The following is a 56,889-nucleotide window of genomic DNA, read 5'->3' as shown; positions in this document are numbered from 1 at the left end:
CGGCACGGCCCTCCGGTGAAGCGGCAATCGGTGCAAAGGGTTATCTTGTGCTGTCGGAAGTCTGATTTCGCCATGGCTCTTTCCCGCCGGGCTGGGCCGGAGAGAAAGTGGCGAAAATGCAAGAAGACGGTAGCCCGCCAAGCAGAAGCCAGTTCTTTTCCATCGGAACACCCCGTCCGTTGTGGTTGATCGGTTCGATGGCAGGTCTCCTGGCTCGCGGGTCGCCGCGCATCCACGTCTTCCCGGCTCGTCGCCAGTGACATGGTGTGAATGCGCTTTCCGCTCACAGTTGCGGGGGCAGCCACGGTTTCGGCCCCTCCTGGGTCGTCCTCACCGTGTTCCCTTTTCAGCCGCTTCCGGGTCACGGAAGCAGCACCATCGCGCCCTTGGTGACATGAATCGCGGTGGCAAGCAACCGGTGGATGAAGGAGGCAGGGAGATATCAACATGGGGGCGTCTCGTTGCGAAGCCATGCATTGTTATTAAATAACATTACATCTGACAAGGTACGGACTCTCGCAAATGTGACGATGGCGCGTGAACCGGAGCGAACGTCTCACGCCGAAAACAGATTTCCGGCGAAGAAGTCCACGAAGACACGACGTTTGGGCGACAGGCAGCGGCTGGAGGCCACATCACCTGGCGCCGGGATGTGTGGCTCGCGACCGGCGGCGAGATCGCCGACTGGTACAGGGACTATCTGAAGGATCAGGCGACGACGCGATGAACCACCGGGTCTATCTCAGCGGCCAGACCCATAACAGCATCGGCACGGCAACGAGCACGATGACGATGGAAAGAGGCAGGCCGAGGCGCGGATAGTCGCTAAAGCGGTAGCCGCCGGGACCCATGACCAGCGTGTTGCACTGGTGGCCGATCGGGGTCAGGAAATCCGAGCCCGCGCCGATTGCCACCGCCATCAGGAAGGCATCCGGCCGGTATTCGAGCGCCGCGGCGAAACTCGCGGCGATCGGCGCCATGACGAGCACGGTCGCGGCATTGTTGAGGAACGGCGTGACGGCCATCGCTGCGATGAGGATGAGGGCAAGCGCGCCCGCGGGCGGGAGGCCCGAGGCAACGCCGCTCAGCCAGCCGGCTATAAGGTCCGAGCCGCCGGTGGTGCGCAGCGTGTCGCTGACCGGGATCAGAGCCGCCAGCATGACGAGGATCGGCCCGTCGACTGCGCGGTAGACGTCGCGCAACGGTATCACGCGGAAGACCACCATGGCCAGCGCCGCCGCGAAAAACGCGACCGGTACCGGCACGACGCCGATCGCGGTCGCCCCCATGGCTGCGGCGAGCACGAGCAGCGGCACCGTCGCGCGGCGGATTGTGCCGAGCAGGATTTCGCGCTGGGCAAGCGGCAGGCAGCCGAAATCCTGCAGGAAGGGCGGCAGATCGCGCCGCGTCCCCTGCAAGACGACGATGTCGCCGGCCTGCAGCCGGATGCTGCCGAGACGCTGCTTCAGCCGCTCGCCCTGGCGGCTGACGGCCAGGAGATTGATGTTGTGATTGTTGAAGAGTGCCAGCCGCTGCGCCGTCATGCCGACGAGCGGCGAGCCGCTGGCGATCACCGCCTCGACCGCCTCGATGTCGGCCGGCGCCTTGCCGTTGCTGGCTGCCGGCGAGCGGTCGCCGGAAATCCTGAGCTTCGCCTGGGAAACGATGCGGTCGAGCGCCGCCGGCCCGCCTTCGAGCAGCAGGATATCGTCGGCCTCGACCTTGATATCGGGCAGCGGTGCCAGATGTGTGCCGCGCCGGAAGATGGCGATGACGACGGCGCCGCCGTCGCCGAGCTTGACCAGGTTTCCGAGCGGCTTGCCAATCCCAGGCGAACCGGCCGGGACGATCGCTTCGGACGTGTAGTCCGTGATTTCGATCGCCTGGTTGACGGAAACGTGCTGGCTCTTGCGCTCCGGCACCAGCCTGTAGGCGAAAAGCAGGAACACCGCGCCGACCGCCGCCAGCGATGCGCCGACGGGGGTGAAATCAAACATCGTGAAGCTTTCGCCGGTCAGATCCTGCCGCATCCGCGAAACGACCACGTTGGGCGAGGTGCCGATCTGCGTCATCAGCCCGCCGATCAGCGAACCGAAGGCCATCGGCATCAGGAACACCGAAGGCTGCACATTCGACCGGCGCGCGAACTGGAAGGCGACCGGGATCATGATCGCCAGCGCCCCGATATTCTTGATGAAGGCGGAAAGCACCGTGACGGTGACGACGAGAAGCGCGAGTTGCGCCCTCACCGAGGTCAGGTCCGGCAGGAAGCGTTGGATTGCCGCGTCCACAACGCCGGAGCGCGCAACACCCGCACTGACGATGAGCGCGCTGCCGACGATGATGACGATATCGTCGCTGAAGCCGTCGAAGGCATGGTCGAAGGGCACGATGCCGACCGCGACCGAGAGCATCAGCGCCGAACACGCGACAATGTCGTAGCGGAAGCGGTCCCAGATGAAAAAGGCCATCATGGTGCCGATGACGAGAAACGAGAGCGATTGTTCGGCGGTCATGGGCAGTACCTGAAGCAACGCGGGTCGGGCGATGGCCTTCCAAAAAGCGGCCTACGCAGGCAGCCGCAACGAAACGCGCGAACAGGAGTTCGTGCGACCGTGGCCCTCCGGCGAGTCCGGCTCCTTACATCCTTCAAAGCGGCCACCGGATGCAACAGAATTCGCATCGAAGCACCAAACGTCACCAGGAAACTGCACCGAGACTCGTTGGTTCCTTTGATCGTTGTTGAAGAAGGAATAAGATATGCAGCCAGTCTAGCGTGTATCAACGGGCCGCTCGCGCAATGGAGAGGGGCGCAATCGCCGGAGCCAAGGAAAACCGTCATGAAGATCGCCCTGCCCGCCATTTGCCTGGGTTTTCTGCTCGCCGCCTGCGCCTCCACCGCCCCGCCGTCGATCGGCTACTCGCGCAATCTCGAGCCCATTCCCGGCAGCATAACCTATGGCGGGCAGCCGCGCACGAAGCTGACCAAGGCGCCAGTCGGCAGCATCGTGCCGCACCGGTTTCGGGACAAATTCGGCCGTCAGGTCTCCGAAACCTATGTCATAGAGCCGGACCGTTCGCTGCAATTGATAAGTCGCCGCATCGACTATGACCTCCCCAGCGACCGATAGGATGGATCGCCATGAAACATGCCTCGCCCGCCCTCCTTGCCGCCCTGCTGCTTGGCGCCTGCACGGCCACGCCGCCGCCGTCGGTCGGCTACGGGCGCTATCTCGAGCCCATTCCCGGCAGCATAACCTATGGCGGCCAGCCGCGCACGAGGCTGACCAAGGCGCCGGTCGGCAGCATCGTGCCGCACCAGTTCTTCGACAATTTCGGCCACCGGGTCTACGAAACCTATGTGATCGAACCGGATCGCTCGTTGCGACTCGTTGGCCGTCGCATCGACTATGATATTTTCGGCGATATGGACGATTGATGTTCGGTTCGGTTTCGGACGGCGGCGCCCCGCGGTGGCCGCTATTCCCCGCCGCCGAGCGAGTGAACGAAGACCGCGAGTTGCTTGACCGTGGTGTCGCCGATGCGAGGCAGCCATGCCGGCATGACGCCGTGTTTCGGCGCCTTCATCTGGTTGATGATCGCCTGCTCGCCCTCGCCATTCAGCCAGATGGCGTCGGCAAGGTCAGGCGCGCCCATCTCGCGGCTGCCTTTCGCATCCTCGCCGTGGCACGAAGCACAGTTGTCCGCGAAGAGCTGCTTGCCGGGCTCGACCAGCGCCGGATTCGACGGCGTCCCGGTAAGGCTCACGACAAAGGCCGCCGTCTGCTTCAACTGCTCGGGCTCCAGCATCTCCGCGAAGGACGGCATCTCGGAGACGCGGGTCTCGCCGTCGCTGGCATGGCGGATGCCGTGCGCGATCGTCTGGTAGATCTCGTCGGGCTTGCCGCCCCAGAGCCAATCGTCGTCGTTCAGGTTCGGGAAGCCTTTCCCGCCCGCCGCACCGGAGCCATGACACTGCGCACAGTTCACCTTGAAGGCGGAAGCACCGGCGGAAACGGCGAACTGCTGCAGTTGCGGATCGGCAATGATCTCATCGAGCGAACTCGAAGCGATCCGCTCCAGGTTGCCGGCCTGCGCCGCCTTGGCATTGGCAAGCTCGACGCTGACCTCGGAGCGGCTCGAATAGCCGAGCACGCCTTTGGTCGCGTCCGTCAGCATCGGCCACGAGGGGTACGCGATTGCGTAGCCTATTGCCCAGATGATCGTGGCGTAGAAGCTGTAGACCCACCAACGCGGCATCGGGTTGTTGAGCTCGCGAATGCCGTCCCACTCATGACCGGTGGTCTCGACGCCGCTGATCTCGTCAATGTGTTTATCCGCCATGGATCAATCCTCCTTACGAGCGGCATGAGGAAAAGTGTGCAGCGGTTTTCCGCCCGCATGCCGTTCTGACTTCTCAGAGCCGATCACATCGTGATCGAAGGGGATAAAGGCGGCCTGATGGGCGGCATTCCTGGCGCCCGGCCGGAAGATGAAAACGACGACACCGAGGAAGAAGAGCACCATGGCGACGAGGCCCCAGCTGTCGGCGAAGTGGCGCATGAGCGTGTAGGTTTCCATGTCGGTTTCCCTCCTCAGCGATAGCCGGTGGTGTCGTCATAGGTGGAGAAGTCGACGAGCGTGCCGAGCATCTGGAGATAGGCGATGAGTGCATCCATCTCCGTCAGCTTTTGCGGATCGCCGTCGAAATCGCCGAGCTTGGCTTTCGGGTAACGCTCCTCGACACCGGCGGTGTCGGCGTTGGCATCGGCCTGCGCCTTGAGGTCCTGAGCCGCGTTATCGATCATCTCGTCCGTGTAGGGGACGCCGACGGCCCTGTTGGCCTTGAGGTTCATCGCGACGTTCGTCACCTCGAGCGGCGTTTCCTTGAGGAAGGCGTAGCTCGGCATCACCGATTCCGGCACGACCGAGCGCGGCTCGATCATGTGCTGGACGTGCCATTCGTTGGAGTAGCGGTCGCCGACGCGGGCAAGGTCCGGCCCTGTGCGCTTCGAGCCCCATTGGAACGGATGGTCGTACATCGACTCCGCCGCCAGCGAGTAGTGCCCGTAGCGCTCGACCTCGTCGCGGAACGGCCGGATCATCTGGCTGTGGCAGACATAGCAGCCTTCGCGGACATAGATGTCGCGTCCGGCAAGCTCCAGCGGCGAATAGGGTCGCATGCCTTCGACCTTCTCGATGGTGTTTTCGAGATAGAAGAGCGGCGCGATTTCCACGATGCCGCCGATCGAGACGACGAGCAGCGAGCCGACCAGGAGGAGCGTGGCATTTCGTTCGAGGGTGGCGTGTTTGTCGAGAATGGACATCGGTCTGTCCTCCTATTCCGCAGGCTGCGGCAGCGGCGTCGCACCGAGGATCGGGGCTTCGTCGCGCACGCGTCCGAGGATGGTCATTGTTACATTGAAGGCCATGAGCAGCGCCCCGGCGAGGAACAGGCCGCCGCCGACGGCACGCAGCACATAGTAGGGGAACATGGCCGCGACTGATTCCGCGAAGGAATAGACGAGGAAGCCCTGGTCGTCGTATTCACGCCACATCAGCCCCTGCTGGATGCCGGCGACCCACATGACGGCGGCGTAGACGACGATGCCGAGGGTGGCGAGCCAGAAGTGCCAGTTGACCATGCGCATGCTGTAAAGCCGCTCGCGGTTCCAGAGCTTCGGGACGAGATAATAGATCGCGCCGAAGGTGATGAGCCCGTTCCAGCCGAGCGCGCCGGAATGCACGTGGCCGATGGTCCAGTCGGTATAGTGGCTGAGCGAGTTGACCGTCTTGATCGACATCATCGGCCCTTCGAAGGTCGCCATGCCGTAGAAGGCCACGGACATGACCATCATGCGGACGATGGGATCGGTGCGGACCTTGTCCCAGGCGCCCGAAAGCGTCATCAGGCCGTTGATCATGCCGCCCCAGGAGGGCATCCAGAGCATGACGGAGAAGACCATGCCAAGGGTCTGCGCCCAGTCTGGCAGCGCCGTATAATGGAGATGGTGCGGACCCGCCCAGATGTACATGAAGATCAGCGCCCAGAAGTGGATGATCGACAGCCGGTAGGAGTAGACGGGGCGGTTCACCTGCTTGGGGATGAAGTAATACATCATCGCCAGGAAGCCGGCCGTCAGGAAGAAGCCGACGGCGTTATGGCCGTACCACCATTGCGTCAGCGCGTCCTGAACACCCGAGAAGGCCGAGTAGCTCTTCGAACCGAAGAAGGAGACCGGCACCGCCAGATTGTTGACGATGTGCAGCATGGCGATGGTGACGATGAAGGCGAGATAGAACCAGTTCGCCACATAGATATGCGGCTCCTTGCGCACCAGGATCGTGCCGAGGAACGCAACGAGGTAGGCGACCCAGACGATCGTCAGCCAGAGGTCGACATACCATTCAGGCTCGGCATATTCGCGGCTCTGGGTGATGCCGAGCAGGTAGCCCGTTGCCGCCAGCACGATGAAGAGCTGATAGCCCCAGAATACGAACCAGCCGAGATTGCCGCCGAAGAGGCGTGCGCGGCTGGTGCGCTGGACGACGTAGAACGAAGTTGCGATCAGCGCGTTGCCACCGAAGGCGAAGATGACGGCGGAGGTGTGCAGTGGCCGGACGCGCCCGAAATTGAACCAGGGCTCGACATTGAGGTCCGGGAAGGCAAGCTGTAGGGCCGCGATAACGCCGACCAGGAAGCCGACGACGCCCCAGAATACCGTGGCGATGACGCCGTATTTCACGACCTCGTCGAAATATTCCGACCGCGGGGGTGCCGCCGCACCCGCGACCGCCGGGCGGAACTCGATCCGCTGCAGCAACAGGATCGTGCCGCCGAGCAGCACGAAGAACAGCACCCACATATGCGCCCCGAAAAGGCGATCTTGAGCGAAGCCGGCCCCAACCAGCGCCAGGAAGGCGCCGACCCCGAGCACGATCATCTCGAATGTGTATTTCATGGTTGGGTCCCCAACTTTCTCAAATCGCTGACGACGGCGCACTGAACGACGCATGCCGCCGCAACCTGCCCTGATCTGTCAGAATCGCGCGCCGGCAACCTTGATTCAGATCAAGGCCCGCGCTCACCCATCGACACATGTTGCGAACATGGAGGCGGCACGTGAAGCGATGGTGGGAAGGGCCGGAGCGCATGAGAGCAAAAATCAACGGCCGAACGTTAGGGACACTTCCCTCGGCTTTTACAGGGTCGCCGGTTGAGCCGCTGAGCTGGTTGGCCGGCGCCCATCAGGACCAGCTCGCGCTCTGCGACAGCTTGGAAGCCATTGCCGACAGCCTGCCGGATGAGATCAACCGTGGGACCTGCGCCTATGCCGCAAAGATGATCGGACCGATGATCAGGGATCTTCATGCCGGCGAGGAAAGGCTGGTCTTTGCCTGGATCGAGCAGCGCTTCCCGGACGACACGTCGGTGCATGCCGTGCTTGAGCGCCTGAAATACGAGCATTGCGAAGACGAGTGTTTCGCCGAGGAACTGACCGAAATGCTCGGTCGCCTTGGCGCGGCGGACAGGACCGTCAATGCCGAGACCGCCGGCTACATGCTGCGCGGCTTCTTCACCAATGTGCGCCGCCACATCAGCTTCGAGCAGGAGTGCCTTCGCAGCATGCTTGTCCGGCGTTCAGGCAAAACGCCCTGCTAATTTCCCGCAACCAGCCTGCTGGAGTTAAGCCACTTTGGAGTAGATATCGAGTTTGTCGCTGGAGACGAATCCGTTCCGGCGGTAGAACTCGGATACTCTGCCCGAGTGTTGCGATACCAGCCATACTTTGTGACACCCCGCCGCTTTTGCCGCCTCGACGATGGCGCCGAGCAGTGCCGTTCCGACACCGGCACCCTGCGCACCTGGAAGCACCGCAACCTCCTCCAGGTACAGCAACTGGCCCGCATAGTGTCGATGCCGTGTGCCGATTGTAATTCCAACGAGATTATCTGCATCCCAAGCCGCTAACGCTATTCGCCTGGGCGCTGCCAAGAGCTGCGAGACACGCTCAGTTGCGGCTTCGACTGACCAGTCCTCATTCCAAGGAGGCGCGGCGTATGCGCGAGAAATGATGGTTGCTGCCGCTTCGAGGTCTGCCTCGTTCATCTGGGTGATCAAAAAAGACATGCGTTCAGATTTCATCAATGACCTTCCACAGTATGTCTCTCGAACACCGGCGATGTGAGCGTTTCGAACCGGCGGACTCCGCCGCCTGCAGTCAATCGTGCTCAGCTTCCGTGATGGGCAAGAGTCGCAAACATCTCGAAATCGTCGCGCAATTTGCTGCTGAAATCTACCCTAGCGATAGCGTTCCAAGAAATGAACGCGGTTGTTGAAATTAATGCACAGTTGGAACAAACTGCCGCTGATACATAGTCGGCAGCTTTCCTCCGGCCCTGGGCACATCTTCTGCATCGGGTCGCGTCGTGAAGGACAAAATGGCTTTCTTTCTGCAGACCTTTGGAGGTTTGAGGCTCGTCGACTCGGAAAGCAACCACGTTGCTTTCCCCGAAAAGGGATTGCTGATTCTCGTTTACTTGCTCACAACCTCAAATGGTTCCGCGTATCGACAGGAGTTGGCTGCGTTCTTGTGGAGCAACGAGGACAAGGCGGTTTCGCTTTCGAACTTGCGTAAGACCGTTTCGAGAATAAAGACTCGCCAAGATGAACTCGGAGCGCAGTTCCTTTCCTTCACGGAAACCATGATTTACGTTGATCGGGGGTCTCTGTCCTCCGATCTCCTGTCGATTGACAAAGAGGGTGTGGCAGAGCCTGTTGCTCGGCTCATGCGCCTCACAGACCTACTGAAGCAGTCTTTCATCGGGAAGGTTGACTGCCACAGCTCCGATTTTGACAGCTGGCTTGCGGAACGCAGAAATCAGCACAAGGGCCTTCTCAAAGATTCGCTGGAACGAGCGGCACCTTTGGCCCGCACCCAAGCCGAATCTGAAGTCGTCAAGGATGCGGCTATCCTCCTCTTCCGAGCCGAACCCGCGGATCCGGATACGCTCCAGTTCCTCGTGAAAATATTTGGCGCGGAAAGAGACGTTGAGGAGCTGCGACGGTTTTTTGAGCAGAGAAGCAGTTCAATTTCGCGGGGCATCGATGCTCTTAGCGCTGCCATCGACAAGAAATCGGCAAAGATCCCCGCCAAGGTACGAGCGCACTCATCTGATGCCGGCATATCCGGCATCAAAGCAGAAATTCCTCGCCTTGTGTTGCTGCCTCCGACCAATCAATCCAGCCGTCCCGACGCTGGCCTCGTCGCCGCATCGTTGATCGAAGATATTACGATCGGATTTTGTGCCCTCAACAGCCTCCAGGTTATCGCCCCCCATTCGGCCGTTCGAATTGGCCACGATATGGAGGACCAGGTTGCGTTCTTCGAGCACCATTCGGTCACCTACGTTCTCGACACCCGGATCAGCAGCCTGGGCGGCGAAGTGACGTTATTCGCCCAGCTAATCTTCCTTCCCGATAGCGAGATTACCTGGGCGGAGAGATTCGGCCTCGGTCATCTTGACCTCGTTCGCGATCGAAGAGTGATTTCGCGACGCATCGCACTTTCTGTTTCCAGTGAGATCGAGCGGCATGAAACGACACGCTCCTATCTTGAGCTGAACCCGATTGCCTACCATCGATATCTTGTCGGCAGACCGCACCTTAATCGACTCACGCTTCCAAACTTGCGACGTGCGCGCAAGGAGATGAAAGCCGCGCTGCAAGCAAGTCCTGATTTCGCGCCGGCGCTGAGCGCCATGGCCCGAACCTACTCAAAGGAGTGGTTGTTAACGGCACGAGGCGATATCGATCTTTTGAAGACGGCGGAGACTTTCGCAGCGCAGGCCATGGGAGCGCGCGCGGACCTAGCCGATGGCTATCGCGAATTTGGCGTTGCCAAATTGTTGCAGGGTGCATTCGATGAAAGCGCTGAAGCGATGGAATTGGCAGAGACGCTTGGTCCGCACTACGCGGATGTCATCGCCGACTACGCGGATACGTTGGTCCATTGTTCGCGCCCTGCCATGGCCTTGCAGAAGATTGAGCGCGCGATCGAGTTGAACCCTCTCAGCCCGGACGCTTATCTTTGGACCGCTGCGGGAGCCAACTACGCTCTCAGCCACTTCGAGGCGTCGCTGGATTATATCAGCCAGATGGAAGATCCCAGCTTGGCGGACAGGCTTTCAGCCGCCAATTGGGCGATGCTGGATCACATGGATAAGGCGCGTTTTTTTGTGCGCAGAGTTCGCGAAGCCAATCCGGCTTTCGACGTCGACCAGTGGCTGGCCGCCGTTCCGAGTAAGGAGCAATGGCACAAGGATCTCTACCGTGAAGGACTAAAGAAGGCAGGATTTTAACCGCAAATCTGCAACCGGGGAAATAAAGCAATGGCTAGAGTTATCGTCATTAGCATAGCGGGTGAAGAAGGTCTCTGGGTGGTCGATCTGGATGCCGGGAGCGTAGTGCCTCTCGATCCGCCCAAGGCAGGGGGGCTCAAGACAGTGACCGACCTTCGCGCAAGCGGCACAATCGTGGCGAAGGGCGTGGACATTGCGGTGGTCGTCAGGTCAGCCGAGGCCGCATTTTCAGGTCACTATGATGGCTAGCCTGTAAACCCAGTACGGCCCTTGAAATCCGACAGCGCAGATATCGCAGCCGGTGATCACGCCGTCAACGACTGCCTCGCTGTGCCTTGCAGCAGCGCCATTGATCGACGGCGCTGCGGCTCAGGATCGAAGTCGATCATCATCGACCGCGCCGCGTTGCGTTTCTCTCAGCGCGGATTATCGATTTCCCGGAAGCACGACGCCGACATCGGCGCGCTACGGCCCCTACCCTTAGCGCTCAGGCCGCAATTGCCCTGCGTCGGTCGGCATGCTCCTGTATGACCAGGATCGCGCCGATCAGCTTGCCGTTGCTCGACAGGCATGGCGTCATGCGGCAGCGAACCACCACCGTCCGTGCATCGACGGTCTTGGCAAAGGTGTAGTCGACGACTTCGCCGCCGAAGCAGCGGTCAAGATGGGCCTTCACGCGTTGCTCGAAGCGCTGGAGGCCGATGAACTCGACGATGTGCCGGCCGATGAGATCAATCGGCCTGCTTTCGAGATGATTCGCATTCAAGGGATTGGTATAGAGATAGCGGTAGTCCGGCGTGATGACGGCGATCCGGTCGGGAAAGCAGTCGAGAATCGCCTCGTTGAGCAATCCCTCGTCGGCGCGCCCCTTGCTCGGCAATATTGCCCGACGGTCGAGGTCGAGACCGGCGAGGTTCGCCACCCCCGTCGCCGCGAAATAACGATCGATCAGCGATTGAAGCAGGTGCGAATGGCGCAGCACGCAGGACATGTCGTCCGCCTCGGCGCGCAGGATGTCGACCAGGAACTGAAACTGCAGCCGGGCGTCTTCCACGCTCGCGGCCTTCTCGTCGTAAACCGCGCTCAGGATAGGATCAAGCTCACGATCCAGAATGCCGATCAGGTGTTCGTCAGCCACGCTCACGGCATACTGCAACTGCGAATATTTGAACCAGAACAGTTCAATCAGTGCGTTCAATTCGAATCCCCATTCCCCACGGCAATGCCGCGTCGATGCACTTCAAGCCAGACGGTAATGTCGCAGACGATATCCGGGTTTTGATGATTTCCCCTCGATCCCAAAACTGCAATGCGCCTGTCACCCACAGCGCTTGCAGCAGCCCCCATACCACAACGATGAGTTTACACTCATTGCGGCATCGTTCAACAGCGAGAAAGCGCGCGCTTCAAGCATTTTCGGATCATGGCAATGAGCGACTCGGGGACACGCAAAAGGGCAGCCGAGTAGCGAGCCGGCAGCCAGAATCGAGAGCGCACAGCGATAATCTCGGGCTAACTCCTCCGGTTGAAGATCGCTGCTGGCGCCCCTGATCTTCCGTGATACATTGCAATTCGGGATTATATCCGGATCGAGGGGGCACGCATGATGCGGGGACTTTATCGGCTTGGCATTCGGATTTCGGCGCTAGCGATATTTCTCCCGGCGGCCCTATGGTCCCTGCCGGCATCCGCAACGGACCCTTACGCCTCGAACAACGGTCTCTATCCGACGGCGAGCGAATGGAGCGGCCCTTACCGCAGCTTGAACTACAACTATCCGGAAACAGCCGGCAACAAGTGGTTCGCGGTTGCGCCACGCATGCCGCTGAACATCGAAAATGCCGGCGACTATGTTGCCAAGCTCAAGGCCTTCGTCGAGCCGAACATGCGGGCGATGATCGATGCGCCGGACACCTGGGATCCGGCCGCGAATGGCTGGTATGGAATGATCTGGCAGGGCGCCGGCACCGCTGGCCCTAACGGCGTCGTCGATCCGGAGAGCGGGCAGGAAGCCATCCTCGGCTCGTTTTCCGGACAGATAATCACTCAAGGGACGTTCCAGGACTCTGGCCTGACGGTCAATATGCAGAACCATACGGTCATCTATTACGATGCCCTCTCCGCCACGATGCTGAAGAAACTCTGGGCCGATCCGTTCAGGCCAAATCGAACGGCGGTGTCGTTCCCGGAGGGCGGGATGGTGGTCAAGGCGGCGGCGGTGACCCCGACGCCGGAGCAATGGCCCGTCGTCGAGGGCTCCGGCATCTGGAATGTCTATCGTCCGACCGTCGAGTCGCTCCAGGGGCCGGACTACGATCCCTACACCAACGCCAAGGCCGTGGTCGTGCCGCTCCGGGTGCTGCAATTCGATATCATCGTGAAGGACACGGTCGCCTCCCCGCAGACCGGCTGGGTCTTCGTCACCTACGTCTATGACAAGGATGCCCCGGGCGCGACTGCCTGGGACAAGCTGGTGCCGCTTGGCGCCATGTGGGGCAACGACCCGGCTTTCGCACGTGAACCGAACGGCACTGACCCGAAAGGCGGCCCCCTGCAAGAGACATGGATCAATCAGAAGGCGCCCGCCTATGCGCTCTCTTCGCTCGGCTGGGGCGGCCGGCTTTCCGGTCCGATCGACGTCTCGGAACGCCACAACGTGCTTCTGACCGACGGCAGCCGGGTCCCGATGCAGCGGGCCTCCTCCTGTCTCAGCTGCCACGGCACCGCGCAGTTTCCCTTCGTCGCAAACCTGTATCCTTCTCCGAACAAGGCCTTTCCGCGCGAAGGAACGCTTTTCCCGATGTATCCGCCCGGCTCGGAGATGTGGGCGCGCTGGTTCCAGAACAGACCGGGGTCAAAACCGCAGAACGACAATGAGGATGCGGTCGCGCTCGACTACGACATGCTGATCATGTTTGCCCTCAGTGCCTTCGACGCCGCCGCCGGCAACGACGTCTTCGTTCAAGAACATGTCGACGTCCACTAGGCACCCGGGCGACCGGCTCGGCGCGCTGATCGCACAGGGACCGGCGGAGCCCTCCGACATGCCCTCGCAGCACCGGCAACTGACCGTGATGTTCGCCGATCTCGTTGGCTCGACCGCGCTCCTGGAGGAACACGGGCCGGAGGCATTCAGCGACCTGCTGCGCATCTATCACAACCTCTGCACGGAGGCGACGCGGACGCAGGACGGGACGGTGGCGAACTATCTGGGCGATGGCGTCATCAGCTACTTCGGCTATCCGCGCGGCACGGAGGATGATCCGCTGCGGGCCGTGCAGGCCGCTTGGACGATCCTTCAGAACCTTGAGCAGCTCAACCGCAAGCTGGCGGGTGCCCGGCTTGCGGCGCGGATCGGCATTGCGACCGGGCGTGTCATCATTCATCAGAAACCGGGCGACTACTACGGCGAGAACGTCGTCGGCGCCTGTCTGAACAAGGCGGCACGACTGCAGACGCTCGCCTCGGCGAATACGGCGGTCGTCTGCGCCGCGACACGCAAGCTGGCGGGAAAGGCATTCGATTTCGAGGATCTCGGTCCGCAAGATCTGAAGGGGTTCGAGCAGCCGGAGGTCGTCTTCAGGCTGCGGCCGCGACGGCGCAAGGGCCTCAGCCGTTTCGAGGCGTTGCGCGGCGAGCGCCGCACCCCGCTCGTCGGCCGCGACCGAGAGCTCGCACTGTTGCGCAAATTGATGGCGCGCGCCGCCGGCGGGTCGGGTGGAGCCGCGGTTCTCGTCGGCGAACCCGGTATCGGCAAGTCGCGACTGATCGACGTGTTGCGGCGCGATCGAGCGATGGAAAGCGCTCGCTTTCTGTCTCTGCAATGCTCGCCCGCCCACCAGTTTTCATCGCTTCATCCCGTCAAGGACTATCTCGACTGGGTGTCCGGCGTGAATGCCGACGATGCGCGGGACGTCCGGCGCGACAAGCTTCGGCGGCTTTTCCAATCGGCCTGGCAGACGGACGAGGAACAAACCGCGGTGCTGATGGACGTGGTTGCGTCGAGCGGCCCGGAGCAGGAAGCGAATGCCGATATCGGCATTCTCCTCAAGAGGCGCATGGCCTTCCAGATCTTGTCCAAGAAGGTGTTCAGCACGGCCGTGCCCGGGCACCCGCTGTTGCTGGTTTTCGAGGACGTGCACTGGATCGACCCCACCTCTGCGGAATTCCTCGAAAATCTGGTCAGGAACGCCGCTGACCATGCCTGCACCGTGCTGACCACGACCCGGCCGGAGGGCCCGTTTGCGGGACGGCTGAGTGCACTGGGCGAAGTCGTGCAATTGGAGCGGCTGAGCGATGCACAGTCCGTCGAACTCGCTAAGGCGACCGGCCTTGCTGCCGGCATGGACGAGGAAACGCTGCATGTCATCGTCGAAAAATCCGATGGCGTCCCGCTCTTCGTCGAGGAATACGCCTCCATGCTTGCGGAAAACCTCGGCGGGCGAGAAAAGGGCGAAGGTCAGAAGGTGCGGCGCGACGTTCCCATGACTCTTGGCGGGCTCGTGCAGAACAAGCTCGACCGGCTCAATCCCCATGCCCAGAAGGTCGCGAGGATCGGGGCCACGGTCGGGCGCGTCTTCGACCTTCAACTGGTCCGCTCCCTGTCGGCACTCGGCCGGACCACCTTCGACAAGGCGCTCGCCACGCTCGAAGCCGCCGATATCGCTCATAGGGGAACGGCATCCGGAAGCCAGCCGGCGGCGATCTTCAAACATGCCCTGGTGCAGGATGCGGTATACGGATCGCTGAGCACGGCCGAGCGACGCCGGCTGCACGGCCTCGTGGCCGACGCCATGCTCGCGGACAAGGGTGGGCGCCGGATCACCGCCGAGGTACTGGCCGATCACCTGCTTGCCGCCGGACGCAACAGGGAGTCGGCCGAATGGCGCTTGACGGCCGCGATGGCGGCGGCCGGAGAAGGAAGCGCGGCGGAGGCGCTGGCGCATATCACCCGTGGTCTGGCGGCGACGGAGCTATTGCCGGCAGGCGACGAACGCGACGACGTTGAACTGCGGCTGCGGGCGATCGAAGGTCCGACGCTCATGGTGACCCGCGGCCCGGGCAACCCCGCCTTTGGCGCCGCCCAGGCGCGTGCGCTGGAATTGCTGCGCCGTCAGAACAAACCCGACAACTTGGTTCCCGTCATCTATAACACGGCCTTGCATGACTGGGCGTGTGGCAGGCTCGCCGAGGCGGACCGGGTAAACGACGAGATTTTCGCGATATTGGACGCGGAACCATCGGATGCGGCCTACCTCGCCGCCCATACGATGCGCGGCCTCGTCGCCTGGCATCGCGGCGATAATCCGGCTGCGCTCGAACACCTGAGCGCCACCGTCGCGCGCTATGATCCCGCGCTACACCGCGAGTTCTACATGCGCTTCCTCAAGGAATTCGGCGTCTTCGGGCGGTTCTATCTCGGCCTGACGCATACCGTCATGGGGAAGACCGCCGAGGGTGCGAAGCATGCAAAGGCGGCGCTCGAACTTGCAAAGCTGGTCAAGCGGCCGCACGTTTACGGTTTCGCACTGCTCGCCAACTTCGTAACCGCCATGCTGCGCGACGATGTGCCGACGGCATCCCGTTACAGCGAAGAAGGCATCGAATTCGCCGGCCGTCAGGGCTTTCCAGAAATGGTCGCCATGTCGATGATCTGCCAAGGCTGGGCGAAGGCGAAACGGGGCGCGATCGATACCGGTATCCACCAGATGGAGGAAGGCTCCGCCCTTTGGGCGATGACCGGCTTCGCGAACTGGCAGGCCTATTTCGCAAGCCTGCTTTCCGACGCCTATGTGGCCGTCGGGCGGCTCGACGAAGCACGCGCGCTGCTGGACCGGCACGATGAAAGGGTGGCGCGTTTTGGCGAGGCCCAGTTCGAGCCGCTGCTGGCGAAGTCGCGGGCGGTGCTCTTGGCCGCAGCCGGCGACTCCGGTGGCGCAGCCGCTGCCATGCAGATCGCGCGTGAACGCGCGGCACGCAACAAGGCGGCGCTTTGGATGGGCTAGCGGGGCGCCTTTAGAGGCTACGCTTGATGTTCCAGCGGTCGTGGTACCAGAGCCATTGGCCCGGATATTCGCGCACCCAGCTCTCTACCTTGTCGTTCAGCATCTGGGCCGTAGCATTGACGTCGACGCTGCCGTCGGCCCGGCGGGGAATCGTGATCGCCGGTTCGAGCTCCAGCCGGAAGCGACCGCCAGGCAGACGGATGCAGCGGGCGGGATAGACCTCGCAGTTGAACTGGCGCACGAGTTTGGCCAGCAGCGGATTGGTCTGCACGTCCCTGCCGAAGAACTTGGTCTTCAAACCCTTGCGGAACTTCTGATCGACCAGAACGCCCACGCCGCCGCCGCGCTCCAACTGACGGGCAAGCGCGAAGGAAGAACCGGCATGCGACGGCACGAGATTGCCCATCCGCGCCTTGCGGAACTCGAAGACCTTATCAGCCATGTAGGGATTGTTCGGCGGGCGGAAGAGAACCGTGACGTCCAGCCCGAAGGCTGAGCCCGCGACGGGCAGCATCTCGAAATTGCCGCTGTGGGCCGTGAAGACGATGAAGGGCCGCGGGTCGTCGCGCAAGTCCAGGAACAGCGGAATACCTGACACTTCCACCCTGCCCGGCTCCGGCCGATGAGGGTCGAAATCGAAGAGCTGGTCGAGGAAGACGTATTCCGCCGCCATGCGGCCCATATTGCCCCAGCTGTCGAGCGCGATCTTCTCGAGCTCCGCCTCGCTCTTTTCCGGAAAGGCGTTGCGCAGATTGGTGAGTGTCAGCTTGTAGCGCCCGGTCTTCGGGCCGATCCACCGGGCGACGCGATCCATGAAGTTGATCGCCGCGTCCGGCGGAAAGAGCTTAAGCACCGTCAGCAGCAGGAACACAAACTGCGCAATCAGCCATTGCCGAAAATGGTTGGCGGCCAGCACAAGCCTCGTGATCAGCATCCGCACGTGTTCAGTCCATCCGAAGGATGATCTTGCCGAAGACCTGTCGCGATTCCATCCGCTCCAGCGCCCGGTCGATATCGTTGAAGCCGACTTCGGTATCGATCACCGGATGCACGAGGCCGCGACCCATCTTCTGCATGGCGTTCGCCATGTTTTCCATGCGGCAGCCGAAGGAACCGAGCAGCTTCAACTGCTGCTGGAAGAGCATCATCAGGTTCATGTCAGTCGAGACGCCGGACGTCGAGCCGCAGGTGACGAGACGCCCTCCCCGCTTCATCGACAGCATCGAGCCTGCCCAGGTGTCCTTGCCGACATGTTCGAAGACAACGTCGACGCCCTTCTTCCTGGTGAGCTTGCGCACCACGCCCTCGAAGCGGTCGGTGCGGTAGTTGATGACATGATCGGCGCCGAGCGCCTTCGCCTTCTCGATCTTGTCGTCCGAACCGACAGTGGTGATCACCGTGCAGCCGATCTTCTTGGCAAGCTGGATCGCGGCCGTGCCGATGCCGGAACCGCCGGCATGGACGAGGATCGTTTCCCCGGGTTCGAGCTTGGCGTTGTCGAAGAGCATGTGTTCGACCGTGCCGAAGGTGACGGGTGCCAGCGCCGCACCGACGGCATCGACGCCCGGAGGCGCCGGAACGAGCAGGCGCGCCGGGAGGTTCACCAGTTCCTGCGCGAAACCGTCGAGGTGGAAGCCGTGCACGCCGCCCACATGTTCGCAGAGATTGTCGCGACCCTCGCGGCAGGGGCGGCAGAGCCCGCAGGTGCGTGCACCATAGATCGAGACGAGCTGGCCCGGCAGGACATTGGCGACACCTGGGCCGATGCTCTCCACCACGCCGGACGCTTCCGCGCCGATCACCAGCGGCATCTTGCGCTTGGCAAAGGCCATGCCACGCCATCCCCAGACGTCGATGTGGTTGAGCGCGACCGCCTTGACACGCAGCGTGACTTCGCCGGGACCCGGCGCTTCCGGCTTCGGAAGGTCGGTGATTTCAAGCTTGCGGTCATCGAGCAGTTGCAGGGCGCGCATGGGTGTTTCCTTTGCCGAAGACGGCATCGATTCTGAAAGTTTTGACGCGGGATGCGGGCGGAAAACCGCCCACACTTTTGCTCATCCCGCTCCATTCGTTATGGGCCGCGGGCTTACGCCGGCTCCGCCGTCATGACAAGGCTGGCGTTCTGGCCGCCGAAACCGAAGGAGTTCGACAGCACGGCGGTGACCTGCTGGCTGCGCTTTGCGTTCGGCACGACATCGAGCACGATCGCCGGGTCGGGATTCTGGTAGTTGATGGTCGGCGGCAGCGTGCCGGTCAGCATCGTCTGGAGCGAGAAGACCGCCTCGACCGCGCCTGCGGCCGTCAGCGTATGGCCGATCATCGACTTGTTCGACGAAACCGGAATCGTCGGCAGGCGCTCGCCGAAGACGGACGACATCGACAGATATTCCATCTTGTCGTTCTCCGGCGTCGAGGTGCCGTGGGCATTGATGTAGCCGATACCCGTCTCGTCGATGCCGGCGTCCTCAAGCGCGGCACGGATCGTCGCGATGGCGGGGCCGCCATCCGGCGACGAGCGCGTGCGGTGGAAGAGGTCGGCCTTTTCGCCGCAACCCTTGAGGATGCCGTAGACGCGGGCACCGCGGGCAAGCGCCGCTTCCAGCGATTCCAGCACCAGCGTCGCAGCGCCTTCCGCGATGACGAAGCCGTCGCGGTCCTTGGTGAAGGGCTTCGAAGCCTTCTCGGGCGGGTCGTTCTGGGTCGAGAGCGCGGACAGCAGCGAGAAGCGGATCAGCGCCTCGGCGCTGACCGAGCCGTCCGTTGCGACCGTCAAGGCGCGGTCGGTGCGGCCCTGGCGGATCGCCTCGACACCGAGCTGGATCGCCGTAGCGCCGGAAGCACACGCCGTCGAAAGCGTCACCGGCAGGCCGCGCGTGCCGAAGCGGTCGGCAAGGCGTTCCGAGATCGAACCGAAAAGCACCGCCTCGTGAAACACCGGATCCGCCTTCTGCCGCATCGCAGCAAGGAAGCGGTTATAGGCGTCGCCCGGCCGCTCGGACGGCGGCGAACGGTCCGCAAGCTCGAAGCGAGCGCTCCATTCCGGCTCGATCGGCGGGGCAGCCAGGAACAGCGGACCGTTGAAATCACCGGAAAGACCGGCCTGCGCCAGCGCCTCCAGCGTCGTTTCGCGCGCCATCGCATAGGAGCGCTCGACCGCATTTTCCGCCGGCAGTTCGATGAAATCGACGGTACCGCTGATGCGCGTCGAAAGCCCCTCGGTCGGGAAACGGGTGATCTTGTGGATGCCCGAAACGCCGCCGGAAAGCGCCGCCCAGTTGTCTTCCAGACCCTGGCCCAGCGAGGTGATAACGCCCATGCCGGTAACGGCGACGATCGGGCGGCCGAGATGATCCGTATATGCCTTGCTCATGGTGCGAGCCCCCTTATTCCGCGGAAAGCACGGCGATGCCTTCGCCGCGGGCGTGGCCGATGGTCGTCACGATCGCCGTCTTGGCCGGTGCCGTCATCGCGGCCTCCGCCTCGGGATCGAAGGGCGGAACCGTTGCGGCGTGGCCGAGGGAGAGCGCCGCGAGCGCCAGCCCCACCGGAAACTGCGCCTCGATGCCGTGTCCGACGATACCGCCATAGGCGCGAACGGGCCGGTGGGCGAGCTTCGTTTCGAGAAACGCCTTCTCGCGCCGTGCGAGATCATGGAAGCCGCTGGTGCCGGAAAAGACGACGGTCGACTGCGGCTCGAAGGCCGCTGCCGGTGCCGCGAGATCGGAGAGACGCGCCTCCAGCCGGCCGTCCTGGCGGCTGCCGCGATCGCCACCGATCGCCTCGATCGAGGCATAAATGCGGGCGCCCCGCGCCTCCGCATATTGCCGTGATTCGAGCACGAGGAAGGCGCCGACCGAACCGAGGATGAGGCCGCCGCCGTCCTCCGGCTTGCGCGACCAGATCGGGTGCCAGTCCCCGAGTGCGCAGCCCTGGATGGCTTCGATGAGAAGGATGATGTCCATGCGCTCGGCCGAAAACGCCCCGCCGACCAGCGTGTGGCTCGACTGGCCGGCCTTGATGCGAGCGAAGGCGGTTTCGAAGGCGGAAATGCCGGCCGCCTCCTCGCCCATGAAAGTGCGCGACGAGCCCGTCACCTTGTGGACGATGGAAATATTGCCGGCGAGCAGGTTGGAAAGCTGTGCAAGAAAGAGCGTCGGACGCAGTTCCGTCGTCAGCTTCTCGTTCAGGAGCTGCTCTCGATCGTTGCGCTTCAGGCCCTCGTCGACGATCAGCGAGTCGACGTTGATGTCGCGCTCGCCGCCGCCGGCCGCCACGATCATGTCCATGCTGCCGCAGGCTTCGAGATTGTCCTTCAGGCCCGCATCGTCGAGTGCGAGGCCCGCGGCGAAGACGCCGAGGCGCTGCCAGTTCTCCATCTGCCGCTGGTCGCCGCGTTTGGCGATCTGCTGCGACCAGTCAATCTCCGGCAGCGGGTGGATCGGATAGGGGGCGAAGCGTTCCGTCTCTATGCGCGCCTTCGGCGGCTCGGCGGCGCTCAAGAGCGCGACGTGCGGCTCAACACCGACGCCCTGGCTCGTCACGATGCCGACGCCGGTGATCACCACATCGTTTGGGGATTTCGTCATCTTCAGTTCTCCAAACCGGCCGTCGCGGCCATCAGTCCCAGTTCCTCGGCGCGCCTTCGAACGATATCGCCGAGCGGCACCTGATCGAACGGCATCGTCCTCAGCTTCAGTTGGGCATCGCATACCTTCTTGCCGCCCGAGGTGATCTTCGCCTTGGTCACTGCAAAGCCGGATCCTTCATGCTCCAGCAGCGCCTCGATCTCAAGCTCGGTGGAAGGCTCTACAAAGGTGCGCATCTTGGCGCCGTCGACCGACATCAGGAAGGGCATCGCCGCAAATTTCGTCGCGGCAAGCACGAGGAAGCCCGAGGCCTGCGCCATCGTCTCGATCAGGAGCACGCCTGGAACCAGGGGATAACCCGGAAAATGCCCCTCGAACACGGGGCTCTTTTCCGGAACGACGGATCGTGCCGTCAGGCGACCCGCAGCGAGATCGACCGTTTCGACGCGGTCGATCATCTGGAAGTATTCAAGGAGCATGAAGGCTGACCCCCGTTGGTTTCGGGCTCAAGTAAAAACGCCGATGCCGCCTGTCAAGCGCGGGACGCGACAGGCGGCATCGGTAAACGGAACGAACCGCGTCAGCGGAAGGTCAATCAGGCTCTAGATCACGTGATTTTGGTTGGAAAAACCAAAATCATAAACGTGATCGATTTCAACAAAGTAAAGCGGAATGCGGGCGGAAAACCGCTTCACACTTTTCCTCATCCCGCTTTGGCAGCCCGAAGTTCATCGATCTTCGCGCAGAGGTTCTTCAGCACGAAGTATTCCTCGGTCGAGACCTTGCCTTCGTTGACTTCCTGAGTCCACTGCTCAAGCGGGATCTTGATCCCGAATTCCTTGTCGATCGCAAAAACGATGTCGAGGAAGTCCAGGCTGTCGATGCCGAGATCATCGATCGTGTGGCTTTCCGGCTTGATCGTCTCGCGATCGATCTCGCTGGTTTCCGCAATAATATCGGCGACCTTGTCGAATGTTGCTGTCACGCGCATACCTCATGAAAATCGAGTCTTGGCGATCCCTATAGAAAAATGCACGGCAAAAGCCAATGCCTCTTGGCTTTTGCCGTGGTGATTGCCGTGGCGATTAAAAAAACGGTGTTGCTAAACGGCGACCGAATGCCGGCCGCGCCCGTTCGAAAGATGGGCGTCGAAGACGGCGGCGACCGAACGGGCGAAGGGCCTCCCGCGCGCCGTGAGCTTGAAGGCGCCAGCCTCGATCGTCGAGAGGCCATCGGTGTCGCGCGCACGGAACAGCTGTGCCTCGTCGATGACCGATGCGGCGGCCGCCGGGAATTCCGCCTCGATGCGAGCGAAGGAGAAGCCGAACTCGCACATCACGAGAGCGATCACCCGCGCCCGCAGTCGATCCTCCGGCGTCAGGGCGTAGCCGCGAAGAGCCGCAAGGCCGCCCTGCTCCACCTGGCGCAGATATTCCCCGGTCGCCGGCATGTTCTGCACGTAGCCCTCGCGGAACTGACCGATCGCCGACGCGCCAAGGCCGATCAGCGTTTCGGCCGTGTCGTCCGTATAACCCTGGAAATTGCGCCGCAACCGCCCTTCCCGGCTGGCGACAGCGAGCGAGTCAGATGGTCGCGCGAAATGGTCGATGCCGATCGCCTCGTAGCCGGCGGCGACGAGCATCTCAGCCGCCCGCGCCATCTGCGCATAGCGGGCGACGACGTCCGGCAGGCTCGCCTGCGGAATCATCTGCTGATGCTTTTTCATCCACGGCACGTGCGCATAGCCGAACAGCGCAACGCGATCGGGCTCAAGCGACAGCACGGCTTCGATGGTCCGCTCGAGCGTTGCCGTGGTTTGATGCGGCAAACCATAGAGCACGTCGCAATTGACGGAACGCACGCCGCGCGCCCGCGACGCCTCGATCGCATCGCGCGTCTGCTCGTAGGTCTGGATGCGATTGATGGCCTTCTGCACGACCGGATCGAAATCCTGGATGCCGAAGCTCGCCCGGGTCATGCCGATCGCCGCCAGGGCATCGTGGCGCGCCTCGTCGAGATCGTTCGGATCCATCTCGACGCTGATCTCGCAATCCTCGGTAAAGGTAAAATGCCGCGAGAACCGGTTCTTCAGCGCGATAAGATCATCAGGCCGCACGAGTGTCGGCGAACCGCCGCCGAGATGCAGCGCGGTCACGCGTGCGCCCGACGTCACCCGGTTGCCGACAGCCTCAATCTCCTGGTGGAGGCCCGCCAGATAAGCGGCCACGGGTTCGTAGCGCAGCGTGTGCTTCGTATGGCAGGCGCAGAACCAACAGAGGCGGTCGCAATAGGGAATATGCGCGTAGAGCGACAGGCTGTCGCCCTCGCCGATCGCACCGAGCCAGCTCTCGTATTCCGCGTTGCCGATTTCTCCGGAGAAGTGCGGCGCGGTTGGGTAGCTGGTGTAGCGCGGCACCGCCGCCGCATATTTCAGAACGAGTGCGTCTTCCATCTTTCTCTCCAAGAAGGGTGAAGGAGAGATAAGCGAGAGTAGCGCGGCCGCCTTTGATTTTGATCAAGTATACTCGCCAACTTCCGAAAAATTGACACTTCGCAATTTCATCTGAGACATAGTTTCGCGGTTCCGGAACTGGCACCTGTCAACTCTTGATTTGAGAACTTCAATCCTCTTTGGTTCCTTCAGCGCCGCGCGTCTTATCAGAAACGCAAAGGACGCTGTTACACAGTGGGGCACGGAAGAATTGCAAATCGTCAGCGAACATAGCCGCAAGGACATCCATAATTCGGACATCCCGGTCGTCTGCGCTGCATGCGAGGCGCGCCACGGCGGCGTCTGCAGTACACTCACGCCAAGCCAGCTCACCGAACTCAGCCGCCATTCGACCCGCCGACGCATCGATCCGGGCAGCGAGATGGTCGGCCAGGGCGAAGCGACCAACAATTATGCGAACATCATTCGCGGCGTGGTGAAGCTCAGCAAGATGCTCTCCGACGGTCGCCAGCAGATCGTCGGCCTGCAGTTCGCACCCGACTTCATGGGCAGGGCCTTCACTCGCGAGAGCGCACTGAGCGCGGAAGCGGCAACCGGCATCGATATCTGCGCCTTCCCGCGCGCCGTCGTCGAGCGGCTGGTCGCGGAAGCGCCGGGGCTGGAACATCGGCTGCACGAGCAGGCTCTGAAGGAGCTCGACGAAGCACGCGACTGGATGCTGACGCTCGGCCGCAAGACCGCGCAGGAAAAGGTCGCGAGCTTCCTCTACCTCATCGCCACTCACATCGATCCGGAGCATGGCAATGCAACCGAGTTCGACCTGCCGCTATCGCGCGCCGATATCGCAGACTACCTCGGTCTCACCATCGAAACGGTAAGCCGCCAGATCACCAAGCTGCGCAAGGACGGCGTGATCCGCGTCGAGAACAGCCGGCGGGTCATAGTGCCCGACGTCGACCGACTGATGCGCTTCGCCGGTATGGATTAACAGCACGGCGCGTTGGACCGCGAATCGAAGCTCTATTTGAAGATACCTTCCACGGCCAAGCGCGGATCGTCGAGAAGGATCGCGTCCGGTGCGATCTGTCGTAGCCGTTCAAGCCCTTCCCGATCGACCAAGCCGACGGGAAACGGCGGGTACTCGGCACGAGGGACCATCCGCGGCTGACCAACCATCACGGCAAGGCGCATGCCGGCGTTACGCACGGCGGTAGCACGTTCGGCGGTCGCATCGCCCTGCCACAGCCTGAACCAGCTTGCGCCCGCTCGCCGCGCCTCTGGTGCGGAATCTGGCTGTTCCAGGAAAGCAAGAACAGCGATATCCGCCATGATGTCCTGCGCGGCACCGATAAGTCCGATGTCACGCAATCCAAGCAGAGTTCGCTCGACCGCGTCCATGAACGCGATTTCGCCGATGATTTGCGAAAGATGCCGTTCCTCCGTCAGCTTGACGTCGAGCAGAAGACCAAACGGATGAGAGGCAGCCAGGGCATCGCTTAATGTCATTACCGCCGGCAGCAGGCTGCGGAGTGTTGCTAGATCGATCTCGGCCACGGCACGCGTGTCACCGCACAGCCGCCGAAGATCGGCATCGTGCATGCAGACAAGGGCTCCATCACTTGTCCGGCGGACATCGGTCTCGATGGCATCGGCGCCGGCCGCCGCTGCCGCTTTGAGAGCTCCGACAGTATTTTCAGTGGCGAGAGCCGCACCGGCGCGATGGGCGATGATGAGCGGCTGGCGTTTGCATTGCTCGGTCCACAATGAGGTCATCACATCTGATATAAGCGGGGATCAGACAAAACAGAAGAAATTCAGAACAGCAATGCTACCAGCGCTGCGGCGGCAAAAGCCAGTGTCATGGCCGAGCAGGCTCCGTAGAAGACGGAAACCGCGGCATCGATATCCTCCGGGATCGCGACCGCTCTTCCGGGTTCGTTGATCATCGGCTCGTCGACCCTCACGCCGCCATAGGTCCGCGGCCCAGCCAACTGGATGTCGAGTGCACCCGCCATTGCCGCCTCGGGCCATCCGGAATTCGGCGAGCGATGGAGGCCATGGTCGCGCAAGGCAACGGAGATGGCGTTGCGCGCCGCCTCGATGCCGCGATAGAGGCGCGCGCCGGCCGCAACGAGCAGGATCGAAAGCCGCGCGGCAGGCCAGTTGGCAAGGTCGTCCAGCCGTGCGGAAGCCCAGCCAAAATGCAGATATTTCGGGCTCTTGTGGCCGATCATCGAATCCGCCGTGTTCAGCATCTTGTAGGCGAACAGACCCGGAAGCCCGGCGACTGCGTACCATAGGGCGGGCGCCACGACGCCGTCGGAGAAGTTTTCAGCAAGGCTCTCGATCGCTGCCCGGCAGACGCCGGGCTCGTCGAGCGTCTTCGGATCACGACCGACGATCATCGACACCGCCGTCCTGCCGCCTTCCAGCCCATCGCGACGCAGACCTTCCGCCACGCGCATGACATGTTCGCCGAGGCTCTTCTGGGCGAGAAAGACCGCAACGAGGAACGCTTCCAGCAGGAAGCCAATGGCACCCAGTGCACCGAACAGGCGGTTAAGAACGACGCCGACTACGATGCTCGCCATCAGCGGGAGCAGGATCGTCGCCAAGCCCCGCATTTTCAGGGCGCCCGCTCCCGCACTGCCGCGGTTGAGCGCCCGATCGAAAAGCCCGATCGCCTTGCCGAAAAAAACGACCGGATGCGTCACGCGCGACCAGAGCCAGTCGGGATCGCCGACGAGACGGTCGATTATCAGCGCAACGATGAGGATGAGGAAAATTTCAGCCGTCATTTACACACCTGTCCGCTGCAAGGCATCGGCGAGGCGCCGATCACCGTTTTCGTCCGGGGTGAGTCCGATCCTGAGCCAGTGCGGGTTGTAGTCGAACCTGCGGGTCAGAACGTGCACTTCGCAGAGCGCGGTATGAAGCTCGTAGGCGCGCTTATTTTCGATTAGGGTGAAAAGCCCCGTACCGCCCGCGATCTTCAGACCGGCCGTGCGGAGCACCGCGTCCAGTCCGGCCTTGCGCGCGAGAATGCCTCTCGCAATCGCATCGGTGTCGCCTTCCATGAGTTTCGCGGAAATGGCAAGCGCCGGGCCGGAAACCGCCCAGGGACCGAGCCATTCGCCGAACGCCCTAAGCACGGGAGCGCCGGCAGCGACGAAGCCGAGCCTCAGGCCTGCGAGGCCGAAAAACTTGCCGAAGGAGCGGAAGACGATGAGGTTGTCGAAAGCGGCGGCGTATCGGGCGACGCTCGCATCCGGCTCAAGATCGCCGAAGGCTTCGTCGACCACGAGCAGGCCCCCATGCGCTTTCATGGCCTCGGCCATCCCAAGAATTTCCTCCGGCAGGAAGAGCCGCCCAGTCGGATTGTTGGGATTGACGACCACGGCAAGGCGATGCGCCGCAGTGAGATCGTCAGCGCGCTCCACGGAGTCGACCGCTATGCCGGCGACTGCGAGCACGCGGGCATATTCGCCATAAGTCGGCGCGAATACGGCGGCGCGCTTGCTCGTCCCCACCAGTCGCGGCAGCAACTGGATTGCCGCCTGGGTCCCGGGCACCGGCAGGGGCATGATATCGCCGGTTCGGTAATAGCGGCTCGCAGCCAGTCGCGCTGCCTCTTCGACATAGCGGTCCGGCAGGCGATGCCAGATGTGCGGGTCGATCTCCGGCAGAGAAACCGGGCACGGGTTGATGCCGGTCGAAAGATCGAGCCAGTCGCCCGGCGTTCCACCGAAACGCGCGGCGGCCTCGGTGATCCCGCCGCCATGAAGGATGGGAGCGGTCATCGCCTGTCCGCGAGATCGATGAGATGCATGAAGGAGCCGGCGACATTACCGCGCCGGAGGCCAGCATGGCCGAGATCGACACCCGCGGCATCACGGACCGCGAAGAGCGGTTCTGCCGCCCCTTCGGAGACAATCGTCGCATAATGGAATTCGTGCGCCGTCATCGGTCCATCGAAAAATGCGTTGTCGAGCGGCGCGACGCGCCGGTATCCAAGATGCCGCTTGCGCTCTGCAAAGCTGGTCACCAGCGGCAAGAGGCCGAGCATTTCGTAACGCCTGCCATCCGCTGCGACAAGCCCCTCGCCGAGGGTCATGTAGCCGCCGCACTCCCCGAAGATGCGCGCGCCTGCCTCCGCCGCGTCCCGCGTGGCCTTGCGGAACCGCGTCGCCCCGGCCAGTTTTTCGGCGTGCAGTTCGGGATAGCCGCCGGGCAGATAGATGGCATCGGCGCCGCTCTGGGGCGCTTCGTCCTGAAGCGGCGAGAAGAAGGAAATTTCCGCGCCCTGCCCGCGCCAACCGGAAACGAGATGCGCGTAGTAGAAGGCGAAAGCCACATCACGGGCGATGGCGATTCGCTGGCCGAGCGGTTTCAGCGTCGTGGTTTCGGCTTTCACCGGCTGTGGCGGCGGGGGTGCTGCGGCGCGCAGAATGGCATCGAGATCGCAATTGGTCTCGATGAGATCCGCGGCATGATCGATGAACGGCTCCAGACCCCCGTGCTCGCCCGCCTGCACCAAGCCCAGGTGACGCTCCGGCAGTTTCAGCGTGCCCTCATGCCGAAGCACGCCGAAGATCGACACGCCGGCACGCTCGAGCGCATCGCGCAGCATCATCTCGTGGCGATCGCTGCCGACCTTGTTTAGGATGACGCCGACGACGCCGATATCGTCGCGGTAGTCCGCGTAACCGCGAACCAGCGCCGCGACCGAATGGGACAGACGGGCGCAATCGACGACCAGGATCACGGCAAGGCCGAGCGTCGCGGCAAGGTCCGCCGGCGCCCCGGTGCCGTCGGCGGCGCCATCGTGAAGACCCATCATCGCCTCGACGACAAGCCTACGCCCGTCGGCGGCCGCCTGCGCAGCATTGGCGACAAGCAATTCGGGGCGCATCGCCCAGGGATCATAATTGAGACAGGGTTCACTGCTTGCCGCGGTGTGGAAGGCGGGATCGATATAGTCGGGCCCTGCCTTGCCGGGCGCAATGGCGATGCCGCGCCGCCTCAACGCCCGCATCAGCCCGAGCGTCACCGTCGTCTTGCCCGACCCGGAGCTCGGGGCAGCAATCAAGAGACCGCTCATGCGCGATCCCGGAGAACGCGGTTCGCGAAGGGATCGGTCGCGAGCACGCGGCCATCACGTGCCCCCAGCCAGTCGAGAGCCGCGCGCAGGCGGACGACCTCGCCGACAACGACGATTGCCGGTGGCTCGAGGCCGGAGGCCGCGACATCGGCTTCGGCGCGCGAAAGCGTGGTCTCCAGCACCACCTGATCGGGCGTCGCGGCATTGCAGACGAAGGCCACCGGCTCCTCCGGCGAGCGACCGCCGGCGATGAGATTGGCTGCGATCTGGCCGATATGCTTCATCGCCATGTACATGACGATCACCGGCGAGCCCTTGGCGATGCCTTCCCAATTGATCCGGTCCGGAACGACGCCGGAGGAATCGTGCCCGGTCAGGAATGTGACCGCATGATTGACCTCGCGGTGCGTCACCGGAATGCCGGCATAGGCAAGACCGCCGATACCGGCGGTGATGCCCGGAACGATGCGGAACGGTATGCCGTGCTCGACGAGCGTCAATGCTTCCTCGCCGCCACGGCCGAAGACGAAGGGATCGCCGCCCTTGAGGCGGAGCACGCGGTTTCCGGCGCGCGCCAGTTCGACGAGGCGCAGCGAGATGTCGCGTTGCTTTGGCGAGGGTTTGCCGCCGCGTTTTCCGGCAAATTCGAGCGTTGCGCCGGGCTTCGCGAGCTTCAGGCAATCGCCGTTCACCAGCGCATCATGGACGATAACGTCGGCCTGGCACAGGGCATTGGCGGCGTGCAGCGTCAGAAGGCCAGGGTCACCCGGGCCGGCGCCGACCAGCCAGACGGAACCGGGTTCGAGTTCGGGCAGGCCGGCGAAAAGTGCATCCGTCATTGCATAATCCTTGAGGTTCTGCGGGACTGCAGACCTGATTCAACCCGCGAGGCAGGTAATTTATTTTCATAGAAATCGACGACAGAGCATTGAATCTGCTCATCAAATGGCACCCGCAGATCACTGGACAACGCCATCAGGTGGCCCCCGCGCGCTTCGTCCGGATGGCAATCCTGCCGGCAACACGCGCGGGACCGGCGATGGCCGCCGTCGCGCGGGCCGAACGGATTTTCGGCACGATCAGAATTGCATCCAGACCTGCTCCGGCAAGTGCCGCGCCTTCCGCCACGCCGTGGCAGCCGGTATGGGCAAAAACGATCTCCGAGGGATTCTGCAATCGCGCCGCCTCCGCCTCCAGCGTCGCGGCGTCGAAGAAGCGCACGGGCACGGAAAAATGACGGCCGGCGGCATGGATCGCCGCCTCATCGGCGCGGGCATCGAGCGAGGCGACAAGCTCAATCTCTTCCTTGCCGGCACCGACTTCGGCAAGCGCCCGTTCGGCAAGCGCGATCACTTCCTCAGGCGCGGTGTTCCGCTCGCAGCCGAGGCCAAGGACAAGCTTGGTGGTGGTGACGGTTGGTCCATTGACCGAAGGCATCTGCTGTGCGGCTCCCCTGCAGCGCCGCGCATCCGCCTCGATACGCAAGCTGCTCCTTGATTTGCTGCACGGCTTCCCGAGCCATCCGGGAATGCATGCAGCGGTCGGCGTTCCATACGAAGCGCCGGCCTGGGCAGATACCCGCACCGGTCTGGACAGCACCGGATCAGGCCCCCTGCATGGGTCGGCCGCACCGGACGCTCTTACAGTCCGCTCGAAACGGACGCCGTCGCATGATTGTCATTTTTACCGGAGCCCATCCGGCCGGTCAAACCGGATTGCGCCATCCACGTGTCGTAATCGGCGCGGAAGACTCTGCGTCTGCCTGAGGCGACGGACACCCTCACCCTTTGCATTTCCCCGCCAGCTCTGACACAAGGCGGAAACAACTCCGCTGCCACTCCGCTTCCCGAGCTTTCCGTGCACGATCTCGCCCTTCACATCCTGCTCTTCCTCTTCGCTGCCGCCTTCATTGCGGGATTCATCGATTCGATCGCCGGCGGCGGGGGGATGATCACCATTCCCGCCATGCTGATCGCGGGCATTCCGCCGCTCGAAACGCTCGGCACCAACAAGCTGCAATCGCTCTTCGGTTCGGGTTCCGCAAGCCTCGCCTATGCGCGATATGGCCATGTGAGCCTGAAAGAGCAGCTGCCGATGGCCGCAATGGCGGCGCTCGGCTCTGTCCTCGGCGCGCTGCTCGCGACGGTCGTTCCCGCCGACGCGCTCAAGGCCGTTCTGCCCTTTCTGCTCATCGCCATCGCCGTCTATTTCGGTTGCAAGCCCAACATCGGCGAGGTCGAAAGGCACCACCGTACCTCGAAACTCACCTTCACCCTCAGCTTCGTACCGCTCATCGGCTTTTATGACGGCGTCTTCGGTCCCGGCACCGGGTCCTTCTTCATGCTTGGCTTCGTCACGCTCGGCGGCTTCGGTATCATCAAAGCGACGGCCCACACGAAGTTCCTGAACTTTGGCTCCAATCTTGGCGCCTTTTTCGTTTTCCTTGCCTATGGCGTGGTGCTCTGGAAGGTCGGCCTGACGATGGGCGCCGGTCAGTTCCTCGGCGCCCAGGTCGGCTCGCGCTTCGCGATGGCGAAGGGCGCGAAGATCATCAAGCCGCTGCTCGTCATCACCTCGATCGCGTTGGCGATTCGGCTGCTCGCCGACCCGGCGCATCCGCTACGGATCTGCCTCGGCATTTGAGGTCGCCCTCCAGACCCGCCGACCTCCGCTACCACTCGAGCAGTTAACTAATCCGAAAGGCTGAGCTTGCCGCGATTCGCCGGCCGTGGTTCTATTGCCTTCGAGTGGGGACTCAAAACGATGACCGAGGCTGGGGCGAGCTACTTTGCCGGGGGTTGCGTGATGCCCAGCATTGCTGCGGCTGGCGCCACCCCTGACGTGCTTTTTCTCCTCCGCGTTCGCCGGACCGCAGGGCTTCTCGCCTCTGCGGCACTGATGCTCGCTAGTTCAGCGTACTTCGGCTGGCACCACGTCGTGGACGCCTATGTCTCGATCGCGGCGGTTCTTCTGTTCTCGAATTCTTTCTCTGCACACAACTTGAGACAAGCTCAGGGTCATCCGCGATGATGGAATTGCTAGGCCTGAAGTCGATCCTGATCATCGCGCTGATTTTCATTCCTCTGGAGCGACTGCTTCCGCTTCATCCGGAACAGAAGGTGCTCCGCAGGCACTGGCTCAACGACGTGATCTACCTCTTCTTCAACGGAATCCTGATCAAACTCGGTTTGCTCCTTGTCGTCGGCTCGCTGATGATCGCCATACGGGTGATGGTTCCGGAAGAAGGCCTGCCGGCCTATGTGCAAGCGCAACCGATCTGGCTCCAGGCGATCGAGGTGATCCTGATCGCCGACTTGGGATTTTACCTCGCGCACCGAGCTTTCCACGCCGTTCCCTTGCTGTGGAAGTTCCACGCGATCCACCACAGCATTGAGGAAATGGACTGGCTTGCCGCACATCGCGTCCATCCGGTAGACCAGATCGCGACGATGACGGCATCGCTTTTGCCGATATTTGCGCTTGGATTCTCGGACTCCGCGGTCGCGATCTATGCCCTCCTCTACCAAGCGCAATCGCTGTTGATCCATTCAAACACGCGGATCAGTCTCGGCCCGTTCAAATGGCTGTTCGCCTCGCCGCAGTTCCACCACTGGCACCATGCGAACGAGCGCCAGGCATTTGACAAGAATTTCGCGGGGCAGTTGTCATTCATCGACGTGTTGGCGGGCACCCTCTACATGCCCTCGCGAACGCCGACTGCCTATGGCACCGATGAGCCGGTACCGCCACTTTATCACCAGCAACTCGCCTATCCGATCAAGATGCAAACACACCGAGCATCGACATCTGAGGCGCAAATCTCGGAGAAAACACGCTGATGAGCGACAGGCTCGAAGACCTGATCGGCAAGGGTTTGATCATTGTCGTTTTCTTTTTCTTTGCCGTCCAACAGGGTGCGGCGATCATGGTGATGATCGATCATCGCGAGACCACCGATTATTGGGGGCTGGCTTTTACTTCGCGTGCCCTGGGCCTGCTGTTCCTTTGCATGGTCGTGTGTCTTACGCTGATCCGCCTGCCGTCGCGACGAAATGCAGAAGGCGCAGAGCCGCGGCTAAGTGCTCTCGCCGGCACATTCATCCTCATGATCATCCCTGTCTTACCCGGGGGCTCGATCGGACCAGGTCTGCTGCTCTTTTCCACTGTTCTTGTCGCAGTCGGGTTCGCGCTGTCCATCTACTGCCTGTTTTGGCTTGGTCGCTCATTTTCCATAATGGCGACCGCGCGAGAATTGGTCACTGGCGGCCCCTACGCGATCGTTCGGCATCCGCTCTATGCCGCCGAAGCCGTCAGTGCTGTGGGTTTTCTGATCGCCAACTGGTCGCTTGCGGCATTCGTGGTTGGCGCGGCCCACTTCGCCTTCCAATTCCGGCGAATGTTCAATGAAGAACGCGTGTTGCGGGCTACCTTTTCCGATTATCCCGATTATGCCAGCAGGGTGCCGATGCTCATTCCGCGACTGTCGAGACCGATCCCGGGAACGGAACGAGGGTGACGACGGTCCCAACCCGAGGCGAGGATGGCCAAAATCATACAGTAATCCAAAGTGATACAGCTCGCGTCTGATTAAACGCGGGGCGTTAGAATACCGCGAGCAGCAACGCGCCGGCGGCAATCAGGCCGACGCCGAGCCAGTTCATCGGGTTGAGCTTCTCGCCGAGGAAAAGTACGCCGAACATGGCGACGAAGACGATCGAGAGCTTGTCGATCGGGGCGACGCGAGCGGCATCGCCGAGTTTCAGGGCGCGGAAATAAGCAAGCCAGGAGGCGCCGGTGGCAAGGCCGGAAAGGGCGAGAAACAACCATGTGCGCCCCGGAATCTCCGCAGGCTTTTGCCATTGCCCGGTCGCGGCGACGATGCCGACGAGCACCACGAGGATCACGACCGTGCGGACAAGTGTCGCGAAGTCGGAATTGACATTCGCGACACCGACCTTCGCGAAGATGGCAGTGAGCGCCGCGAACGCGGCTGAAAGCAACGCCCACAACTGCCAGCTTTGTGCCATCAGAATTCGACACCCTTCTGCGCCTTGATGCCGGAGCGGAAGGGATGTTTGACGAGTTCCATCTCGGTTACCAGATCGGCAATCTCGATCAGGTCTTCCTTGGCGTTGCGGCCGGTCAGGACCACATGCGTCATGTGCGGCTTTTCTTCCTTGAGGAAGCGCACGACGTCGGCGACGTCGATGTAATCATAGCGCAGCGCGATGTTGATCTCATCGAGCAGAACCATGGAATTGCGCTCGTCGCGGATCAGTTCCTTGGCCTTTTCCCAGGCCTTCTCAGCCATGGCCACGTCGCGGGCGCGGTCCTGCGTTTCCCAGGTAAAGCCTTCGCCGAGCGTGTAAAACTGGCAGAGATCACTGAAATGCTTCTCGATGAGGTCGCGTTCGCCGGTGTGCATGGCGCCCTTGATGAACTGCACGACGGCGCAGGGCATGCCGTGGGCGATGTGGCGGAAGATCATGCCGAATCCGGCGGTCGACTTGCCCTTGCCCTTGCCGGTGTGGACGATGATCAGACCCTTTTCGTCCGTCTTCGTCGCCATGATCTTCTCGCGGGCGGTCTTCTTCTTCGCCATTTTCATGGCGTGGCGGGCTTCGTCCTTTTCCGGCGCAACTTCGCCGCTATTTACCGTTTCGTCGCTCATCGTGATCTCTCCCTATTCGTTTCCGGTACGCAGCCGACGGACGGCAGCCTCTGCGGACAGGCTGTTCAGGTCAAAGCGCGCCGAGTTGGAGCGCGGATTCCACAGGCCGCGATCGATCGTTTCCAGGAAACGCTCCGCCATCTCGGCAAGCGCAGCCGGGTTCTTTTCCTGCAGGAAGGCAAGGACCTTTTCGTCGGCAATGAAGGCCCGGTAGGCGGCCTCGAAATGGTGGTCGCGTACGGCGCCGGTGGTCGCGGCGAAAGCGAACATGTAATCGACCGTAGCGGCGATCTCGAAGGCGCCCTTATAGCCGTGGCGCATGACGCCATCGATCCATTTCGGGTTGACCACACGGGCGCGTACGACGCGGCCGATCTCCTCTTCCAGCGAGCGGATCACCGGCTTTTCCGGGCGCGAATGATCGTTGTGATAGATCGCCCGGCGCTGACCGCTAAGGTGCTCCGCCGCAGCACTCATGCCGCCCTCGAACTGATAGTAGTCGTCGCTGTCGAGCAGGTCGTGCTCACGGTTGTCCTGGTTCTGCACGACGGCCTCGATCGACCGTAGCCGTTCCTCAAAAAGCCCGCGCTCGGCCTTGCCGTCCTCGCCGGCGCCATAGGCATAGCCGCCCCAGGTGAGATAGGCATCGGCGAGATCGGCGCGCTTGTCCCAGCCCTTCTCGTCAATCAGAGCCTGCAGGCCGGCCCCGTAAGCACCCGGCTTGGCGCCGAAGACGCGATAGGAGGCGCGGCGCGCCGCTTCCTTCGGATCGACGCCCTTCTCTTCCAGCCGCCGCGTCTCGGCACGCATGCGCGCGGCGATCATGTTGTCGGCATCATCCTCTTCCAGCGCGCCGATAGCGCGCACCGCCTTGTCGAAGAGCGCGATCTGTTCTGGAAAAGCGTCGCGGAAGAAACCGGAAATCCTGAGCGTGACATCGACACGCGGACGACCGAGCACCGCCAGCGGTACGATCTCGTAGCCGGTGACGCGGCGCGAGGCCATGTCCCAGACCGGCTTTGCGCCGATCAGCGCCAGCGCCTGGGCGATGTCGTCGCCGCCGGTGCGCATGTTGGAGGTTCCCCAGGCGGTGAGCCCGAAAGAGGACGGCCATTCCCCATGGTCCTGGAGGTAGCGGCGGATGAGCAATTCGGCCGATTTCTTGCCGAGCTCATAGGCCGCCGGCGTCGGCACGGCGCGGCTGTCGACGGAATAGAAATTGCGGCCGGTCGGCAGCACGTCCGGCCGCCCACGCGTCGGCGCGCCCGAGGGGCCGGGTGCTACGAAGCGCCCATCGAGCCCGGTGAGCAGACCTTTGATTTCTGCTTCACCGGAACCCTCGATCGAGGGCTTCAGTCGCGCGTCGATCCCGTCAAGGACAGCACGGGTGGCTGGCCAGTCAGCGGGACAGGCGATCTCGCCGGACACCAGCTTCGCAGCGAGGAGTTCGATACGCTCAACGGTATCGCCGGCGGTGCGCCAGGGTGCATCCGAGAGAGAGGCGAGAGGCGTGGGCTTCGGGCCAGTCCACGGCGTGGACATGACGCAGTCGAGGGGATCGAAAGGTTGCCGCTGCGAAGGCGCACCTCCGTCTACCCTGCCGGGCATCTCCCCCACAAGGGGGGAGATTGGCAGGTGGCGACCGCTCGGTTCCCCGGTGCTGCCGCCAATACTCGGTTGGTCGACGCTATAGCTAACAACTGCACCTTCTGCCGTCAGACCCGCCTGGGATGACCGGGCCACGAGACTTGCATCGCGTTGCCGAGCCGTTGGGCTCGCCTCACCTTGCGGCGCCGCCGATGTAAGAGCCGACGCATCCCCGATCCCCCCCCTTGCGGGGGAGATGTCCGGCAGGACAGAGGGGGGTACTCGCGCCGACCCGCCTAGCCCCAGGTCCGACGCAATGGCCCGCTGCAGGCTCTGGTCGCCGCCCTCGCCTAACCCACGCGGCACCCGCGCCAGCGCCACGGTGAGGTCGGTCAGCAAACGCCCTTCCGGCGCGACGCCGAAGATATGCAGCCCGTCGCGGATCTGCATCTCCTTCAAGTCGCAGAGATAGGCATCAAGCTTTTCCAGCGCCTTGTCGTCGCTGTCGGCTTTTTCGATGCCGGCATCATGATCGAGACCGATGTCGCGGACGAGGTCGAGGATCTGTCGGCTCAGGAGCCTGAGCCGCCGCGGGTCGCCACCGGCCGCCTCGTAATACTCGTCGACCAACGCCTCCAGATCCTTGAGCGGTCCGTAGGATTCCGCCCTCGTCAAAGGCGGCGTCAGATGGTCGATAATGACGGCGCTGGTGCGGCGCTTGGCCTGCGTGCCCTCGCCCGGATCGTTGACGATGAAGGGATAGAGATGCGGCGTCGGGCCGAACACCGCCTCGGGATAGCAATTCTCCGAAAGCGCCAGCGCCTTGCCCGGCAACCATTCGAGATTGCCGTGCTTGCCCATGTGAATGATGGCGTCGGCTTTGACGACCTGTCGCAGGAAAGCATAAAAGGCGAGATAGCCGTGCGGCGGCACGAGGTCCGGCGCATGATAGGTTTCCTTCGGATCGATGTTGTAGCCGCGTGCCGGCTGGATGCCGACGAGAACATCGCCGAAGCGCGCGAGCGGTAGCGCGAAGGCGCCGTCGAGGAAGAAGGGATCGACTTCGGGCTCGCCCCAGCGTGCCGTTACCTCGTCTTGAATCTGCTTCGGAAGGGAGGCGAGGAAATCCTTGTATTGATCGAGCGAAATGACCTCGCGGATTTCGCGATCGCGGCTCGCAGCATTGGTCGGCCCAGCCATGAGGAAGCGTATCAGCGCATCGCCGTCCTCGGGAAGGTCGCCGACGCGATAGCCTTCCGCGGCCATCCCCTTCAGCACCTCGATGGTGCCGGCCGGCGTATCGAGGCCGACGCCGTTGCCGAGGCGGCCGTCGCGGTTCGGGTAATTGGCCATGACGATGGCAATGCGGCGTGCCTCGGGCTTTGCCCGGCGCAGCCGCGCCCAATTGGCGGCAAGCCGCGCGGCAAAGCGGACGCGATCCAAGAGCGGTTCGTGCCCAACGATGTTCGCTTCCACGGCCGGGTCGTAGACAGACGCCGCCTTGAACGAGACGGCGCGGGAGAGAATGCGGCCGTCCACCTCCGGCAGGGCGACGTTCATGCCGAGATCACGCGCCATCAGCCCCTGCGCCGAGGCCTCCCAGGCGGCGCGCGAGGAACCGGAAAAGATCACCTGCAGGACTGGCGCGCCGGTCGATTCGAGCACCGTCGGCTGACGATCGGCACCGGGCGCGGAGACGGCAAAGCCGGTGGCGTTCATCACCACGTCCGGAGCGGATTCAGCGAAGATCGCCTGCAGCGTGCCGATCGACACCTGATCCTTCAGGCTCGAAACGAAGACCGGCAGCGCCCGCATGCCTTCAGCCGCAAGCGCCTCGATCAAGGCTTCGACGGGCTTGGTTTCGCCGCTTTGCACGAGGGCGCGGTAGAAGCAGATGGCGACAGTGGGTTTGGAAACGGCGTCGGCGTGGGGAATACCCCCCTCTGCACTGCCGGGCATCTCCCCCACAAGGGGGAAGATCACGGAGGCAACCGCCTGCACTTCCACGGGCAGGGGGTTGGAGGGCCACCCAGTAGTCGGCGTCACCTTTGAGGGGGAAACGGGGGCTGCCCGCGGGTCAATCTCCCCCCTTGTGGGGGAGATGTCCGGCAGGACAGAGGGGGGTGTTCCCGGCAAGCCAGCAATTACGCGCCACCGGTCCACACCGACCGCGCCCTCGCCCGGCCACCAGATGCCCGCCTTCAAGAGCGGCCGCGCCGGCTGCGGCTTCTCGCGGCCGGAAATCAGCGCTTCGGCATAGTCGAGAAAAAGGCCGGCATTGTCAGCACCGCCTTCGGTGAAGTATGCCCAGAGGCGCTCCCGGTCCTCCGCCGACACCGTCGAAAACGGATCGAGGCCTGGATCCGGCTTGTCATCGCCGGGAAGCACCGCGATCTGGAATTTGCCCATCACCGCGGCGGCATGCAGCGCCTCGAGCAAGTAGCGGAAATAGCTGGCGCCGCCGAGCGGGCGCACGACGATGAGCTTCGCATGCCGCGCCGTACGGTCGACATAGGTGTCGACTGACATCGGATGCATCAGGTTCATCAGGCTGGCTATGCGCAGCGTTCTTGCCCCCGTCCGCCGTCCGTGGGCCGCCGCAATCGAGGCAAGCTCGGTGTCGGCGGCCGAGAGGAACAGGATGTCGGCCGGGCTTTGCCCGAGATCGATCGCCTCGTTGCCATCGGCGATCGTGCCTTTCTGGGCGAGCAGCAGATGCATTTTCTATCCGATCACACCAGCGCCGAAATCGCCGCGCGGACGGCAGCCTCGTCCATGTCGTGCAGGCCGATGACGACGAGGCGCGTGCCGCGTGCCTCGCCGGCCGCCCAGGCCCGGTCGTAATACTGGTCGATGCGGCTGCCGACCGCCTGGATCAGGAGGCGCATCGGCTTGCCGGGGACGTCGGCGAAGCCCTTGAGGCGTAGCACATCGTGTTCCGCGATCACGCCCTTCAGCCGGTCGATGAAGGCGGCCGGATCGGCGATCGCGCCGAGTTCGACGACAAAACTGTCGAATTCGTCGTGGTCGTGCTCCTCGCCGGCCTCATGTTCCATCTCGTGATGGGACTTGCGGTTGGCGATCTCGCCCTCGGTGCCGACGCCAAGGCCGAGCAGGATGGCGGCAGCCACCTCGCCATTCTTCGCCTCGATCATCGTCGGCTTCCGGCTGATGCGGGAAGCCACCTCGTCACGCACCGACTTGAGGCCCGAGGCGTCGATAAGGTCGGTCTTGTTGAGAACGATGAGATCGGCGGCCGTCAACTGGTCCTCGAAGAGTTCTTCGAGCGGGCTCTCATGGTCGAGACTGTCGTCGTTGACGCGCAACGCATCGACCTTGTCGTGGTCGTCCGCAAAGCGGCCGGCGGCAACCGCGGCGCTATCGACGACAGTCACGACGCCGTCGACTGTCACTTCGCTGCGGATATCCGGCCAGTTGAAGGCGGCGACCAGCGGCTGCGGCAGCGCAAGGCCCGAGGTTTCGATGACGATATGGTCGGGCCGGTTCTCCCGTTCGAGCAGCTTCGTCATGGTCGGAATGAAATCATCTGCAACGGTGCAGCAGATGCAGCCATTGGTGAGCTCGATGATGTCTTCCTCGGAGCAGGCCTCCGCACCGCAACCTTTCAGGACATCGCCGTCGACGCCGAGATCGCCGAACTCGTTGATGATCAGCGCGATGCGCTTGCCGTCGGCATTCTGCAGCAGATTGCGGATCATCGTCGTCTTGCCGGCGCCGAGGAAGCCGGTGATGACTGTGGCCGGGATCTTGCCCTGCTGGGCCTTAGCGAGTGTCATGGATCAACCCTTCATTTTCAGCGGCAGTCCGGCCGCGACAAAGTAAACTTCGGCGGATTTCTCCGCGACGATCTGGTGGAGGCGGCCGGCATGGTCGCGGAAATCGCGCGCCATCCGGTTTTCCGGAACGATGCCAAGACCGACCTCGTTGGAAACGAAGACGAGGCGCGCCCGCGCCTCGGGCAGGAAGGCGGCGAGCGCGGCGAATTCCGCCGCCATGTCGCACTCTTCCATCATCAGGTTGGTGACCCAGAGCGTCAGGCAGTCGACTAGGATTGCGCGCGCCGGATCGTCGATGCGGCGAAGCAATCCCACGAGGTCGACCGGCTCCTCATGGGTCGTCCAGCCCTTGCCGCGCCGCGTGTCCTGGTGGTGGCGGATGCGATCGCGCATCTCGTCGTCCCAGGCTCGTCCGGTCGCGACGTAGTGCATCGGCAGCCCGGAGGCTTCGACGAGCTTTTCCGCGAAAGAGGATTTGCCGGAGCGGGCGCCGCCAAGGACGAGAATCGGTCCGGCATGGGGAATGATCATGCCGCCGGCCCCAGCGCGCCGACGGCTTGCAGCGGAAAAGAAAAGCCAACACGCCGACGGCGTGTTCGCAAGGGGGATTTTTGAGCCACGACAACCTCCGTGCTGGCATCGGGGAACGGTCTCCCCCTGCGGGCGGAATGCCCTGACGGATGGCAGGTCTCCTGGCTCACGGCGTCACGGCTTCAAAGCGACGTGCGTTCAACGATTGCTGAACACAAGCCGCCAAAAAGCCGAACGGGTCCGCCTCGCCTTCCCGGCATATGCAGCATCATGAAAGGCGGACGATTCGTAGAAGAAGAGGCGTCCAGCCCGGCTGATCACGATGCCATGCCAGTGGCTTTTCCGGCCTGAAAGTCCAATCCCGCGAAACTGCCCCATGCAGCGCGTCAGGAAAAGGTGACAGACCCGATGGCGAACCCTGACCGTTCTACAGTCGCGGGGTCGGCTGCGATAAGGGCGCCCGGTTTGGGTCCGCCCCGTCACATTCCCATTTACTCCCCGCTCCGCTCCGGCGCGAGGGAACCATCCTTTATCGTTAATTATGAAGCGGAACCCGCAAAGTCAATCGACCGGCTGCGACATGGGCCGCCCCGAAATACGCCAGCAACCATAACTGACAACCGGAAGCCGAGTTTCACCGCGTCGCTATTGCCAAGGCCGCGTGGAAATCGGACATTCCCATGAAACGAGAATTTCATGGAATCAATGATGAACGCCAAGGAAAGATCCTTTCTCACCCGCGTGCGCGACGTTCTGCCGGAGCTCCATCCGGCGGAGCGGCGCCTGGGCGACTTCGTCTGCGATTTTCCGGGTGAGATCGCCAGCTATTCGGCGCAGGAACTCGCAGCACTTGCGCATGTGTCGAAAGCCACCGTCTCGCGCTTCATCCAGCGCCTCGGTTATGAGAACTACGAGGCGGCACGCCGGCACGCGCGCGCGGACAAGCAAACCGGATCGCGGCTTTTCCTGGCGACTGCCACCGATTCAGCCGGCGAACAATCTGTTGCCGCGCATGTGGCGCAAGGCGTCGCCAATCTCGAAGCGACATTCCTCGCTATAGCGGAGAGCCAGATAAACGCCGCGTCGGAAGCAATCCTGAAGGCCCGCAAGGTCTGGGTCATCGGCTTTCGCGCCAGCCATTCCTTCGCCACCTACCTTCAGTGGCAATTGACGCAGGTCATCGAGAACATCGCCGCCATTCCGGGTGGCGGACAAACGATGGGCGAACATCTCGTCAGCTTCTCGGACGAGGACGTCGTCATCGTCTTCGGCTTGCGCCGTCGCATCGCGCTGATGGATAGCCTGCTGGCGCAAGTGGAGAAATCCGGCGCCAAGCTGCTGTATATCACCGATGAAGGCGTGCCTTTTCTCAGCCCGGCCGAGTGGCATTTCCGCTGTCAGACGTTGGCGCCGGGGCCGCTCTTCAACCATGTCTCGGTCATGGCGCTCTGCCATCTGCTCACGACCCGCTGCATCGAGATCGCCGGCGTCGCCGGTCGAAACCGTCTGCGTGGCATCGAGGCGCTGAACGACGCGCTCGAAGAACTCTGATCGCCGTTTGGGCGCCTGCCTGAAATTGCAGAACATTATTTAATCACAAGAAACGGCAGTTTGACGCGCAAGAATTTCGAAGTTCTGGTGGTAGATGCTTGATCTCCCACGTGAAATCCTATTTTCACAAATATTGGCATGAAACCTGCCTTCCCGTTGGTGTCCAGGAAGATGATCGCAGCGCATAGCATCCGTATGTCTTTGTTACGGTTCGGCAAATGCAAATCACCTTCCACCGGGCAAAATCCGTTATGAAATCCTCGTTTCATGGTGTAGACTGATGAAACTAAGTTTTCACGTTGTTAGCCAACAAGGGGAACAAACCATGGCAGCGGAAAATATGGTGCAGTCCGGCGGGAGCTCGCCGGTTATACGACAACTGGAATCGGCTTTCACGAAAATCGGTGTGACGGGAGCGCACAAGCAGATCCTCGCTCTCGTTCTGATTGGCTGCCTGTTCGACAGCTTCGAACAGAATACCATCGGCGTCGCCGGCCCCATCCTGAAGGAGCATTGGGGGCTCACCGGCACCGATATCGGCTTTCTCAACACGATCACCTTCGGCAGCGCCGCGCTCGGCCGGTTGCTGTCGGGCATACTCGGCGACCGGTATGGCCGGCGGGTGATGCTGACGATCAACCTTCTGCTTTTCACCATCGGTTCGGCCGCCTGCGCGCTCGCGCCGAATTTCGCGACGCTCTGCTTCGCTCGCGCGATCGTCGGCTTCGGTGTTGGCGGTGAGATCTCCACCGCGGTGACGATGCTGTCGGAATTCTGCTCACCGAAATTCCGCGGCACGGCGGCGGGTCTCGTCAATGTCGGCGCCGGCGGCTTCGGCAATTTCCTCGCCCCGGCTTTCGGTCTGCTGATCTTCACGCTCTTCCCGGGCGAGAACAGCTGGCGCTGGCTGTTCGCCGCGCTTGCCCTGCCCGCTCTGCTCGTCGTCTTCTACCGCCGCTTTGTCCCGGAGACGCCGCGCTTCCTCGCATCGAAAAACAAGATCGACGAGGCAAACAAGGTCCTGTCCATCCTTGCCTCCGGATCGCTTCGGCCCCGGAATCTGGTCGTCCAGGAATATCTGACGAAAGATCACATCCAGGACGAAGCTCCGCAGAAAAGCGACTGGAAGGAACTCTTCCGGGCTCCGTTCCTTGGGCGGACCATCCCGGTGGCGATCGCGATCCTGATGAGCTACGGCGCCCAGCTCTCCGTGCTGACGCTGATGCCGGTCATTTTCGTTTCGATGGGATATACGCTCTCCGGAAGCCTGCTCTACAGCATGATCATCCAGAGCGGCAGCGTGCTCGGCGCCATCGCCGCCTCTACCTTCGGCTACTACTTCCCGCGCAAGAGGGTGCTGACGCTTGGCGCCGTGTTTGCCTGCCTGGCAGCGATCTCGATCGCCTATCTCGGCACCAATATCTACCTCGTCCTGCTGTTTGGCGCCATCTTCCAGTTCTTTGTCCTGCTGCTCAACACGTCGATCTGGATCTACGCGCCAGAGCTTTACCCGACGCGCATCCGCGCCTTCGGCGTGGCGCTCATCCTCGCAACGGGGTCGGCGGCCGGCTCCTTCGTGCCGACGATTTCCGGCGCACTGTTCGACAGCTACGGCATGGTCGGCGTCTTCGCTCTCGCGGCGGCGATGTATGCGGTCTTCGCCTTCTGCATACAGCTCGGTCCGGAAACCTACGGCATGTCGATGGAAGACCTTCAGCAACCGGCCGAAGCGGAGCAGCCCAAGGCTGCCCAGCAGCAGGTCCGCGTCGGAGTGGAACTGAGAACGTGACCTCGCACATCCTTCTGATCAACCCCAACAGCTCGCGCGCGACAAGCGACATGATGGTCTCCATCGCGCGCAAGGCTGCAACCGGGCGCTTGGCCGTGGCAATTGCCACGGCTGAGCGCACCCCGCCGATGATCGTGACCCCGGAGCAGTTGAAAGCGTCCGCCGCCGAGGTCGTCGAGATCGGCTCAAAACACGACCCCGCTTGCCTCGGCATCATCGTCAGCGCCTTCGGCGATCCGGGACTGGCTTCGCTTCGGGAACGCGTCGACATTCCCGTCGTCGGGATCTGCGAAGCGTCGATGATCGAGGCCTCGCGTGCCGGGCGGCGATTCGGCGTCGCCACCACGACACCGGACCTCCTGGAGGCGATCGGAGATCGGGCCCGCGACCTCGGCGTCGCGCATCTCTATACTGGCATCCGCTGCACGCTTGGCGATCCTGTCGCCCTCGCCGCCGACGAAGCACTGCTCAGGCAATCGCTTGCCGAGGCAGTCCGCGCCTGCATCGAAATCGACGGCGCCGAAGCCGTCATCATCGGTGGCGGCCCGCTCGGACAGGCGGCCGAGCAATTGCAACCGCTTTTCGAAACACCGATCATCGCCCCAATCCCCTGCGCTATCGAGCGCGTGTTCGACCTACTGCAGGTGAACGTCTGAGGGCGCGTCCGACAGCACAGTAGCCTAAGCAATGACCGGCAAGCCGGCCTTGCGCAGCCCCTCGATGAAATGCGCATAATGCTCCCGCTCGACATAGGGCGTGAGTATCCGCCAGTAGTGGGCGAGGTCGGCGGGAATGCTGGCGGTGATCTCGGGGATGAGTTCGCGCGCCTCCTCCTCACGGGCAAGCTGGCCGAGGCTCGCAAGCAGCACCACCCGATTGAAATAGGCGCGGCGAAGCGAAACGCCGCGCTCCGAATAATGCCGGGCCTCCTCGTAGTTCCCGAGATGGTAATGAGCGAGCGCGATCCTGTCGAGGAACAGATAGGTCAGCGGGTCATGCGGACTGAGCCGCAGCGCCATGTGGAGCGGATCGAGTGCCTCGACGAAATGTCCGGTGAATATCCGCGCCCAGCCGAGCGCCATATGCGCCAACGCCAGGTTCGGATTGAGGTCGATCGCGCGCTGCGCCTCTTCGACGGCCGCGGGCGCGCGCTGTGCGGCGAAATGGGCAAGGCACATGGCATAGTGCGAATAGGGGTCGCGCTCCTCAAGCGCCACGGCGCGCTCGGCAGCCGCGTAGAGTTCGGCGCTGTCACGGTCGACATCGTCGCTGAAGCCGTGGAAGCAGCGCGCATAGAGCGAGCGGGCAAGCATCATGTGCGCGCGGCCGAAATCGGGATCGAGGGCGATCGCCCGCCGATGCCAGACGATCGCTTCCTTGAAGTGCTCGGCTGTGTCCTGGGCATTGTGCAGCCACGTGCCGCGCATGTGACATTCATAGGCGTCGAGATTGTGGGTGGAGTTGAGCAAGGCGCGCCGGCTCTCGCCGATGAGGATTTCCGGCTCGATGGCGCCGACGACGTTCTGGGTGAGTTCGTCCTGGATGGCGAAGATATCCGCAAGTTCGCGGTCGTAGCGCTGGGCCCAGAGATGGACGCCCGTCTCGGCCTCGATGAGCTGACCTGTCACGCGCAGACGCGTCCCCGCCCGGCGCACGCTGCCTTCGACGATGTAGCGAACGCCGAGATCGCGGCCGACCTGCTTCACGTCGACGGCGCGGCCCTTGTAGGCGAAGGAGGAATTCCGCGCGATGACGAAGAACCAGCGATAAAGCGAAAGCGCGGTGATGATGTCCTCGGTCAGCCCATCGGCAAAATACTCCTGCTCCGGGTCCCCGGACATGTTGACGAAGGGAAGGACGACGATGGAGGGCTTGTCGGGAAGGTGGAGCGGTCCGCCGAGCACACCGGCCTCGACCGGATCCTCGCGACGCCAGTCGACCCTGTGGACCGGCACGGGACGCGGAATGTTCTTCAGGCTGCGGTCGCCGAGATGGACCATCGGGAAATCAAGCTTGCCCTCGATCTGATCATGAAGCGTGCCCGAGACGCAGATTCCGCCCGGCAGCGCGACCTCCTGGAGCCGCGCCGCCACGTTGACGCCGTCGCCGAGAAGATTGTCGCCTTCCACGACGACATCGCCAAGGTTTAGACCGATGCGGAACTCCATCCTCTGATCGGGACTAAGATCGGCATTGCGGCGATGCAGCGCCCGCTGGATCGCGACCGCGGCCCGCACGGCCTGCACGGCACTGTGGAACTCCGCCACGACGCTGTCGCCGGCCGATCCGAATATGCGCCCACCATGCTCTGCGACGAGATCGCCGATCGTGGCGTTGTAAGTGCTGAGCGTCGCAAGCGCGCCTTCCTCGTCGGCAGCGACGAGCCGGCTGTAACCAGCGACGTCGGCGGCAAGGATCACTGCGAGCTTCCGTTCCACGGGGGCAGCCGCTCCTGCGGCATCTGGCCAGAATATTTTAAGCGTAGCTTAAATGCGGAATCCGGAGAAGCAACAAATTGGCACCGCCGGGCGCCGCGTCCCGTGCCTCTTCGGCGCTCCGCGTGACTTCACGCCGTCTTGCGCTCGCCGCCCAGCAGCCGGTCGAGCCAGGTGGGATCGAGCACGGCTTCGAGTTCACCGGCGATATCGTCGAGCGCCGCATCGACGGACTGGCGGTAGTTGCCTCCACCGCCTTCGATGCCGAAGCTTCTGAGCAGCGCGGCCCGATAGGCGTCGCTGCCGAAGAGCCCGTGCAGATAGGTGCCCATCACCTTGCCGTCGGCGGACATCGCCCCGTCCCGGCGGTCGTCGATCGAAACCGGCGCGCGATCGCAATCGGCGCCGACAGTCTTGCCGAGGTGGATCTCGTAGCCATCGAGCGCCACGTCGTGCTCCAGCGACCAGGCGCGGCTATTGCGCACGGTCTTTTCCGGCGCCATCTCGGTTTCGACGGAAAGCAGGCCGAGACCGGCGATCTCGCGTTCGCTGCCTTCGATTCCGAGCGGATCGGTGACGCGCGCACCCAGCATCTGGTAGCCACCGCAAATGCCGATCACCCGCCCGCCGCGCCGCACATGGCGTTCTAGGTCGCGATCCCAGCCCTCGGCGCGAAAATCCTTGAGGTCTGAAATCGTCGATTTCGAGCCGGGGATGACGACGAGCCCGGCATCGTCGGGAAGCGGTGTGCCGGGGCGAACGAAAACGAGGTCGACCTCCGGCTCGGCTCTCAGCGGATCGAGATCGTCGAAATTGGCGATCCGCGACAGCACTGGCACCGCGACCCTCAGCGCCTTGCCGCCGCCGCGCGCGAGCTTTTCGAGCACCACCGAATCCTCGGCAGGCAGCCGGGCCGCACTTTTCAGCCAGGGCACGACGCCGAAGCAGGGCCAGCCGGTGAAGCGGTGAACGGCCGCAATGCCATCGTCGAAAAGCGTCACGTCACCACGGAACTTGTTGATGAGATAGCCGCTGACCATGCGCCGGTCCTCTTCCGGCAGGATCGCGTGCGTGCCGACCAGCGAGGCGATGACGCCGCCGCGGTCGATGTCGCCGACAAGCACCACCGGCACGCCCGCCCGCGTGGCAAAGCCCATATTGGCGATGTCGCCGGCCCTCAGGTTGATTTCCGCTGGCGACCCGGCGCCTTCAACGATGACGAGATCGGCCCCGGCGGAGACCAGTTCGAAACTCTCCATAACGGCGCCGAGCAGCTTCGGCTTCAGCGCCTGGTATTCCCTGCCCTTCGCCTGGCCTGCCACCCTGCCTTGGAGGATGATCTGGCTGCCGACGTCCGACTGCGGTTTTAGAAGCACCGGGTTCATGTGGACGGAGGACGGCACCCGCGCGGCCAGCGATTGCAGCCATTGCGCCCGGCCGATCTCGCCGCCGTCATCGGAAACAGCGGCGTTGTTCGACATATTCTGCGGCTTGAATGGCCTGACCTTCAATCCGCGATTGGCGGCGAGCCGGCAGAGCCCAGCCACCAATACCGATTTTCCGACATCCGAGCCGGTCCCCTGCAGCATGATTTTCTGTGTCATGCGACCTCCCGTAACATCGAAACCATCGCCGGCAAAGGCCCGTTTTCGACGGGATTCAACCGTATTTCGCCATTCGCGATCACGGCCCGTTTCGGCCACTCACGAACGTTGTTCGAAATCGCGACAGGACTAGCGGAATTGCGACATGCGATGGCGACATTGGCATTTAAATTCCACCCACTCGCGCCTATATCGACGGCATCGAAACAACCCCGGGCGAAGCCCCGGACTCCCAAGGTAGAAAAAGTCATGCTGTTCGTCTTCAGCAAACCCAATTTCGTCCAGATCGCCTGGAACTCCAAGGCGCCGTCGAGCCAGTCCCGCGTGCGCAATGTGGAGATGGACGCGCCTCGCGGCCCGCTCGGTTTCATCCGTACGTTTAGTATCGGATAATCGGGCGCTTTCCCGATTCAAGCCGCTCCACTCGGGGCGGCTTTTTTATTGGTCGGTTTGGTAGCGGGCCCGACACGAAAGCCGCACCCGACCTCCCGCCGAGGGGATGCGGCCGTCAACATAACGCATGATCTCTCCGGAACAGGACGCCGAAAATCGCTACTCTCTTCGGGCTCGAGAGCGCCCTGCCCGTCCGCACAACCAGTCAGATCGGGAAGTTTAAGGTCCGGCACGCAATACCTGATCCGGACCTGCGGCAGTCGCCCGCCGCAGGCAAACAATTAGCCTGACATCGTTACCGGATGGTTATTGAGGGCTTAATCAATGGTGAATCGCGGTTTTTTTTGAATTTTTTTCACGACATTTTCGCGTCGATGCCGCGACGCAATCGCGACAGGAAACGTCCGGATTGAAGCACGATCGAAAATGGCGCGGACCTGCAGGCCGCATTTTGCGGCAATTGTTGTCGTAAATGCCCAAATTCCCAGCCAGACGGCGAAAAATTGCGCGCGCGGCTCGCGTTGCTAACAGGCGCGTCACAGCGCCGTTCGACGCCGCCCTCCGATTGAAGAGGTTGATTTCTCTTCGGGAATATCTAGGCTTGCCGCAGCGGTGCAGAGGAGATCCGGCCGGCGACAGGGTTCCGCGGTCAGGATTTGAACGAACTCCCACACTGCTGCAGCGGGGCATGACTTTGGCCTTTCCGATGCCGAACCTCGCGCTGCTCACTGAATAAAGTCTGGTGTCGGAACAGCAGTAACCCTGCGGCACCCTGGATCGTTGGCTGCACAAAGACTGGGAGGTCTTGCAAAGATGAAGAAATTTCTCGCGTCCACATTTCTCGCCGCGGGTCTTTACGCCGTGGCGGGCTCGGCGCAAGCCGCGGAATGCGGCGACGTCAGTATTGCCGAGATGAACTGGGCCTCCGCGGGCGTTGCCGCCCACGTCGACAAGTTCATCCTTGAAAACGGATACGGTTGCACCGTGGAGCTCGTCACCGGCGACACGATGCCTACCTTCGCCTCGATGAACGAGAAGGCGCAACCCGACATGGCGCCGGAACTCTGGGTCAACGCCGTGCGCACGCCGCTCGACGCAGCGATCAAGGAAGGCCGCCTTATCCAGGCCGCACCGCTCCTCAGCGAAGGCGGCGTCGAGGGTTGGTGGATTCCCAAATTTCTGGCCGACGCCCATCCGGACATCAAGACCGTTCAGGACGCGCTAAAGCACCCCGACCTGTTCCCGGCGCCGGAAGACCCCTCAAAGGCGGCGATCCACAATTGCCCGTCCGGCTGGAACTGCCAGGTCTCGACGGCCAATCTCTACAAGGCACTCGAAGCGGATAAAGCCGGCTTCGAACTCATCGACACCGGGTCGGCGGCCGGCCTCGACGGATCGATCGCGAACGCCTTCGAGAAGAAGACCGGTTGGCTCGGTTACTATTGGGCGCCAACTGCCATTCTCGGCAAATACGAGATGACCCGCCTCTCCTTCGGCGTCGAGCACGACAAGAAGGAGTGGGACGCCTGCTCCGCAGTTCCCGATTGCCCGAGCCCGAAGGTCAATTCCTATCCGATCTCGGACGTGTTCACCGTGGTGACGAAGTCGTTTGCCGAAAAGGCAGGTGTTGCAATGGACTATGTCAAGGTCCGCAAATGGGACAACGGCACGGTGAACAAGGTTCTGGCGTGGATGGACCAGAACCAGGGAACCAACGAGGACGCCGCGAAGCACTTCCTCGAAAACTATCAGGACATGTGGACGCAATGGGTCAGTCCCGAGGTTGCCGAGAAGGTCAAGGCGGCCCTCTGACAGAGGCAACGCAGGTGGGCGGCAGCCGCTTCGGCCGCCGCCCGTGCCTCGGCAAGCGATTGCACGCCTGATTAGGCTCACAGCGGCACAGTGTTTTTCCTGACGTCGCAAACAGTAGAGCGGAACCGCTGTTCCGCTGTCACATTTCTTACGCCGGGACACATAAGAGGTCACAAGCAGGTCTACGCTGGAGTGCCGCACGCGGTCGTTCCGAAGACGCAGCCGGCGGCATAAGACTTCCGGGCCAAGAAGGGGAAAAAATGGCTATCTGCAGTTTCTTGCCGGAACTGCTCTGCAAGTTCCCGGCCATAGACGATGGCACTATTCGCATGGCGCGCAAGAGCGTCGACGACGGATTCAAGGGGTTTGTGCGCAGCTACGGCAATGCCATCGACGCGGTGGTCCAGCCGCTTCAATGGTTTCTGAACTATCTGGAGCGGGCCTTCGTCGGTTCGCCCTGGATTTTCGTGCTGATCATCATGGTCGCCATCGTCTACTTCGGTAGCCGCAACGTGAAGATTACCATCGGCACGGCGCTGTCGATGGTGGCGATCGGCCTCGTCGGACTCTGGAACGACACAATGATCACGCTCGCCATGGTCACCGTCTGTACGCTGATCTCGATCGTGATCGGCATCCCGATCGGGATCCTGATGGCCCGCTCCGACCGTGTGCAGGCCTTCGTCAACCCGGCCCTCGACGTCATGCAGACGATGCCCAGCTTCGTCTATTTGATCCCGGTGGTGATGATCTTCGGCATCGGCAAGGTGCCGGGGCTGATCGCCGTCGTCATCTATGCGGTGCCACCGATGATCCGGCTCACCAATCTTGGTATCCGGCTCGTCGACAAGGAAGTGCTGGAGGCAGCCGACGCCTTCGGCTCCTCCGCCTGGCAGAAACTGAAGAACGTGCAGATGCCGCTGGCGCTGCCGACCATCATGGCCGGCATCAACCAGACGATCATGATGTCGCTGGCGATGGTCGTGGTCGCCTCGATGATCGGCGTCGGCGGACTCGGCAAGAACGTGCTCCAGGCGATCGCCAACCAGTTCTTCACCGTCGGTTTCCTAAACGGCTTTGCCCTCGTCGGCATCGCCATCATTTTCGATCGTACCAGCCAGGCCTTCGGCAGGCGGCTGCAGAAGCATTCGGAGGTTATTCATGGCTAGTCACGCAATCGAGGTAAAGAACCTCTACAAGATCTTCGGCCCGCGCGGCGAGGACTACGTCGATGTCGTCAAAAAGGGGATGGGCAAGGCCGAGCTCAACGAGAAACACGGCCATGTCCTGGGCCTGCAGGACATCAACATCCTGATGCCCGGCGGCTGCATCACGGTAGTCATGGGCCTCTCCGGCTCCGGCAAGTCCACGCTCATTCGCCACATCAACCGCCTGATCGACCCGACGGCGGGCGAGGTGCTCTATGACGGCACCGACGTCTGCAAGATGAACGAAAACGACCTTCGCCAGTTCCGCCGCCACAAGACGGCGATGGTGTTCCAGAAATTCGCGCTGCTGCCGCATCGCACTGTTCTCGAAAACACGATCTACGGGCTCGAGATCCAGGGCATCGAGCGGCGCGAGAGCGAAAAGCGGGCGCTCGGCTGGATCGAGCGTGTCGGCCTCAAGGGATTTGAAAACCATTATCCCAACCAGCTTTCGGGCGGTATGCAGCAGCGCGTGGGCCTGGCCCGGGCGCTCACCAACGACGCCGACATCCTGCTGATGGACGAAGCCTATTCAGCACTCGACCCGCTGATCCGCGTCGACATGCAATCGGTGCTGCTCGATCTCCAGAAGGAATTGAAGAAGACTGTCGTCTTCATCACCCACGATCTCGACGAGGCGCTGAGGCTCGGCGACAAGATCGCGATCCTGCGCGACGGCCGCGTCGTACAGCAGGGCACCGGCCAGGAAATCGTGCTGTCGCCGGCCGACGACTACATCACCGCCTTCGTCAAGGAAGTGAACCGCGGCCGCGTCGTCCATGTGGAGACGATCATGCGGCCGCTCGCCGGCAACCCGGAAGGCCTGCCGCTGGCGGCCGGCACGGTTCTCGAAACGGCCGCGCGCACGATGACCGGCGCACATGTCAACACGGCCCATGTCGTCGATACCGACGGCCGGCCGATCGGCGCGATCGACCTGCAGACGATCATCGCCGCCATGGTGACGCCGACGAGCCACACCGACCGCCAGGCGGCATAGGGCGCATGACGATTGAATGTCACGAAGGGCGCCTGCGCGGGCGCCCTTTCTGCATGCGCAGCCGTCCGATCCACTCTTTTGAAACTAAGCAATTCCGGAGGGAATTGCTTTATGCAGCCGACTTGAGCTTGCCGCTGATGAAGCGGAATTCCTGCGTCTTGCCGCCATAGCCGTAGGCAGCGGCGGAAACTTCGTGAACGAGCACGTAGCTCTCCGGATGGACTTTTCCGAGAAGCGTCTCGAAGACAGCGAAGATGGATTCGATGTAAGCGGCCAGTTCCTGCTTGGTGTTGGTGCCGTCGACCACCTTGATGTCGAGCCAAAAGCTGTTCGTCTCCTGCGACGCGATCGACTTTCCCCCGGCGAACCAGTGCTGCGGATCGACATAGGTCACCGCAACGGCGGTGACGGTCGGATCCTTGCGCAGGTGCTCCTGGGTGAGATCGCTCACTTTCGCTGCAATCTCCGCAGAGCGATCCGGATCCGGTCGGCCGGTGACGGTGACGTTGATGATGGGCATATCAGGCTCCTTCTCTGATGACTGTTGCCTTGCGACAGACCTTGCCACCAACGATGCATCGAAAAAATCAAATTGTTTTGCACGAATGGTTCTGTACAATCGAATTATGGACCCAATCGACCCCGATCTCCTGCGCACTTTTCTTGCCTTCGCCGAAGGTGGTTCGCTCGCCCGCGCCGCGGCGGTCGTCAATCGGTCCCCGTCCGCCGTGACGGCGCAGATGCAGCGTCTCGAAGCGCTCATCGGCGAACCGCTTCTGGCGCCGGCCGGCCGTGGACGTTCGCTGACACCAGTCGGCGAGGAACTCGTGAATCATGCTCGCCGCATCCTCGACGCGCATCGAGATGCCTGGCTCAGCCTCAGGGGCGCGCGCGCCGACGGTCGCATTTCGCTCGCCAGCACGCAGGATTTCGCCGATACGACGCTACCCGACCTCCTGCGCCGCTTCGCCCGCTCGCATCCGAGGGTTCGCCTGGATCTCAGGATCGGCAGGTCGAAGGAGCTGGCCTTGGCCTTCGATCAGGGTCAGGTCGACATCCTGCTCACCATGCGGCAGGCGACCGCGACCGACGAACTGCTCGTGCTGAGAGAAGAGATGATCTGGCTTTGCTCCGACAGGGGGCTGGCGACGGTCGATGCGCAGCTTCCATTGGCCGTGCTCGACCCGCCCTGCGGCTTCCGGTCCGCTGCCATTTCGGCGCTCGAATCGGCCGGGCGCCCGTTTCGGCTCGCGGCGACGAGCCCGAGCTTGTCAGGTCTGCGTGCCGCCGTCGTGAGCGGCATCGCCGTGACGACGCGCACGGCGCGGTTCCTGGGGCCGGGAATGGAGCCCGCCCCCATGCATCTCGACCTGCCGCCCCTGCCCGTCGCCGAATTCAGCCTGCGCGTGCGGGCCAACGCCGGCAAGCCCGCGACAGACCTTGCCGCCCTTCTCGCAGACGGCCTGCCGTGGAATGTCCCGCAGCCACGGCCCGGCGCATGACAGCTTGAGGCCGGCTTTCCGACTTTTCCGCCACGCGCTTACGAAGCCGGTTGCAATCACATAAAGATATCTTTATATCTTGTTGTAATTTCATTCAGCCGGGAAAAACCGATGTCCGCTTCCGCCAATGCCCTTTCCGATCTCCTCGCCCAGAAGGGCGTCCTGCTTGCCGATGGGGCGACCGGGACGTCGCTCTTCGCCATGGGCCTCGAAGCCGGCGAAGCGCCGGAGCTCTGGAACGAGGCGAAGCCGGAAAGCATCACCAAGCTGCATCAGGATTTCGTTGATGCCGGCGCCGACATCATTCTCACCAATTCCTTCGGCGGCACGCGCCATCGCCTGAAGCTGCATCAGGCCGAGGACCGCGTGCATGAGCTCAACAAGCGCGCCTCCGAGATCGCCCGCGCCGTTGCCGACAAGGCGCCGCGCAAGGTCATCACCGCAGGCTCCGTCGGCCCGACCGGCGAATTGCTGATCCCGCTCGGTGCGCTCTCCTATGAGGATGCGGTCGCAGCCTTCGCCGAACAGATCGAAGGCCTGAAGGCAGGCGGCGCGGAAGTCGCCTGGATCGAGACCATGTCCTCGCCGGACGAAATCCGCGCGGCGGCCGAAGCGGCCACCAAGGTCGGCCTTCCTTACGTCTATACCGGCTCCTTCGACACAGCCGGCAAGACGATGATGGGTCTTCACCCCAAGGACATTCACGCTGTCGCCGGCGACATCGGCCAAGGTCCGGTTGCAGTCGGCGCCAACTGCGGTGTCGGCGCCTCCGACATCCTGTCGTCACTGCTCGACATGACCGCGGCGGCTCCGGAGGCGACCGTCGTCGTGAAGGGCAATTGCGGCATTCCAGAATTCCGCGGCTCCGAGATTCATTATTCCGGCACGCCGCCGCTGATGGCGGAATATGTGCGGCTGGCGGTCGACGCCGGCGCGAAGATCATCGGTGGCTGCTGCGGCACTACCTGCAATCACCTGGCCGCGATGCGTCTCGCGCTCGATAATCACGCCAGGGGCGAACGCCCGACGCTCGACATGATCGTCGAAAAGATCGGGCCCTTGCGGAACAAGACCGCCAACGAGGGCGCCTCCGCCCCGACCCGCGAACGCAGCGGTCGCCGCCGCGCCTGAGAAGCCGAAGCAGCACAAGCACAAAGCGACAAACGCTCCGGAGCGGAATGCCCGGAGCGTTTTCTTTTGTTCGTCGGCGAAACGTCAGGCGCTGCGGCGTGCAGCACCGTCGCGAAGATGGCTGCGCCAGGCATCGAGCCCGGCCTCGATATTCTTGCGGCCGAAGCCGACGCGGAAGCGGTCTGCCGCGACCGGGAGGAGATCGGAGGCGAATAGGCTGGATGGCAGAAGCAGCACGCCCGATTCCTCGACCAGCCGCCGGCAATGTTCCTCGACGCCGTCCGCCCCGAGATAGCGAGCGAAACCGACACAGCCGCCATCCGGCGCGCGCCATTCGTAGAGATTCGGAAATTCGGCAAAGAAAGCCTGGAGCTTTGCGAGGTTTGCCGCGCAGAGCGCCAGGTTGCGATCGAGGATCCGCGCTCGCGATTTCAGCGCAATCGTCGCGAGAACCTCCGACGGCCGGGAGTTGCAGATCGAGAGGTAGTTCTTCATGCCCTCCATGCGTTGCAGAAGCGCATGGTCGCGGCAGGCGATCCAGCCGATTCGGAGGCCCGGAAGACCATAGGCCTTGGACATGACGTTGAGCGATACGCCGCGCTCGGAAAGCTCGGCCGCCTGCGGCAGGCGCTTGCCCGGATCGCGCTCCAGCCCGCGATAGACCTCGTCGCTGAAGAGGTGGATGCCGCGCTCGGCACAGAGATCGGCGAGCGCCCGGAAGGTCGCCTGATTGGCAATCGCACCGGTCGGATTGTTGGGGAAGTTGACGGCAACGAGCCTGGTATTCGGCTTCAGCGCCGCGCGTACATCGGCGATATCGAGCTGCCAGTGGTTTTCCGGCCGCAAGGGCACGCCAGTCACCGAAGCAGCGATGGTCACCGGCAGCGTCTCCATCGACTGGTAGTTCGGCACCGTCACGATGGCGTGGTCGTCAGGCCCGAGCAGTGCGAGCATCGCGCAATAGAGCCCCTCCTCGGCACCGGCAAAGCAGAGGATATCACCGTCATCTAGCCCGTCGTAAGTGGCGGCGATCGCCTGGCGCAGTGCCGGCGCGCCATAGGTTTCGGTATAGCCGAGCGTCAGTTGCTCCCAGGCCTCCCGATCGGCATCATCGGCGAGGGAAAGCAGTTCCGCCATCGTCATGGTTTCGCTGTCGCTCGCGGTCATGTGGTGGCGTGCGGTGAATTCCCAGCGCGAGAAATGGTTTTCGAGGCGGAAGGCCGGCAGGGTCGTCATGTCGATTGTCCTTCTTGAGCGCGGGCTTCGCTGGCGAAGCGGTCTCTTGTCGAAAATTCAGGCGGACTCGCCACGCCGTGCGGCCGCGAGATAGTTGTAGATCGAGGCGCGCGAGGCCCCGATGAGGCGTGCCAGGTGGTCGACCGCGTTGCGCGTCTTGAAGAGCCCCTGTTCTTCGAGTGCGGCGACGAGGGCGATGCGGTCGGCGCGTTTCATGGCGGAGAGCGCAAGCCCCCTCGCCCTCAGCCAGCCGTGCAGCGCGGCATTGATTTCCTCTCGCCAGTCACGGGAAAACAGCGCCTGCGGCCGCGGCTCCGGCGTGCCCGCAAAGGCCGCCAACAATTTCACCGCATCGTCGATCCGCGAAACGTCGAGGTTGATGCACAGCAGCCCGGCGAGACTGCCGTCGGCGTGGCGCAGCACGGCCGAGACCGATTTCAGCCGCCGGCCGTCAGGCCCGACCTTCTCGTAGGGGCCGAGCACGGTCTCGTTGCCGGGCCCCTTGCCAAACTCCTCCTCAATCAGCGACTCCATGCCGGCGGCACGGCCCGAAAAGGCGTTCCAGATGCCGGCGATCCGACCGGTCGCAAGGTCGTGCAGGACGACCTCGGCGTGAGGGTAGAGCAGCGCGCTGATCGCAGCCGCGGATGGTGCGTGCATGGCGAGACTGAAGGGGATGGTTGGTTCGATATTCATGACACCCACATCAACACATTTGTGTGTTTTGTCAATGTTAGACGAATTGTCCATTTGTTATGTGCTTGTGGACGACTGGCGGCTGTCCTATCCCCGAAGCACGTTCGATTCGAGGGGAGACGATTCATGAACGCCGGGCCAGCAGCCTTTCCGGACAGAGAAACGACAGCCGCCAGGTTTTCGAGCTTCGGCGAGACCGACCAGGCCTTCGTCAAGTTGCTAATGGAAAGCTCCGAACAAGACGAAAACCTGATCGAAGGCTTGCACCGCCATCTGGATCTCGCCTCGCAAACGCGATTTCTGAATTCGTTGAAGCTCGAAAAGCTCGGCGAATGGCTCGGCAACGAGGCACCCGCCCGCCTGCAGATGCGCCTCATGGAAGCCGCGCGCTCGAGCCAGCATCCGGCCTACCAGGCTTTCAGGACAGGATTGACGCGATC

51 protein-coding genes, 1 pseudogene and 2 riboswitches (2 of these 54 cut by a window edge) are annotated in these 56,889 nt (G+C 62.8%); of the genes and pseudogenes, 21 read left to right on the top strand and 31 right to left on the bottom strand.

All coding sequences use genetic code 11. The annotated features are described in order from the left end of the window. Both QN224_RS23085 and QN224_RS23080 read right to left on the bottom strand, forming a co-directional pair. Nucleotides 1-74: the beginning of a DUF1636 domain-containing protein gene (locus QN224_RS23085; RefSeq protein WP_283978517.1), read on the bottom strand. 397 nt of this gene lie to the left of the window's left edge; the window shows 74 of its 471 coding nt (coding positions 1-74); the start codon lies at nt 72-74; its stop codon lies off the left edge, out of view. A 107-nt stretch (nt 75-181) separates the two neighbouring features. After that, nucleotides 182-395, bottom strand: a riboswitch (cobalamin riboswitch). Between the two features lie 342 nt (nt 396-737). Further along, nucleotides 738-2,516, bottom strand: coding sequence for an SLC13 family permease (locus QN224_RS23080; protein ID WP_173512874.1), 1,779 nt, complete (start codon nt 2,514-2,516; stop codon nt 738-740). 324 nt (nt 2,517-2,840) lie between these two features. On the opposite strand from QN224_RS23080, the gene QN224_RS23075 reads away from it, so the two are divergent. Together QN224_RS23075 and QN224_RS23070 are read left to right on the top strand one after the other, a co-directional pair. Then, complete coding sequence (locus QN224_RS23075) at nt 2,841-3,131, top strand: hypothetical protein (protein WP_173512873.1); 291 nt, start codon at nt 2,841-2,843, stop codon at nt 3,129-3,131. An 11-nt stretch (nt 3,132-3,142) separates the two neighbouring features. After that, nucleotides 3,143-3,439: a hypothetical protein gene (locus tag QN224_RS23070; RefSeq protein WP_269283921.1), complete on the top strand. Its 297-nt coding sequence runs from the start codon at nt 3,143-3,145 to the stop codon at nt 3,437-3,439. A 41-nt stretch (nt 3,440-3,480) separates the two neighbouring features. Here QN224_RS23070 and ccoP read toward each other — a convergent pair whose 3' ends face one another. From ccoP to ccoN, 4 genes and pseudogenes are all read right to left on the bottom strand, one after another. Next, entirely contained in the window at nt 3,481-4,344 is an 864-nt protein-coding gene (gene ccoP / locus QN224_RS23065) for a cytochrome-c oxidase, cbb3-type subunit III (protein WP_283978516.1), read from the bottom strand. An 87-nt stretch (nt 4,345-4,431) separates the two neighbouring features. Next, a pseudogene (locus QN224_RS23060) lies at nt 4,432-4,581 on the bottom strand (cbb3-type cytochrome c oxidase subunit 3); the annotation flags it as partial. Nucleotides 4,582-4,595: 14 nt separating this feature from the next. Then, nucleotides 4,596-5,327, bottom strand: a complete 732-nt coding sequence (gene ccoO, locus QN224_RS23055) for a cytochrome-c oxidase, cbb3-type subunit II (RefSeq protein WP_283978515.1) — start codon at nt 5,325-5,327, stop codon at nt 4,596-4,598. Nucleotides 5,328-5,339: 12 nt separating this feature from the next. Next, a complete protein-coding gene (gene ccoN / locus QN224_RS23050) occupies nt 5,340-6,962 on the bottom strand; it encodes a cytochrome-c oxidase, cbb3-type subunit I (RefSeq protein WP_283978514.1) in 1,623 nt (540 codons plus the stop codon). Between the two features lie 191 nt (nt 6,963-7,153). Between ccoN and QN224_RS23045 the strand changes: the two genes are divergently transcribed. Continuing rightward, nucleotides 7,154-7,663 (top strand): hemerythrin domain-containing protein, encoded by a 510-nt coding sequence (locus QN224_RS23045; RefSeq protein WP_283978513.1) that lies wholly within the window; start codon nt 7,154-7,156, stop codon nt 7,661-7,663. A 24-nt stretch (nt 7,664-7,687) separates the two neighbouring features. Here QN224_RS23045 and QN224_RS23040 read toward each other — a convergent pair whose 3' ends face one another. Beyond that, on the bottom strand, nt 7,688-8,146 hold the full coding sequence (locus QN224_RS23040) for a GNAT family N-acetyltransferase (protein WP_336621122.1): 459 nt from the start codon (nt 8,144-8,146) through the stop codon (nt 7,688-7,690). 296 nt (nt 8,147-8,442) lie between these two features. Between QN224_RS23040 and QN224_RS23035 the strand changes: the two genes are divergently transcribed. Both QN224_RS23035 and QN224_RS23030 read left to right on the top strand, forming a co-directional pair. Continuing rightward, on the top strand, nt 8,443-10,362 hold the full coding sequence (locus QN224_RS23035) for a hypothetical protein (protein WP_283978512.1): 1,920 nt from the start codon (nt 8,443-8,445) through the stop codon (nt 10,360-10,362). A gap of 30 nt (nt 10,363-10,392) precedes the next feature. Next, on the top strand, nt 10,393-10,611 hold the full coding sequence (locus QN224_RS23030) for a hypothetical protein (RefSeq protein WP_283978511.1): 219 nt from the start codon (nt 10,393-10,395) through the stop codon (nt 10,609-10,611). Between the two features lie 238 nt (nt 10,612-10,849). Here the strand turns inward: QN224_RS23030 and QN224_RS23025 are convergent, their stop codons facing one another. Next, nucleotides 10,850-11,560 carry a PAS domain-containing protein gene (locus QN224_RS23025; protein WP_269283941.1) on the bottom strand — a complete coding sequence of 237 codons (711 nt, stop codon included), beginning with the start codon at nt 11,558-11,560 and terminating at the stop codon, nt 10,850-10,852. A gap of 405 nt (nt 11,561-11,965) precedes the next feature. On the opposite strand from QN224_RS23025, the gene QN224_RS23020 reads away from it, so the two are divergent. Both QN224_RS23020 and QN224_RS23015 read left to right on the top strand, forming a co-directional pair. After that, on the top strand, nt 11,966-13,348 hold the full coding sequence (locus tag QN224_RS23020) for a hypothetical protein (RefSeq protein ID WP_283978510.1): 1,383 nt from the start codon (nt 11,966-11,968) through the stop codon (nt 13,346-13,348). Then, nucleotides 13,332-16,367 carry an AAA family ATPase gene (locus QN224_RS23015; protein ID WP_283978509.1) on the top strand — a complete coding sequence of 1,012 codons (3,036 nt, stop codon included), beginning with the start codon at nt 13,332-13,334 and terminating at the stop codon, nt 16,365-16,367. Before QN224_RS23020 ends, QN224_RS23015 begins: the two co-directional genes overlap by 17 nt. Nucleotides 16,368-16,377: 10 nt before the next feature. On the opposite strand, the gene QN224_RS23010 is transcribed toward QN224_RS23015, so the two are convergent. The 7 genes from QN224_RS23010 to hemN form a co-directional block, all read right to left on the bottom strand. Further along, complete coding sequence (locus QN224_RS23010; protein WP_283978508.1) at nt 16,378-17,301, bottom strand: lipid A biosynthesis lauroyl acyltransferase; 924 nt, start codon at nt 17,299-17,301, stop codon at nt 16,378-16,380. A 10-nt stretch (nt 17,302-17,311) separates the two neighbouring features. Further along, complete coding sequence (locus QN224_RS23005) at nt 17,312-18,340, bottom strand: zinc-binding dehydrogenase (protein WP_283978507.1); 1,029 nt, start codon at nt 18,338-18,340, stop codon at nt 17,312-17,314. A 113-nt stretch (nt 18,341-18,453) separates the two neighbouring features. After that, on the bottom strand, nt 18,454-19,737 hold the full coding sequence (locus QN224_RS23000) for a beta-ketoacyl-ACP synthase (RefSeq protein ID WP_283978506.1): 1,284 nt from the start codon (nt 19,735-19,737) through the stop codon (nt 18,454-18,456). A 13-nt stretch (nt 19,738-19,750) separates the two neighbouring features. Further along, nucleotides 19,751-20,953 (bottom strand): beta-ketoacyl-ACP synthase, encoded by a 1,203-nt coding sequence (locus tag QN224_RS22995; RefSeq protein WP_283978505.1) that lies wholly within the window; start codon nt 20,951-20,953, stop codon nt 19,751-19,753. 2 nt (nt 20,954-20,955) lie between these two features. Further along, entirely contained in the window at nt 20,956-21,432 is a 477-nt protein-coding gene (locus tag QN224_RS22990) for a 3-hydroxyacyl-ACP dehydratase FabZ family protein (protein ID WP_283978504.1), read from the bottom strand. Nucleotides 21,433-21,656: 224 nt separating this feature from the next. Next, nucleotides 21,657-21,944 (bottom strand): acyl carrier protein, encoded by a 288-nt coding sequence (locus QN224_RS22985; RefSeq protein ID WP_010969581.1) that lies wholly within the window; start codon nt 21,942-21,944, stop codon nt 21,657-21,659. A gap of 111 nt (nt 21,945-22,055) precedes the next feature. Beyond that, nucleotides 22,056-23,405, bottom strand: coding sequence for an oxygen-independent coproporphyrinogen III oxidase (gene hemN / locus QN224_RS22980; protein WP_283978502.1), 1,350 nt, complete (start codon nt 23,403-23,405; stop codon nt 22,056-22,058). A 250-nt stretch (nt 23,406-23,655) separates the two neighbouring features. Between hemN and QN224_RS22975 the strand changes: the two genes are divergently transcribed. Then, complete coding sequence (locus tag QN224_RS22975) at nt 23,656-24,393, top strand: Crp/Fnr family transcriptional regulator (protein WP_269284013.1); 738 nt, start codon at nt 23,656-23,658, stop codon at nt 24,391-24,393. Nucleotides 24,394-24,425: 32 nt separating this feature from the next. Here QN224_RS22975 and QN224_RS22970 read toward each other — a convergent pair whose 3' ends face one another. The 6 genes from QN224_RS22970 to QN224_RS22945 form a co-directional block, all read right to left on the bottom strand. Continuing rightward, nucleotides 24,426-25,178, bottom strand: a complete 753-nt coding sequence (locus QN224_RS22970) for a glycerophosphodiester phosphodiesterase family protein (RefSeq protein WP_283978501.1) — start codon at nt 25,176-25,178, stop codon at nt 24,426-24,428. A gap of 41 nt (nt 25,179-25,219) precedes the next feature. Continuing rightward, nucleotides 25,220-26,203, bottom strand: coding sequence for an adenosylcobinamide-phosphate synthase CbiB (cbiB, locus tag QN224_RS22965; protein ID WP_283978500.1), 984 nt, complete (start codon nt 26,201-26,203; stop codon nt 25,220-25,222). Then, nucleotides 26,204-27,205 (bottom strand): threonine-phosphate decarboxylase CobD, encoded by a 1,002-nt coding sequence (gene cobD / locus QN224_RS22960; RefSeq protein WP_283978499.1) that lies wholly within the window; start codon nt 27,203-27,205, stop codon nt 26,204-26,206. Then, entirely contained in the window at nt 27,202-28,506 is a 1,305-nt protein-coding gene (locus QN224_RS22955; protein WP_283978498.1) for a cobyrinate a,c-diamide synthase, read from the bottom strand. The genes cobD and QN224_RS22955 overlap by 4 nt, the downstream gene beginning before the upstream one ends. After that, on the bottom strand, nt 28,503-29,345 hold the full coding sequence (gene cobA / locus QN224_RS22950; protein WP_283978497.1) for a uroporphyrinogen-III C-methyltransferase: 843 nt from the start codon (nt 29,343-29,345) through the stop codon (nt 28,503-28,505). Before cobA ends, QN224_RS22955 begins: the two co-directional genes overlap by 4 nt. A gap of 136 nt (nt 29,346-29,481) precedes the next feature. Then, nucleotides 29,482-29,943 (bottom strand): cobalamin biosynthesis protein, encoded by a 462-nt coding sequence (locus QN224_RS22945; RefSeq protein WP_283978496.1) that lies wholly within the window; start codon nt 29,941-29,943, stop codon nt 29,482-29,484. A gap of 420 nt (nt 29,944-30,363) precedes the next feature. Between QN224_RS22945 and QN224_RS22940 the strand changes: the two genes are divergently transcribed. The 3 genes from QN224_RS22940 (at nt 30,364) to QN224_RS22930 (ending at nt 33,022) form a co-directional block, all read left to right on the top strand. Next, nucleotides 30,364-31,149: a TSUP family transporter gene (locus QN224_RS22940; protein WP_283978495.1), complete on the top strand. Its 786-nt coding sequence runs from the start codon at nt 30,364-30,366 to the stop codon at nt 31,147-31,149. Nucleotides 31,150-31,532: 383 nt separating this feature from the next. Beyond that, nucleotides 31,533-32,345: a sterol desaturase family protein gene (locus tag QN224_RS22935; protein ID WP_283978494.1), complete on the top strand. Its 813-nt coding sequence runs from the start codon at nt 31,533-31,535 to the stop codon at nt 32,343-32,345. Beyond that, nucleotides 32,345-33,022, top strand: a complete 678-nt coding sequence (locus tag QN224_RS22930) for an isoprenylcysteine carboxylmethyltransferase family protein (protein WP_283978493.1) — start codon at nt 32,345-32,347, stop codon at nt 33,020-33,022. Before QN224_RS22935 ends, QN224_RS22930 begins: the two co-directional genes overlap by 1 nt. An 85-nt stretch (nt 33,023-33,107) precedes the next feature. Here QN224_RS22930 and QN224_RS22925 read toward each other — a convergent pair whose 3' ends face one another. The 5 genes from QN224_RS22925 to cobU are packed head-to-tail and all read right to left on the bottom strand — an operon-like array spanning nt 33,108 to nt 40,092. Then, complete coding sequence (locus QN224_RS22925; RefSeq protein ID WP_283978492.1) at nt 33,108-33,533, bottom strand: EamA family transporter; 426 nt, start codon at nt 33,531-33,533, stop codon at nt 33,108-33,110. Further along, nucleotides 33,533-34,177, bottom strand: a complete 645-nt coding sequence (gene cobO, locus QN224_RS22920) for a cob(I)yrinic acid a,c-diamide adenosyltransferase (protein ID WP_283978491.1) — start codon at nt 34,175-34,177, stop codon at nt 33,533-33,535. The genes QN224_RS22925 and cobO overlap by 1 nt, the downstream gene beginning before the upstream one ends. A gap of 12 nt (nt 34,178-34,189) precedes the next feature. Continuing rightward, on the bottom strand, nt 34,190-38,485 hold the full coding sequence (gene cobN, locus QN224_RS22915) for a cobaltochelatase subunit CobN (RefSeq protein ID WP_283978490.1): 4,296 nt from the start codon (nt 38,483-38,485) through the stop codon (nt 34,190-34,192). A gap of 11 nt (nt 38,486-38,496) precedes the next feature. Further along, the gene (gene cobW, locus QN224_RS22910) at nt 38,497-39,561 is read right to left on the bottom strand and encodes a cobalamin biosynthesis protein CobW (protein ID WP_283978489.1); all 1,065 of its coding nucleotides are present in this window, start codon (nt 39,559-39,561) and stop codon (nt 38,497-38,499) included. Between the two features lie 3 nt (nt 39,562-39,564). Continuing rightward, nucleotides 39,565-40,092 carry a bifunctional adenosylcobinamide kinase/adenosylcobinamide-phosphate guanylyltransferase gene (gene cobU, locus QN224_RS22905; RefSeq protein WP_283978488.1) on the bottom strand — a complete coding sequence of 176 codons (528 nt, stop codon included), beginning with the start codon at nt 40,090-40,092 and terminating at the stop codon, nt 39,565-39,567. Between the two features lie 133 nt (nt 40,093-40,225). After that, nucleotides 40,226-40,634, bottom strand: a riboswitch (cobalamin riboswitch). A 166-nt stretch (nt 40,635-40,800) separates the two neighbouring features. Between cobU and QN224_RS22900 the strand changes: the two genes are divergently transcribed. The 3 genes from QN224_RS22900 to QN224_RS22890 all read left to right on the top strand — a co-directional run bounded on the left by QN224_RS22900 (nt 40,801) and on the right by QN224_RS22890 (nt 44,088). Further along, nucleotides 40,801-41,643, top strand: coding sequence for a MurR/RpiR family transcriptional regulator (locus QN224_RS22900; protein WP_283978534.1), 843 nt, complete (start codon nt 40,801-40,803; stop codon nt 41,641-41,643). A gap of 325 nt (nt 41,644-41,968) precedes the next feature. Further along, nucleotides 41,969-43,432, top strand: a complete 1,464-nt coding sequence (locus QN224_RS22895) for an MFS transporter (RefSeq protein ID WP_283978487.1) — start codon at nt 41,969-41,971, stop codon at nt 43,430-43,432. Beyond that, entirely contained in the window at nt 43,429-44,088 is a 660-nt protein-coding gene (locus QN224_RS22890) for an aspartate/glutamate racemase family protein (RefSeq protein WP_283978486.1), read from the top strand. Before QN224_RS22895 ends, QN224_RS22890 begins: the two co-directional genes overlap by 4 nt. 24 nt (nt 44,089-44,112) lie before the next feature. Here QN224_RS22890 and QN224_RS22885 read toward each other — a convergent pair whose 3' ends face one another. Then, nucleotides 44,113-45,870 (bottom strand): adenylate/guanylate cyclase domain-containing protein, encoded by a 1,758-nt coding sequence (locus tag QN224_RS22885; RefSeq protein ID WP_283978485.1) that lies wholly within the window; start codon nt 45,868-45,870, stop codon nt 44,113-44,115. Between the two features lie 128 nt (nt 45,871-45,998). Then, nucleotides 45,999-47,471 carry a cobyric acid synthase gene (locus tag QN224_RS22880; protein ID WP_283978484.1) on the bottom strand — a complete coding sequence of 491 codons (1,473 nt, stop codon included), beginning with the start codon at nt 47,469-47,471 and terminating at the stop codon, nt 45,999-46,001. Between the two features lie 249 nt (nt 47,472-47,720). On the opposite strand from QN224_RS22880, the gene QN224_RS22875 reads away from it, so the two are divergent. From QN224_RS22875 to QN224_RS22860, 4 genes are all read left to right on the top strand, one after another. Beyond that, entirely contained in the window at nt 47,721-47,864 is a 144-nt protein-coding gene (locus QN224_RS22875) for a hypothetical protein (RefSeq protein WP_283978483.1), read from the top strand. Nucleotides 47,865-48,677: 813 nt separating this feature from the next. Then, nucleotides 48,678-49,676 (top strand): ABC transporter substrate-binding protein, encoded by a 999-nt coding sequence (locus QN224_RS22870; protein ID WP_173512836.1) that lies wholly within the window; start codon nt 48,678-48,680, stop codon nt 49,674-49,676. Nucleotides 49,677-49,936: 260 nt separating this feature from the next. Continuing rightward, nucleotides 49,937-50,845 (top strand): proline/glycine betaine ABC transporter permease, encoded by a 909-nt coding sequence (locus QN224_RS22865; protein WP_173512835.1) that lies wholly within the window; start codon nt 49,937-49,939, stop codon nt 50,843-50,845. Further along, on the top strand, nt 50,838-51,884 hold the full coding sequence (locus tag QN224_RS22860; protein ID WP_283978482.1) for a glycine betaine/L-proline ABC transporter ATP-binding protein: 1,047 nt from the start codon (nt 50,838-50,840) through the stop codon (nt 51,882-51,884). Before QN224_RS22865 ends, QN224_RS22860 begins: the two co-directional genes overlap by 8 nt. 109 nt (nt 51,885-51,993) lie before the next feature. On the opposite strand, the gene QN224_RS22855 is transcribed toward QN224_RS22860, so the two are convergent. Further along, entirely contained in the window at nt 51,994-52,404 is a 411-nt protein-coding gene (locus tag QN224_RS22855) for a 4-oxalocrotonate tautomerase family protein (protein ID WP_283978481.1), read from the bottom strand. A gap of 106 nt (nt 52,405-52,510) precedes the next feature. Here QN224_RS22855 and QN224_RS22850 point away from each other — a divergent pair, with 106 nt between their 5' ends. Then, complete coding sequence (locus QN224_RS22850; protein ID WP_283978480.1) at nt 52,511-53,386, top strand: LysR substrate-binding domain-containing protein; 876 nt, start codon at nt 52,511-52,513, stop codon at nt 53,384-53,386. Nucleotides 53,387-53,497: 111 nt separating this feature from the next. Next, complete coding sequence (gene bmt, locus QN224_RS22845) at nt 53,498-54,517, top strand: betaine--homocysteine S-methyltransferase (protein WP_283978479.1); 1,020 nt, start codon at nt 53,498-53,500, stop codon at nt 54,515-54,517. A gap of 84 nt (nt 54,518-54,601) precedes the next feature. Here the strand turns inward: bmt and QN224_RS22840 are convergent, their stop codons facing one another. Together QN224_RS22840 and QN224_RS22835 are read right to left on the bottom strand one after the other, a co-directional pair. Continuing rightward, complete coding sequence (locus tag QN224_RS22840) at nt 54,602-55,753, bottom strand: pyridoxal phosphate-dependent aminotransferase (protein ID WP_283978478.1); 1,152 nt, start codon at nt 55,751-55,753, stop codon at nt 54,602-54,604. A 57-nt stretch (nt 55,754-55,810) separates the two neighbouring features. Continuing rightward, nucleotides 55,811-56,449, bottom strand: a complete 639-nt coding sequence (locus tag QN224_RS22835; protein WP_283978477.1) for a transcriptional regulator — start codon at nt 56,447-56,449, stop codon at nt 55,811-55,813. A gap of 126 nt (nt 56,450-56,575) precedes the next feature. On the opposite strand from QN224_RS22835, the gene QN224_RS22830 reads away from it, so the two are divergent. Further along, nucleotides 56,576-56,889, top strand: the 5' portion of a protein-coding gene (locus QN224_RS22830) for a hypothetical protein (protein ID WP_283978476.1). The gene runs 31 nt beyond the window's last position; 314 of the gene's 345 nt are visible here — the first part of the coding sequence; it begins with the start codon at nt 56,576-56,578; its stop codon lies off the right edge, out of view.

Origin of the sequence: Sinorhizobium sp. 7-81 (genome assembly GCF_030124405.1) — a bacterium.
In the GTDB taxonomy this organism is placed as follows: Bacteria; Pseudomonadota; Alphaproteobacteria; order Rhizobiales; family Rhizobiaceae; genus Sinorhizobium; species Sinorhizobium psoraleae.
The sequence above is the reverse complement of the archived record's forward strand: the minus strand, read 5'-3'. Positions and strand labels throughout refer to the sequence as shown.

Coding starts and splice junctions, on each gene's coding strand:
- QN224_RS23080 (WP_173512874.1), bottom strand. CDS start 2,516: ATGACCGCCGAACAATCGCTCTCGTTTCTCGTCATCGGCACCATGATG.
- QN224_RS23075 (WP_173512873.1), top strand. CDS start 2,841: ATGAAGATCGCCCTGCCCGCCATTTGCCTGGGTTTTCTGCTCGCCGCC.
- QN224_RS23070 (WP_269283921.1), top strand. CDS start 3,143: ATGAAACATGCCTCGCCCGCCCTCCTTGCCGCCCTGCTGCTTGGCGCC.
- ccoP (WP_283978516.1), bottom strand. CDS start 4,344: ATGGCGGATAAACACATTGACGAGATCAGCGGCGTCGAGACCACCGGT.
- ccoO (WP_283978515.1), bottom strand. CDS start 5,327: ATGTCCATTCTCGACAAACACGCCACCCTCGAACGAAATGCCACGCTC.
- ccoN (WP_283978514.1), bottom strand. CDS start 6,962: ATGAAATACACATTCGAGATGATCGTGCTCGGGGTCGGCGCCTTCCTG.
- QN224_RS23045 (WP_283978513.1), top strand. CDS start 7,154: ATGAGAGCAAAAATCAACGGCCGAACGTTAGGGACACTTCCCTCGGCT.
- QN224_RS23040 (WP_336621122.1), bottom strand. CDS start 8,146: ATGAAATCTGAACGCATGTCTTTTTTGATCACCCAGATGAACGAGGCA.
- QN224_RS23035 (WP_283978512.1), top strand. CDS start 8,443: ATGGCTTTCTTTCTGCAGACCTTTGGAGGTTTGAGGCTCGTCGACTCG.
- QN224_RS23030 (WP_283978511.1), top strand. CDS start 10,393: ATGGCTAGAGTTATCGTCATTAGCATAGCGGGTGAAGAAGGTCTCTGG.
- QN224_RS23020 (WP_283978510.1), top strand. CDS start 11,966: ATGATGCGGGGACTTTATCGGCTTGGCATTCGGATTTCGGCGCTAGCG.
- QN224_RS23015 (WP_283978509.1), top strand. CDS start 13,332: ATGTCGACGTCCACTAGGCACCCGGGCGACCGGCTCGGCGCGCTGATC.
- QN224_RS23010 (WP_283978508.1), bottom strand. CDS start 17,301: ATGCTGATCACGAGGCTTGTGCTGGCCGCCAACCATTTTCGGCAATGG.
- QN224_RS23005 (WP_283978507.1), bottom strand. CDS start 18,340: ATGCGCGCCCTGCAACTGCTCGATGACCGCAAGCTTGAAATCACCGAC.
- QN224_RS23000 (WP_283978506.1), bottom strand. CDS start 19,737: ATGAGCAAGGCATATACGGATCATCTCGGCCGCCCGATCGTCGCCGTT.
- QN224_RS22995 (WP_283978505.1), bottom strand. CDS start 20,953: ATGACGAAATCCCCAAACGATGTGGTGATCACCGGCGTCGGCATCGTG.
- QN224_RS22990 (WP_283978504.1), bottom strand. CDS start 21,432: ATGCTCCTTGAATACTTCCAGATGATCGACCGCGTCGAAACGGTCGAT.
- QN224_RS22985 (WP_010969581.1), bottom strand. CDS start 21,944: ATGCGCGTGACAGCAACATTCGACAAGGTCGCCGATATTATTGCGGAA.
- hemN (WP_283978502.1), bottom strand. CDS start 23,405: ATGGAAGACGCACTCGTTCTGAAATATGCGGCGGCGGTGCCGCGCTAC.
- QN224_RS22970 (WP_283978501.1), bottom strand. CDS start 25,178: ATGACCTCATTGTGGACCGAGCAATGCAAACGCCAGCCGCTCATCATC.
- cbiB (WP_283978500.1), bottom strand. CDS start 26,203: ATGACGGCTGAAATTTTCCTCATCCTCATCGTTGCGCTGATAATCGAC.
- cobD (WP_283978499.1), bottom strand. CDS start 27,205: ATGACCGCTCCCATCCTTCATGGCGGCGGGATCACCGAGGCCGCCGCG.
- QN224_RS22955 (WP_283978498.1), bottom strand. CDS start 28,506: ATGAGCGGTCTCTTGATTGCTGCCCCGAGCTCCGGGTCGGGCAAGACG.
- cobA (WP_283978497.1), bottom strand. CDS start 29,345: ATGACGGATGCACTTTTCGCCGGCCTGCCCGAACTCGAACCCGGTTCC.
- QN224_RS22945 (WP_283978496.1), bottom strand. CDS start 29,943: ATGCCTTCGGTCAATGGACCAACCGTCACCACCACCAAGCTTGTCCTT.
- QN224_RS22935 (WP_283978494.1), top strand. CDS start 31,533: ATGATGGAATTGCTAGGCCTGAAGTCGATCCTGATCATCGCGCTGATT.
- QN224_RS22930 (WP_283978493.1), top strand. CDS start 32,345: ATGAGCGACAGGCTCGAAGACCTGATCGGCAAGGGTTTGATCATTGTC.
- QN224_RS22925 (WP_283978492.1), bottom strand. CDS start 33,533: ATGGCACAAAGCTGGCAGTTGTGGGCGTTGCTTTCAGCCGCGTTCGCG.
- cobO (WP_283978491.1), bottom strand. CDS start 34,177: ATGAGCGACGAAACGGTAAATAGCGGCGAAGTTGCGCCGGAAAAGGAC.
- cobN (WP_283978490.1), bottom strand. CDS start 38,485: ATGCATCTGCTGCTCGCCCAGAAAGGCACGATCGCCGATGGCAACGAG.
- cobW (WP_283978489.1), bottom strand. CDS start 39,561: ATGACACTCGCTAAGGCCCAGCAGGGCAAGATCCCGGCCACAGTCATC.
- cobU (WP_283978488.1), bottom strand. CDS start 40,092: ATGATCATTCCCCATGCCGGACCGATTCTCGTCCTTGGCGGCGCCCGC.
- QN224_RS22900 (WP_283978534.1), top strand. CDS start 40,801: ATGAACGCCAAGGAAAGATCCTTTCTCACCCGCGTGCGCGACGTTCTG.
- QN224_RS22895 (WP_283978487.1), top strand. CDS start 41,969: ATGGCAGCGGAAAATATGGTGCAGTCCGGCGGGAGCTCGCCGGTTATA.
- QN224_RS22880 (WP_283978484.1), bottom strand. CDS start 47,471: ATGACACAGAAAATCATGCTGCAGGGGACCGGCTCGGATGTCGGAAAA.
- QN224_RS22875 (WP_283978483.1), top strand. CDS start 47,721: ATGCTGTTCGTCTTCAGCAAACCCAATTTCGTCCAGATCGCCTGGAAC.
- QN224_RS22870 (WP_173512836.1), top strand. CDS start 48,678: ATGAAGAAATTTCTCGCGTCCACATTTCTCGCCGCGGGTCTTTACGCC.
- QN224_RS22865 (WP_173512835.1), top strand. CDS start 49,937: ATGGCTATCTGCAGTTTCTTGCCGGAACTGCTCTGCAAGTTCCCGGCC.
- QN224_RS22860 (WP_283978482.1), top strand. CDS start 50,838: ATGGCTAGTCACGCAATCGAGGTAAAGAACCTCTACAAGATCTTCGGC.
- QN224_RS22855 (WP_283978481.1), bottom strand. CDS start 52,404: ATGCCCATCATCAACGTCACCGTCACCGGCCGACCGGATCCGGATCGC.
- QN224_RS22850 (WP_283978480.1), top strand. CDS start 52,511: ATGGACCCAATCGACCCCGATCTCCTGCGCACTTTTCTTGCCTTCGCC.
- bmt (WP_283978479.1), top strand. CDS start 53,498: ATGTCCGCTTCCGCCAATGCCCTTTCCGATCTCCTCGCCCAGAAGGGC.
- QN224_RS22840 (WP_283978478.1), bottom strand. CDS start 55,753: ATGACGACCCTGCCGGCCTTCCGCCTCGAAAACCATTTCTCGCGCTGG.
- QN224_RS22835 (WP_283978477.1), bottom strand. CDS start 56,449: ATGAATATCGAACCAACCATCCCCTTCAGTCTCGCCATGCACGCACCA.